General features: G+C 57.3%; 46 protein-coding genes and 3 tRNA genes (2 of these 49 cut by a window edge). 14 read left to right on the forward strand and 35 right to left on the reverse strand.

The features are described 5' to 3' along the window. Both cysI and cysJ read right to left on the reverse strand, forming a co-directional pair. On the reverse strand, positions 1–720 hold the beginning of the coding sequence (gene cysI, locus ACQUTD_RS00795; RefSeq protein WP_473276715.1) for an assimilatory sulfite reductase (NADPH) hemoprotein subunit. The gene continues 993 nt to the left of window position 1, outside the view; the window shows 720 of its 1,713 coding nt (coding positions 1–720); it begins with the start codon at positions 718–720; its stop codon lies off the left edge, out of view. Then, positions 720–2,537 carry an NADPH-dependent assimilatory sulfite reductase flavoprotein subunit gene (cysJ, locus tag ACQUTD_RS00800; RefSeq protein WP_473276716.1) on the reverse strand — a complete coding sequence of 606 codons (1,818 nt, stop codon included), beginning with the start codon at positions 2,535–2,537 and terminating at the stop codon, positions 720–722. The genes cysI and cysJ overlap by 1 nt, the downstream gene beginning before the upstream one ends. 304 nt (positions 2,538–2,841) lie before the next feature. On the opposite strand from cysJ, the gene queD reads away from it, so the two are divergent. Beyond that, positions 2,842–3,204: a 6-carboxytetrahydropterin synthase QueD gene (gene queD, locus ACQUTD_RS00805; protein WP_072569966.1), complete on the forward strand. Its 363-nt coding sequence runs from the start codon at positions 2,842–2,844 to the stop codon at positions 3,202–3,204. A 42-nt stretch (positions 3,205–3,246) separates the two neighbouring features. On the opposite strand, the gene queE is transcribed toward queD, so the two are convergent. Genes queE through ACQUTD_RS00820 form a run of 3 tightly spaced genes read right to left on the reverse strand, consistent with a single transcriptional unit; the run spans position 3,247 to position 6,230 of the window. Next, positions 3,247–3,918 carry a 7-carboxy-7-deazaguanine synthase QueE gene (gene queE / locus ACQUTD_RS00810; RefSeq protein ID WP_072569965.1) on the reverse strand — a complete coding sequence of 224 codons (672 nt, stop codon included), beginning with the start codon at positions 3,916–3,918 and terminating at the stop codon, positions 3,247–3,249. A gap of 54 nt (positions 3,919–3,972) precedes the next feature. Then, entirely contained in the window at positions 3,973–4,677 is a 705-nt protein-coding gene (locus ACQUTD_RS00815) for a putative N-acetylmannosamine-6-phosphate 2-epimerase (RefSeq protein ID WP_473276718.1), read from the reverse strand. Further along, the gene (locus ACQUTD_RS00820) at positions 4,674–6,230 is read right to left on the reverse strand and encodes a maltose/glucose-specific PTS transporter subunit IIC (protein ID WP_473276720.1); all 1,557 of its coding nucleotides are present in this window, start codon (positions 6,228–6,230) and stop codon (positions 4,674–4,676) included. The genes ACQUTD_RS00815 and ACQUTD_RS00820 overlap by 4 nt, the downstream gene beginning before the upstream one ends. Before the next feature lie 170 nt (positions 6,231–6,400). Here ACQUTD_RS00820 and ACQUTD_RS00825 point away from each other — a divergent pair, with 170 nt between their 5' ends. Beyond that, the gene (locus tag ACQUTD_RS00825; protein WP_473276722.1) at positions 6,401–7,225 is read left to right on the forward strand and encodes an SIS domain-containing protein; all 825 of its coding nucleotides are present in this window, start codon (positions 6,401–6,403) and stop codon (positions 7,223–7,225) included. A gap of 54 nt (positions 7,226–7,279) precedes the next feature. On the opposite strand, the gene eno is transcribed toward ACQUTD_RS00825, so the two are convergent. The 5 genes from eno to rlmD form a co-directional block, all read right to left on the reverse strand. Next, a complete protein-coding gene (gene eno / locus ACQUTD_RS00830; protein ID WP_318364297.1) occupies positions 7,280–8,578 on the reverse strand; it encodes a phosphopyruvate hydratase in 1,299 nt (432 codons plus the stop codon). 78 nt (positions 8,579–8,656) lie between these two features. Next, positions 8,657–10,294, reverse strand: a complete 1,638-nt coding sequence (gene pyrG, locus ACQUTD_RS00835; protein WP_072569957.1) for a glutamine hydrolyzing CTP synthase — start codon at positions 10,292–10,294, stop codon at positions 8,657–8,659. A gap of 227 nt (positions 10,295–10,521) precedes the next feature. Beyond that, the gene (mazG, locus tag ACQUTD_RS00840; protein WP_473276723.1) at positions 10,522–11,313 is read right to left on the reverse strand and encodes a nucleoside triphosphate pyrophosphohydrolase; all 792 of its coding nucleotides are present in this window, start codon (positions 11,311–11,313) and stop codon (positions 10,522–10,524) included. A gap of 59 nt (positions 11,314–11,372) precedes the next feature. After that, positions 11,373–13,616 carry a GTP diphosphokinase gene (gene relA / locus ACQUTD_RS00845; RefSeq protein ID WP_473276725.1) on the reverse strand — a complete coding sequence of 748 codons (2,244 nt, stop codon included), beginning with the start codon at positions 13,614–13,616 and terminating at the stop codon, positions 11,373–11,375. Between the two features lie 48 nt (positions 13,617–13,664). Continuing rightward, on the reverse strand, positions 13,665–14,978 hold the full coding sequence (gene rlmD / locus ACQUTD_RS00850; protein ID WP_473276726.1) for a 23S rRNA (uracil(1939)-C(5))-methyltransferase RlmD: 1,314 nt from the start codon (positions 14,976–14,978) through the stop codon (positions 13,665–13,667). 57 nt (positions 14,979–15,035) lie between these two features. Here rlmD and barA point away from each other — a divergent pair, with 57 nt between their 5' ends. Then, the gene (barA, locus tag ACQUTD_RS00855; protein ID WP_473276727.1) at positions 15,036–17,810 is read left to right on the forward strand and encodes a two-component sensor histidine kinase BarA; all 2,775 of its coding nucleotides are present in this window, start codon (positions 15,036–15,038) and stop codon (positions 17,808–17,810) included. Between the two features lie 47 nt (positions 17,811–17,857). Here barA and ACQUTD_RS00860 read toward each other — a convergent pair whose 3' ends face one another. From ACQUTD_RS00860 to syd, 8 genes are all read right to left on the reverse strand, one after another. Continuing rightward, a complete protein-coding gene (locus ACQUTD_RS00860; protein WP_473276728.1) occupies positions 17,858–19,009 on the reverse strand; it encodes a glycerate kinase in 1,152 nt (383 codons plus the stop codon). A gap of 86 nt (positions 19,010–19,095) precedes the next feature. Next, positions 19,096–20,430, reverse strand: coding sequence for a glucarate dehydratase (gene gudD, locus ACQUTD_RS00865; RefSeq protein WP_473276730.1), 1,335 nt, complete (start codon positions 20,428–20,430; stop codon positions 19,096–19,098). A gap of 21 nt (positions 20,431–20,451) precedes the next feature. After that, positions 20,452–21,792, reverse strand: coding sequence for an enolase C-terminal domain-like protein (locus ACQUTD_RS00870; RefSeq protein WP_473276764.1), 1,341 nt, complete (start codon positions 21,790–21,792; stop codon positions 20,452–20,454). Continuing rightward, positions 21,792–23,147, reverse strand: coding sequence for an MFS transporter (locus tag ACQUTD_RS00875; RefSeq protein ID WP_072569950.1), 1,356 nt, complete (start codon positions 23,145–23,147; stop codon positions 21,792–21,794). The genes ACQUTD_RS00870 and ACQUTD_RS00875 overlap by 1 nt, the downstream gene beginning before the upstream one ends. A 307-nt stretch (positions 23,148–23,454) precedes the next feature. Then, complete coding sequence (locus ACQUTD_RS00880; protein ID WP_318364304.1) at positions 23,455–23,904, reverse strand: flavodoxin; 450 nt, start codon at positions 23,902–23,904, stop codon at positions 23,455–23,457. 16 nt (positions 23,905–23,920) lie between these two features. Beyond that, positions 23,921–24,703 (reverse strand): tRNA pseudouridine(65) synthase TruC, encoded by a 783-nt coding sequence (gene truC, locus ACQUTD_RS00885; RefSeq protein ID WP_318376948.1) that lies wholly within the window; start codon positions 24,701–24,703, stop codon positions 23,921–23,923. Beyond that, on the reverse strand, positions 24,703–25,032 hold the full coding sequence (locus ACQUTD_RS00890; RefSeq protein ID WP_473276731.1) for a YqcC family protein: 330 nt from the start codon (positions 25,030–25,032) through the stop codon (positions 24,703–24,705). Before ACQUTD_RS00890 ends, truC begins: the two co-directional genes overlap by 1 nt. Before the next feature lie 638 nt (positions 25,033–25,670). Then, positions 25,671–26,216 (reverse strand): SecY-interacting protein, encoded by a 546-nt coding sequence (syd, locus tag ACQUTD_RS00895; protein WP_321987970.1) that lies wholly within the window; start codon positions 26,214–26,216, stop codon positions 25,671–25,673. Between the two features lie 68 nt (positions 26,217–26,284). On the opposite strand from syd, the gene queF reads away from it, so the two are divergent. From queF to xni, 5 genes are all read left to right on the forward strand, one after another. Further along, complete coding sequence (gene queF / locus ACQUTD_RS00900) at positions 26,285–27,130, forward strand: NADPH-dependent 7-cyano-7-deazaguanine reductase QueF (RefSeq protein ID WP_473276733.1); 846 nt, start codon at positions 26,285–26,287, stop codon at positions 27,128–27,130. 115 nt (positions 27,131–27,245) lie between these two features. After that, complete coding sequence (gene ppnN / locus ACQUTD_RS00905; protein WP_072569943.1) at positions 27,246–28,610, forward strand: nucleotide 5'-monophosphate nucleosidase PpnN; 1,365 nt, start codon at positions 27,246–27,248, stop codon at positions 28,608–28,610. A gap of 588 nt (positions 28,611–29,198) precedes the next feature. Continuing rightward, positions 29,199–30,488, forward strand: coding sequence for an HAAAP family serine/threonine permease (locus ACQUTD_RS00910; protein WP_072569942.1), 1,290 nt, complete (start codon positions 29,199–29,201; stop codon positions 30,486–30,488). Between the two features lie 59 nt (positions 30,489–30,547). Next, positions 30,548–31,915, forward strand: coding sequence for an L-serine ammonia-lyase (locus ACQUTD_RS00915; RefSeq protein ID WP_473276734.1), 1,368 nt, complete (start codon positions 30,548–30,550; stop codon positions 31,913–31,915). Between the two features lie 147 nt (positions 31,916–32,062). Then, positions 32,063–32,818 (forward strand): flap endonuclease Xni, encoded by a 756-nt coding sequence (gene xni, locus ACQUTD_RS00920; protein WP_072569940.1) that lies wholly within the window; start codon positions 32,063–32,065, stop codon positions 32,816–32,818. Positions 32,819–32,858: 40 nt separating this feature from the next. Here xni and rlmM read toward each other — a convergent pair whose 3' ends face one another. The 4 genes from rlmM to ACQUTD_RS00940 all read right to left on the reverse strand — a co-directional run bounded on the left by rlmM (position 32,859) and on the right by ACQUTD_RS00940 (position 35,882). After that, positions 32,859–33,959, reverse strand: coding sequence for a 23S rRNA (cytidine(2498)-2'-O)-methyltransferase RlmM (gene rlmM / locus ACQUTD_RS00925; protein WP_473276735.1), 1,101 nt, complete (start codon positions 33,957–33,959; stop codon positions 32,859–32,861). Next, positions 33,952–34,347 carry a DUF423 domain-containing protein gene (locus ACQUTD_RS00930; RefSeq protein ID WP_072569938.1) on the reverse strand — a complete coding sequence of 132 codons (396 nt, stop codon included), beginning with the start codon at positions 34,345–34,347 and terminating at the stop codon, positions 33,952–33,954. The genes rlmM and ACQUTD_RS00930 overlap by 8 nt, the downstream gene beginning before the upstream one ends. Before the next feature lie 43 nt (positions 34,348–34,390). Beyond that, on the reverse strand, positions 34,391–35,305 hold the full coding sequence (gene gcvA / locus ACQUTD_RS00935) for a glycine cleavage system transcriptional regulator GcvA (RefSeq protein ID WP_072569937.1): 915 nt from the start codon (positions 35,303–35,305) through the stop codon (positions 34,391–34,393). A gap of 349 nt (positions 35,306–35,654) precedes the next feature. Next, positions 35,655–35,882 carry a YgdI/YgdR family lipoprotein gene (locus ACQUTD_RS00940; RefSeq protein WP_072569936.1) on the reverse strand — a complete coding sequence of 76 codons (228 nt, stop codon included), beginning with the start codon at positions 35,880–35,882 and terminating at the stop codon, positions 35,655–35,657. Positions 35,883–36,074: 192 nt separating this feature from the next. Here ACQUTD_RS00940 and csdA point away from each other — a divergent pair, with 192 nt between their 5' ends. Then, the gene (gene csdA / locus ACQUTD_RS00945; protein ID WP_473276736.1) at positions 36,075–37,280 is read left to right on the forward strand and encodes a cysteine desulfurase CsdA; all 1,206 of its coding nucleotides are present in this window, start codon (positions 36,075–36,077) and stop codon (positions 37,278–37,280) included. Next, the gene (gene csdE, locus ACQUTD_RS00950; protein WP_088221433.1) at positions 37,280–37,723 is read left to right on the forward strand and encodes a cysteine desulfurase sulfur acceptor subunit CsdE; all 444 of its coding nucleotides are present in this window, start codon (positions 37,280–37,282) and stop codon (positions 37,721–37,723) included. The genes csdA and csdE overlap by 1 nt, the downstream gene beginning before the upstream one ends. Here csdE and tcdA read toward each other — a convergent pair. Both tcdA and mltA read right to left on the reverse strand, forming a co-directional pair. Then, on the reverse strand, positions 37,714–38,520 hold the full coding sequence (tcdA, locus tag ACQUTD_RS00955; protein WP_318374820.1) for a tRNA cyclic N6-threonylcarbamoyladenosine(37) synthase TcdA: 807 nt from the start codon (positions 38,518–38,520) through the stop codon (positions 37,714–37,716). The genes csdE and tcdA overlap by 10 nt on opposite strands. Before the next feature lie 66 nt (positions 38,521–38,586). Then, positions 38,587–39,690 carry a murein transglycosylase A gene (gene mltA / locus ACQUTD_RS00960; RefSeq protein WP_318364315.1) on the reverse strand — a complete coding sequence of 368 codons (1,104 nt, stop codon included), beginning with the start codon at positions 39,688–39,690 and terminating at the stop codon, positions 38,587–38,589. A 210-nt stretch (positions 39,691–39,900) separates the two neighbouring features. Here mltA and ACQUTD_RS00965 point away from each other — a divergent pair. The 3 genes from ACQUTD_RS00965 to ACQUTD_RS00975 all read left to right on the forward strand — a co-directional run bounded on the left by ACQUTD_RS00965 (position 39,901) and on the right by ACQUTD_RS00975 (position 40,229). Continuing rightward, positions 39,901–39,977, forward strand: a tRNA-Met gene (locus ACQUTD_RS00965). A 52-nt stretch (positions 39,978–40,029) separates the two neighbouring features. Beyond that, positions 40,030–40,106, forward strand: a tRNA-Met gene (locus tag ACQUTD_RS00970). A 46-nt stretch (positions 40,107–40,152) separates the two neighbouring features. Further along, positions 40,153–40,229, forward strand: a tRNA-Met gene (locus ACQUTD_RS00975). Positions 40,230–40,289: 60 nt separating this feature from the next. On the opposite strand, the gene amiC is transcribed toward ACQUTD_RS00975, so the two are convergent. Next, entirely contained in the window at positions 40,290–41,543 is a 1,254-nt protein-coding gene (amiC, locus tag ACQUTD_RS00980) for an N-acetylmuramoyl-L-alanine amidase AmiC (protein WP_318363826.1), read from the reverse strand. A gap of 228 nt (positions 41,544–41,771) precedes the next feature. On the opposite strand from amiC, the gene argA reads away from it, so the two are divergent. After that, positions 41,772–43,103 carry an amino-acid N-acetyltransferase gene (gene argA / locus ACQUTD_RS00985; RefSeq protein ID WP_072569930.1) on the forward strand — a complete coding sequence of 444 codons (1,332 nt, stop codon included), beginning with the start codon at positions 41,772–41,774 and terminating at the stop codon, positions 43,101–43,103. 30 nt (positions 43,104–43,133) lie between these two features. On the opposite strand, the gene recD is transcribed toward argA, so the two are convergent. The 10 genes from recD to lgt form a co-directional block, all read right to left on the reverse strand. Beyond that, positions 43,134–44,960, reverse strand: a complete 1,827-nt coding sequence (gene recD, locus ACQUTD_RS00990; RefSeq protein WP_473276739.1) for an exodeoxyribonuclease V subunit alpha — start codon at positions 44,958–44,960, stop codon at positions 43,134–43,136. After that, positions 44,957–48,502 (reverse strand): exodeoxyribonuclease V subunit beta, encoded by a 3,546-nt coding sequence (gene recB / locus ACQUTD_RS00995; protein WP_473276740.1) that lies wholly within the window; start codon positions 48,500–48,502, stop codon positions 44,957–44,959. Before recB ends, recD begins: the two co-directional genes overlap by 4 nt. Beyond that, positions 48,499–51,384 carry a pitrilysin gene (gene ptrA / locus ACQUTD_RS01000; RefSeq protein ID WP_473276741.1) on the reverse strand — a complete coding sequence of 962 codons (2,886 nt, stop codon included), beginning with the start codon at positions 51,382–51,384 and terminating at the stop codon, positions 48,499–48,501. Before ptrA ends, recB begins: the two co-directional genes overlap by 4 nt. A gap of 56 nt (positions 51,385–51,440) precedes the next feature. Continuing rightward, entirely contained in the window at positions 51,441–54,809 is a 3,369-nt protein-coding gene (recC, locus tag ACQUTD_RS01005; RefSeq protein WP_473276742.1) for an exodeoxyribonuclease V subunit gamma, read from the reverse strand. A 12-nt stretch (positions 54,810–54,821) separates the two neighbouring features. Continuing rightward, positions 54,822–55,145, reverse strand: coding sequence for a prepilin-type N-terminal cleavage/methylation domain-containing protein (locus ACQUTD_RS01010; protein ID WP_318376362.1), 324 nt, complete (start codon positions 55,143–55,145; stop codon positions 54,822–54,824). Then, positions 55,130–55,537 carry a DUF2509 family protein gene (locus tag ACQUTD_RS01015; RefSeq protein WP_473276743.1) on the reverse strand — a complete coding sequence of 136 codons (408 nt, stop codon included), beginning with the start codon at positions 55,535–55,537 and terminating at the stop codon, positions 55,130–55,132. Before ACQUTD_RS01015 ends, ACQUTD_RS01010 begins: the two co-directional genes overlap by 16 nt. Beyond that, entirely contained in the window at positions 55,534–56,097 is a 564-nt protein-coding gene (locus tag ACQUTD_RS01020) for a prepilin peptidase-dependent protein (RefSeq protein WP_473276744.1), read from the reverse strand. The genes ACQUTD_RS01015 and ACQUTD_RS01020 overlap by 4 nt, the downstream gene beginning before the upstream one ends. Then, positions 56,088–56,558 (reverse strand): prepilin peptidase-dependent protein, encoded by a 471-nt coding sequence (locus tag ACQUTD_RS01025; RefSeq protein ID WP_473276745.1) that lies wholly within the window; start codon positions 56,556–56,558, stop codon positions 56,088–56,090. The genes ACQUTD_RS01020 and ACQUTD_RS01025 overlap by 10 nt, the downstream gene beginning before the upstream one ends. A 183-nt stretch (positions 56,559–56,741) precedes the next feature. Beyond that, on the reverse strand, positions 56,742–57,536 hold the full coding sequence (gene thyA / locus ACQUTD_RS01030; RefSeq protein ID WP_072569921.1) for a thymidylate synthase: 795 nt from the start codon (positions 57,534–57,536) through the stop codon (positions 56,742–56,744). A 6-nt stretch (positions 57,537–57,542) separates the two neighbouring features. Then, positions 57,543–57,671: the 3' portion of a prolipoprotein diacylglyceryl transferase gene (gene lgt, locus ACQUTD_RS01035; RefSeq protein ID WP_072569920.1), read on the reverse strand. The gene runs 747 nt beyond the window's last position; the window shows 129 of its 876 coding nt (coding positions 748–876); the start codon falls outside the window, past its right edge; its stop codon occupies positions 57,543–57,545.

Genomic DNA, 57,671 nt, shown 5'->3' on the forward strand with positions numbered 1-57,671 from the left:
GATGGCGACAAAGTTCATGTCGTTGGCGTGCAGATCGATGTCGTTTTGCGGCGGGATCACTACCGTGGTTTTAAACTTACGCGGCAGATAAGTTTTCCCCAGGATAGGCTCTTCGTCGGTGGTCGCCACTTTCTCCGCGTCGTGCCAGATTTCCGCATAGGCGCGGGTGCGCGGCAGCAGGTGCTCAGAGAGCTTTTTCGCCCACTCGTACGCTTCGGCATGCAGCTGAGATTCCACCGGGTTAGAGGTGCAAAGCACGTTACGGTTCATGTCGTTCGCCGTTGCCAGCGCGTCCAGTCCCACTTCGTGCAGCATCTGATGCGCCGGTTTAACGTTCTTTTTCAGGATGCCGTGATACTGAAACGTCTGACGGTTGGTCAGACGGATGCTGCCGTAGATGGTTTTCTCGGTGGCGAATTTATCCACCGACAGCCACTGCTGCGGGGTAATGATACCGCCCGGCAGACGGCAGCGCAGCATCATCGCATGACGCGGCTCCAGTTTCTGCTCGGCGCGTTCGGCGCGAATGTCGCGATCGTCCTGCTGGTACATGCCGTGAAAACGGATCAGCAGGAAGTTGTCACCAGAAAAACCGCCGGTCAGGCCGTAATTTAAATCTTCCGCAATAGTACCGCGCAGGTAGTTGCTTTCCAGCTTCATGCGCTCGGCATCAGCCAGTTTACCTTCGACCACCAGCGGGCCAGGATGTTTTTCGCTCATTAGTAGACATCTCGCTGATAACGGCGCTCAACGCGCAGCTCACTTAAAAATTCATCCGCCGCTTCGGTATCCATGCCACCGAATTCGGCAATCACATCCAGCAAAGCCTGCTCAACGTCTTTCGCCATACGATTGGCGTCGCCGCAGACATAAATGTGGGCGCCGTCATTGATCCAGCGCCACAGCTCTGCGCCCTGTTCGCGCAGTTTGTCTTGTACGTATATTTTTTCTTTCTGATCGCGGGACCAGGCCAGGTCGATGCGGTTCAGCACGCCGTCTTTAACGTAGCGCTGCCACTCCACCTGGTATAAAAAGTCTTCCGTAAAGTGCGGGTTACCAAAGAAGAGCCAGTTTTTACCGGGGGCCTCATCGGCGGCACGTTGCTGCATAAAGGCGCGGAACGGCGCGATGCCGGTACCTGGCCCTATCATGATCAGCGGCGTTTCCGGGTTTTCCGGCAGACGGAAGTTATCGTTATGTTCGATAAACACGCGGACTTCGCCATCTTCTTCCACGCGATCGGCGAGGAAGCTGGAGGCGCCACCAGCCCGCGCGCGGCCTTCAATGTCAAAACGCACCGCGCCCACGGTAATGTGCACTTCGCTTTCCACTTCCGCCTGGGACGAGGCGATGGAGTACAGGCGCGGCGTCAGCGGACGCAGCAGACCGATAAGCGCCTCAGCATCCAGTTGCGCCGGGGAGAAACGCACCATATCGACAATCGGCGTCGTTGCGGCGTAGTGCTGCAACTTCGCTTTATCGCCCACCAGCGGCAGTAAGGTTTCGCTGCGGGTCAGGGTGGCGTAGTTTTCCACGATGTTGACGGTATTCACCGTCAGCTCAAAATGCCATTGCAACGCCTCGGACAGCGGCAGAGTTTTGCCATCAACATTCACCTGTTCGTCGCCGGTCAGCCACAGCAGTTCAACCAGTTCTTTGACCAGCGCCGGATCGTTCTGATACCACACGCCCAGGGCATCGCCCGGCAGATAGCGCAGGCCGGAGTCGCCCAGATCGATCTCCAGATGACGCACATCTTTTTCGGAATCGCGCCCGGTGATCTTCTGATTGACCGACAGCGTGGCGCAAAGCGGCGCTTCTTTAGTATAGGGGCTGGAAGTGACTTCGTTGACCACGCCGCTGGCGGTAGCCGCAGCCTGCGCCGGGCTTTCCTGCGGAACGCGGGATTTCAGAACGTCCAGGATGCGCCCGCGCCATTCGGCGGCAGCGGCCTGATATTCAACGTCAGTGTCAACGCGGTCGAGCAGGCGTTCAGCGCCCAGCTCCGCCAGCTTGCTGTCAAAATCTTTGCCGCTCTGGCAGAAGAATTCATAAGAGGAATCGCCCAGGCCAAAGACGGCGAAGGCCGTACCGTTAAGTTTGGGCGCTTTTTTCGAGAACAGGAACTTGTGCAGCGCGACGGCTTCTTCCGGCGGCTCCCCTTCCCCTTGCGTGGAGGTCACGACAACCAGCAGTTTTTCCTGAGCGATTTGTTTGAATTTATAGTCGCCCGCGTTCACCAGGTTGACGTTAAGCTTCGCCGCCAGCAGATCATCGCGCAGGGCTTCCGCCACGCGGCGGGCGTTGCCGGTTTGCGAGGCGGAAATCAGCGTGATAGCTGGCGTTTCTTTCGCGGCAGGCGCGGCAGGCGTGGTTGTGCCCGCAACGGTTCCAGGCTGCTGATTAAGCACGCCCCAGAAATAGCCGGAAACCCAGGCAAGCTGAGTCGGAGTAAGTTCGGATGTCACCGCCGTTAGGCGCGACATTTGCTCCGCATTAAGCGGCAGCAAAGCGGAAGGTGGGGCCTGAGTCGTCATGCGTCGTCCAGTTCCAGTAAAAGCTGTTTTTATAAGGGGGAAAAACAGAACAGAGAGTAAGGTTAACGGCGCGAATAATAACAACTAAAGAAGGGTTGGAAATAACAAATAACCAAAATGACTAACCTCTTTTAGCTATAGTTATTAACACTAAAACCGGTCAATTAAGCATTTGAATTTTAATAATAAAAAACCCATAACTCTGACAAATACTTTGGTTAAACACTTTTCCCGGTTTTTGTTAATGCTAAAAAAGGTCATATCCGCTACCCTACGGCGGTTTTTGCCTTACAGAGAAATGATAATGATCACCACCTTGTTTAAAGATTTCACCTTCGAAGCTGCCCATCACCTGCCGCACGTGCCGGAAGGCCATAAATGCGGTCGCCTGCACGGTCACTCCTTTATGGTGCGCCTGGAAATTACCGGTGAAGTCGATCCGCATACCGGCTGGATCATGGATTTTTCCGAGCTGAAACGCGCATTTAAGCCGACGTATGATCGCCTGGATCACTATTATCTGAATGATATTCCGGGGCTTGAAAACCCGACCAGCGAAGTGCTGGCCGCGTGGATCTGGAACGAAATGAAGCCGCTGGTGCCGCAGCTGAGCGCGGTGATGGTGAAAGAAACCTGTACGGCGGGCTGTATTTATCGCGGGGAGTGATTTCCTGTCATGTGACCCTCTCCCGTGGGAGAGGGCGTCTGGTCAGGCGATGTTCAGATATTTATGCGTCTGCATCGACAGCCGCCAGTTGCGGGCAATGCAGGTTTCGATGCACAGGCGCGTGGCGTCTTCTTTCTGACTGATGGGTTGCAGGGCGATAACGCGGGGTTTGTCATCGTCAAGACGCGCCAGCAGTTCATCCAGCGCTTCAATATCCCGCACACGGCCTACCGGATGTTTGATCTCGTCGGCGCGCTCCAGCGCCTGCGTCAGCACGTCATATCCGCCGCGCATGTTTACCTTCGGCGATACCGTGACCCAGGTGCCGGTTGTGGTGCGGACTTCGTGCGTGCCGCTGGTTTCGATCTGGCAGCTAAAACCGTTCTTCTCAAACAGTGAGGTCAGCGGCAGCAGATCGTGTATGCAGGGCTCACCGCCGGTGATCACCACATGACGCGCGGTATAACCCTGACGGCTGATAATCGCCAGCAGATCTTCGCTGCTCGCCGCGCCCCATTTATCGCTCTCTTTGGTTTTGGCGATAACGCTGTAGAGCGACACTTCCCGATCGGAAAGCTTGTCCCATGTGTGTTTGGTGTCGCACCAGGCACAGCCAACCGGGCATCCCTGCAAACGAATAAAAATGGCAGGAACGCCGGTAAAGTAACCCTCGCCTTGCAAGGTCTGGAACATTTCATTAATCGGGTACTGCATACTCATCTCTGTTCAGGATCTAAACCCTAAGTATCGCAGATCCCGGCCAGACGATCATGTGCCATTCGCGCCCTGCGCATTAATCGCGCGGGTAAAACGCGCGGTAATTTGCTGCGGCCGGGTGATGGCGCCGCCCACCACCACCGAATGCGCCCCCAGCGCAAGGCACTGCGCGGCAAGCTCAGGCGTGTCGACATTGCCTTCGGCGATCACCGGGATAGTGGCGATGGAAAGTACCTCTTTTAAAAATTGCAGATCGTTTTCCGGCAGCCGGTGCCCCGCCGTTTCAGCCGTATAGCCATAAAGGGTGGTGCCGAGGCAGTCAAAGCCCAGCTCACCGGCAATACGCGCATCATCCAGGGTGGCGATATCCGCCATCAGCAAGACCTGCGGATAACGGCGGCGGATCTCACTGACCAGCGCGGCCAGGGTATCGCCGCCAGGCCGCTTACGCTGGGTGGCATCCAGCGCGATGATTTCCGGGGCGACCGTCATCAGCTCGTCGATTTCGCGCAGCGTGGCGGTGATAAACACTTCGCTGTCAGGGTAATCACGCTTAATAATGCCGATCACCGGCAGCGACACCTGCGCCTTGATGGCTTTGATATCCACCACGCTGTTGGCGCGAATACCTGCGGCGCCGCCTTCCACTGCGGCCAGCGCCATGCGGGACATAATAAAGTCGCTGTGCAGCGGTTCGTTTTCCAGCGCCTGGCAGGACACCACCAGCGCCTTTTTGATCTGTTCTAATGCATTCATAACGCTAACATCTCTTCCATTTCGTTTTTGATGATGGTGACGTGCGGCCCGTAAATCACCTGGACCCCGTTACCACGAACGATCACCCCGCGCGCGCCTGTCGCTTTCAGGGCGGCTTCATCCACTTTGCTGCCCGCTTTCACCGTTACGCGCAGGCGTGTGGCACAACAGTCGACCTCGTCCAGATTTCCGCGCCCGCCCAGCGCCGCCACTATGGCCTCTGCCCGTTCGGTGCCGCTGACGGCAGAGATTTCCGCCTGCTCTTTTTCGCGGCCTGGCGTGAGGAAGTTAAAGCGCTTAATCAGGAAGCGAAAGGTGAAGTAGTACAGGAAGAACCACGGAATGCCGACCAGCGGCACATACAGCCAGTGGGTCTTCGCTTCGCCCTGCAAAATGCCGAACAGCACAAAGTCGATAAAGCCGCCGGAAAATGTCTGCCCGATAGTGATATGCAGCATATGCGCCAGCATGAAAGCCAGCCCGTCGAACAACGCGTGCAGAACGTACAGCACAGGCGCGACAAACAGGAACGAAAACTCAATAGGTTCGGTAATGCCGGTTAAGAAGGACGTCAGCGCCGCCGAGAACAGCAGGCCAGCTACCCGCTTTTTGTTTTCGGGTTTCGCGGTGTGGTACATCGCAAGACAGGCACCCACCAGCCCGAACATCATGGTGATGAAGCGGCCGGACATAAAGCGTGAGGTGCCTTCGTAAAACTGCTGCGTCGCGGGATCGGCCAGCTGCGCGAAGAAAATGCGCTGCGTGCCTTCCACCAGTTGCCCATTGACGATCTCGCTGCCGCCCAGCGCCGTCGTCCAGAAGGGCAGATAAAAGATGTGATGCAGCCCGAAGGGGCCAAGCATGCGCAAAATAAAGCCGTAGAGAAAAGTACCGAGGTAGCCGGTGGCATCCACCAGCCCGCCAAGACCGAAAATCAGCTTTTGAAAATGCGGCCAGACCACCGTCATGATAGCGCCGACAAGGATCGCCGCCAGCGAGCTGATAATGGGTACAAAGCGCGAGCCGCCAAAAAAGCCCAGAAACTGCGGCAGCGCGATCTTATTAAAGCGGTGATGCAGCGCGCAGGTGACGAGGCCAATGACCACGCCGCCAAACACGCCGGTTTCCAGCGTCTGAATACCTAAGGTCATGCCCTGCCCGACCGCGCCGGGATTGCTGCTCGCCAGCGTACCGGTGAGCGTCAGCAGCGCATTAATGGTGGCATTCATCACCAGATACGCCAGCAGCGCGGCCAGTCCCGCCGTGCCCTTATCGGTTTTCGCCAGCCCCACCGCCACGCCCACCGCAAAAAGTACCGACAGGTTAGCAAAAACAATCGCCCCGGCGCTGCTCATGATGGTGAAAATCGCCTGTAGCCAGGCCACATCCAGGAAAGGCCAGGCCGTCAGCGTATTGGGATTCGACAGCGCGCCGCCAATCCCCAACAGCAGCCCCGCCGCCGGAAGTACGGCAATCGGCAGCATAAAAGATTTACCAAAACGCTGCGCTTTTTCAAACCAGCCCCCAGGGGAGGCACCACTGAACATTGTCATACTCTATCTCCGCTCGCCGCTTGTTGATGAAAATTTTTACCACAATAAATATTTAACGTGAAAATTATCATCAAAAAAGCGGAAGCGGATCATACTATTTTAAAATGACTGGCAACCAGTCCCCTCTTTCCGCCACACTATCGGGCATTAACGACGTAAAGGATCCCGGAATGTCTGAAAATGAAAATGTGCTGCTGCGCCTTCGCCAGGGAATGTCGGGTTACAGCCCCACGCAGCAGAAGCTGACGGAATACATACTGGCAGAACCTTCGCGGGTGCTTTATCAGACCATCACCGAGCTGGCACGGGAGAGCGCCACCAGCGAAGCCAGCGTTACACGCCTGTGCCGTATGCTGGGCTGTAAAGGCTATACGGAATTCAAAATGGCGCTGGCGCTGGATGTGCAGCGCGCCGGGACGCCGCCTGAGCAGGGCGATGAGATTGATACGCTGGTGGAAGAGTCGGTCATGGCGCTGCGGGATACGTCGAAGCTGCTTGACCGTGAGGTGCTCGCCAGGGCGGCAATGGCACTGCATCAGGCGCGCACAGTGCAGATTTACGGCGTGGCGGCCAGCGCCATCATCGGCGATTATCTGCACTACAAACTTTTACGCCTCGGCAAAACGGCGCAGCTGTTCAGCGATATGCATCGCGCGGCGATGAATGCCACCACACTGGGAAGTGATGAGCTGGTGATCGCGATCTCCAGTTCCGGCTCCACGCGCGATCTGCTGCATGTGGTGAAACTGGCCCGTAAACGTGGTGCGACGGTGCTGGCGTTAAGCAATACGCCGCGCAGTCCGCTGGCGTCGATCAGCGATATGCTGCTGGTTGCGGCAAAACCGGAAGGGCCGCTCAGCGCCGGGGCGTTGAATGCCAAGGTCGGCGCCATGCTGCTGGTGGAACTGCTGATCACTGCCTTAATGTCTTATGACGCGCATTACAGCGATACCAGCCAGCAAACTGCCAGCGCGACCTTACCGCTGCTGCTGTAGAGACCAAAAAAAACCCGCCGAAGCGGGTTTTTTTAAAGAACGTCAGTCAGGGGATTATGCCTGGCCTTTGATCTCTTTACGACCGTTGTACGGTGCTTTTTCGCCCAGCGCTTCTTCGATACGGATCAGCTGGTTGTATTTAGCAACGCGGTCAGAACGGCTCATGGAACCGGTTTTGATCTGGCCTGCAGCGGTACCTACTGCCAGGTCGGCAATGGTCGCATCTTCAGTTTCGCCAGAACGGTGAGAGATCACCGCAGTGTAGCCAGCGTCTTTCGCCATTTTGATCGCAGCCAGAGTTTCGGTCAGAGAACCGATCTGGTTGAATTTGATCAGGATGGAGTTAACGATGCCTTTTTCGATACCTTCTTTCAGGATCTTGGTGTTGGTTACGAACAGATCGTCACCAACCAGCTGGATTTTGTCGCCCAGCACTTTGGTCTGGTATGCGAAACCATCCCAGTCAGATTCGTCCAGACCATCTTCGATGGAAACGATCGGGTACTGTTTGGTCAGATCTTCCAGGAAGTGGGTGAATTCTTCAGAGGTGAAGGCTTTGTTGCCTTCGCCGGCCAGAACGTATTTACCGTCTTTGTAGAACTCGGACGCTGCGCAGTCCATCGCCAGAGTGATATCGGTGCCCAGTTCGTAGCCTGCTGCTTTAACCGCTTCAGCGATTACAGCCAGTGCTTCAGCGTTGGAGCCCAGGTTCGGCGCGTAGCCGCCTTCGTCGCCAACTGCAGTGTTCATACCTTTAGCTTTCAGAACTTTAGCCAGGTTGTGGAACACTTCAGAACCCATACGCACAGCTTCTTTCAGCGTCTTAGCGCCAACAGGCTGGATCATGAATTCCTGAATATCAACGTTGTTATCTGCGTGCTCGCCACCGTTGATGATGTTCATCATCGGAACCGGCATGGAGTATTTGCCCGGAGTGCCGTTCAGTTCAGCGATGTGCTCGTACAGCGCCTGACCTTTAGAAGCCGCAGCGGCTTTGGCGTTAGCCAGAGACACAGCCAGGATAGCGTTCGCGCCGAAGTTAGATTTGTTTTCAGTACCGTCCAGATCGATCATGATCTTATCGATACCAGCCTGGTCTTTGGCGTCTTTGCCAAGCACTGCCTGAGCAATCGGGCCGTTAACCGCAGCAACCGCTTTGGTTACGCCTTTACCCAGGAAACGGGATTTGTCGCCATCGCGCAGTTCCAGAGCTTCACGGGAACCAGTAGAAGCACCTGACGGGGCAGCAGCCATACCGACGAAACCACCTTCAAGGTGTACTTCGGCTTCAACAGTCGGGTTACCACGGGAGTCGATGATTTCACGACCGATGACTTTAACGATTTTGGACATTAGGATTTCCTCAGTACAAGTTAAACTAAAACTCCAGACAAACAATGCACCCGGCAGGGTGCATTGTCGTTCTAACTCTTACTTCGCCTGACGCTTCTGGAAATCGCTTGCGGCCTTAACAAAGCCTGCAAACAGCGGATGTCCATCACGCGGCGTTGAAGTAAATTCCGGGTGGAACTGACAGGCGACAAACCACGGATGGTTTGGCACCTCGATGATCTCAACTAACTGATCATCGCCGGAACGGCCCGCGACACGCAGACCCGCAGCTTCAATTTGTTTCAACAGCATATTGTTGACTTCATAGCGGTGACGGTGACGTTCAACAATGGTAGACGCACCGTACAACTGACGAACGAGGCTGTCGTCATCCAACTGGCACTGCTGTGCGCCGAGACGCATCGTACCACCCAGGTCGCTCTTTTCAGTGCGGACTTCGACATTGCCATCTTCATCACGCCATTCGGTAATGAGCGCCACGACAGGGTACTTACAGTCTGGCACAAATTCCGTTGAGTTGGCGTTGTCCATTCCCGCTACGTTGCGCGCAAACTCAATCAGCGCAACCTGCATACCCAGGCAAATGCCCAGATAAGGAATATTATTTTCACGCGCGAAGCGTGCAGTGGCGATCTTACCTTCAACGCCGCGGTAGCCGAAACCACCCGGGATCAGGATCGCGTCCAGACCTTTTAAGATCTCAACGCCGCGCGTTTCCACATCCTGCGAATCGATCAGCTTGATGTTGACGGTTACGCGGTTCTTCAGACCACCGTGTTTCAGCGCTTCGATCACCGATTTATAGGCATCCGGCAGCTCAATGTATTTGCCGACCATGCCGATGGTGACTTCACCCGCCGGATTCGCTTCTTCGTAAATAACCTGTTCCCATTCAGACAGGTTAGCTTCCGGACAGTTCAGGCTGAATCGTTTACAAATATAATCGTCCAGTCCCTGAGATTTCAACAGGCCCGGAATTTTATAAATAGAATCGACGTCTTTCAGAGAAATAACGGCTTTTTCTGGAACGTTACAGAACAAAGCAATTTTCGCACGTTCGTTGGCAGGAACCGCGCGATCTGAGCGACAAATCAGAATATCCGGCTGGATACCGATAGAAAGCAGCTCTTTCACAGAATGCTGTGTCGGTTTGGTCTTCACCTCACCTGCCGCCGCCATGTATGGCACCAGCGTCAGGTGCATGTACATGGTGTGTTCACGGCCCACTTCCACGGCCATCTGGCGAATCGCTTCAAGGAACGGCAGAGATTCGATGTCGCCTACCGTACCGCCGATTTCAACCAGCACCACGTCGTAGCCTTCGCCACCTTCGATGATGCGCTCTTTGATGGCGTTGGTGATGTGCGGAATAACCTGAACGGTCGCGCCCAGATAGTCGCCACGGCGCTCTTTACGCAGAACGTCGGAGTAGATACGACCGGTAGTGAAGTTGTTACGGCGGCTCATTTTGGTGCGAATGAAGCGCTCGTAGTGGCCCAGGTCTAAATCGGTTTCAGCGCCGTCTTCAGTAACGAACACTTCCCCGTGCTGAATTGGGCTCATGGTGCCCGGATCGACGTTGATGTACGGATCCAGTTTCATAATGCTTACGCTGAGGCCACGGGCTTCAAGAATGGCTGCGAGGGAGGCTGCGGCAATGCCTTTTCCCAGAGAGGATACGACCCCGCCGGTCACAAAAATATAGTTCGTTGTCATGCTGAACCTGAGAAGTTAGGTTTAAAAGACGATGGAATAACCAGGACGGGAAAGCAGTATACCGGAACCGGGCAGTTGCCACAAACTTTCATTCTTCCTCCTCTTCCACAGGTTCTGACAATAATAAGGAGTGAGAAAATAGCCCCTTTTGGCTAAATGTTTTTGACGCAAATCAAGCGCTTGTTATTTAAAAAATCACACAAATCGCGCTTGATCCGCAAAAGTCGTTAGAGATCAGATTCCTGCCGCTTTACCTGCTGCCAGACTTCTTCCATAGTTTCCAGATCCACACCGGTCATGCTCAGCCCACGGGCAGCAACAATACACTCCACTTCCCGGAAACGACGCTCAAATTTGAGGTTCGCTTTTTGCAGCGCCACTTCCGCTTTGACGCCCAGATGACGGGATAAATTCACGGTGGCGAACAGCAAATCGCCCATTTCTTCTTCCACCCGCGCCTGATCGACGACCGCCTGTTTCGCCTCGTCCATCACTTCATCGATCTCTTCGTAAACTTTTTCCACCACCGGGCCGAGGGTGGCCCAGTCAAAGCCGACCGAGGCGCAGCGCTTCTGAATTTTATGCGCGCGCATCAGCGCCGGGAAGCTGTGCGGGATGTCATCCAGCACCGAATGCTGTGCTTTTTCGGCGCGCTCTTCGTGCTTAATTTGCTCCCAGCGCGCTAATACCTCAGTACTGTTTTCTGCCGTGGCATCGCCAAAGATATGCGGGTGACGGCGTTCAAGCTTGTCGCTGATTGCCGCGCAAATATCATTGAAATCAAAACGCCCCTCTTCCTGCGCCATTTGCGCGTAAAACACCACCTGGAACAGCAGATCGCCCAGTTCGCCGCGCAGATCATCAAAATCTTCCCGGGAAATGGCGTCCAGCACTTCATAGGTTTCTTCGAGGGTGTAAGGGGCGATGGTGGCAAAGGTCTGTTCTTTATCCCACGGACAGCCGTTTTCCGGGTCGCGCAGGCGTTGCATGATGCCCAGCAGGCGATCGATTTGCGTCATTGAAATGTCCTGAAAACACAGGCCCGACAGCAACCCGCCGTCGGGCCGAAAAAGTAGAATTAACCGCCGTGCAGGCGACGCGCGTCTATCACATCCGGCACCTGATTCAGTTTGCCGAGGACGCGGCCAAGCACCTGCAGATTATAGATTTCGATATTCATATCAATGGTGGCCAGCTGCTGTTTGGTGTCGCTACGGCTTGCCACGCCCAGCACGTTGACCTTCTCATTGGCGAGAATGGTGGTGATGTCGCGCAACAGACCGCTGCGATCGTTAGCGGTCACGCGCACCACCAGCGAATAGCCCGCCGAGTAGCTCTCGCCCCATACCGCGTCGACAATTCGTTCAGGCGCGTGGGATTGCAGTTCGGTCAGCTGATCGCAGTCGGCGCGGTGAATAGAGATGCCGCGTCCCTGAGTGATAAAACCGGTGATCTCATCGCCGGGGATCGGCTGGCAGCAGCGGGCGATGTGGTGCATCAGATTACCAACGCCCTCCACCACCACGCGGCCTTTATCTTTGTTGGTGTTACGGTGCGGCGGCGCCCAGGTTTTCTGCTGTAACTGCTTAAGCGCAGCGGCGTCCTGTTCTTCGGCGCTCGGTTTATTAAACTGCGACTGCAGGAAGTTAACCATCTGGTTAAGGCGAATATCGCCGCCGCCAATGGCCGCCAGCAGCTCTTCCACTTCGTTGAAGTTGTAGCGCGGCAACAGCTGTTTTTCCGCCTCTTTAAGGCTGATCCCCAGATGTTCAAGCTCGTCATCAAGGATCTGCCGCCCGGCGAGAATATTTTTATCGCGATCCTGTTTGCGGAACCAGTTATGGATCTTGGCCCGTCCGCGGCTGGTGGTGACATAGCCAAGGTTAGGATTCAGCCAGTCGCGGCTGGGGTTCGGCTGCTTCTGGGTGATGATTTCGATCTGATCGCCCATCTGAAGCTGATAGGTAAAGGGCACAATGCGTCCGCTGATTTTCGCCCCGATGCAGCGATGGCCGACGTCGCTGTGAATGTGGTAGGCGAAGTCGAGCGGCGTGGAGCCTGCCGGTAAGTCGACCACATCGCCTTTCGGCGTAAAGACGTAAACGCGATCGTCGAACACCTGACTGCGCAGCTCGTCGAGCATTTCGCCGGAGTCGGCCATCTCTTCCTGCCAGGCGATAAGCTTACGCAGCCAGGCTATGCGATCTTCATGACCTGACGCACGCGCGCCTGTCGCGGCTGCCCCTTCTTTGTACTTCCAGTGCGCCGCCACGCCCAGTTCGGCATCTTCATGCATCTGACGGGTACGGATCTGGATCTCAACGGTTTTGCCGCCCGGCCCCAGCACCACGGTGTGAATGGACTGGTAACCGTTCGGTTTCGGGTTGGCGACGTAGTCGTCAAACTCGTCGGGCAGATGGCGATAATGAGTATGTACGATACCCAGCGCCGCATAGCAGTCCTGCAGGCGCTCGGCCACAATACGCACCGCGCGCACGTCAAACAGCTCGTCAAAGGCGAGCTGCTTTTTCTGCATTTTGCGCCAGATGCTGTAGATGTGCTTCGGACGGCCATACACCTCGGCCTTCACGCCCTCGGTTTTCATTTCCGAGCGCAGATGACCCACGAATTCATCAATGTAATGTTCACGATCGATACGGCGCTCATGCAGCAGTTTAGCGATGCGCTTGTATTCATCGGGATGCAGATAGCGGAAGCAGTAATCTTCCAGCTCCCATTTCAGCTGACCGATACCTAAACGGTTCGCCAGCGGCGCATAGATATTGGTGCACTCTTTGGCCGCCAGTACGCGTTCATCTTCCGGCAGATCTTTCACTTCCCGCAGATGCGCCACGCGCTCGGCCAGTTTGATCACCACGCAGCGGAAATCATCGACCATCGCCAGCAGCATCCGGCGAACGTTATCCACCTGTTCAGAAGAAACGGAGTCGTTGTGCGTGGCTTTCAGCTGACGGATAGCGGCCATATCACGCACGCCGTGGATCAAATCGACAATGGCTTTACCGACGCTCTCGCGCAGGACGTCTTCGCTGACGACGTTGGCGTCCGCCAGCGGAAACAGCAGCGCCGCACGCAGCGTTTCGATATCCATGCTTAACATGGAGAGGATTTCCACCATCTCGACGCCGCGCCACAACAGCAGATCGGCGTCAGGATGGCCCTGGGTTTTTTGCAGGCAGTACGCCCAGGTTTCGGCTAAGCGGTCACACGAGGGCTGACTGGAAATTCCCAGACTGGCGATCCATTTTTCAGAATCGAATTCTCCTGCCCGATTAAGATGTGCACTTCTTACCGCAACCATTGTCCTCTCCTTTCAGGGACGAAGCCTGTCGAATTCGACAAGCCGAAGTTAATTACCTGTGCTCACACTGCGTGCAAATAACACCATAGATTCCAGATGCCCAGTGTGCGGGAACATGTCCAGCATCGCCAGCCGCTGAATCTGGTACCCCGCATTTAATAATGCTTCACTGTCGCGGGCAAGCGTGGCCGGGTTACAGGAAACATAGACTACTTTTGACGGGGCAAGTTTTATTATGTGCTGCATGACGCCCGGCGCACCGGCGCGCGCCGGATCGAGCAGCACTTTGTCTATGCCGTGGCGCGCCCAGGGCTGCGCGGTGACATCTTCTTCCAGGTTTTCATGAAAAAATGTCACATTGTGCAACGCATTCTGTTCGGCGTTTTGCCGCCCTTTTTCCACCAGCGCCGCGACACCCTCCACGCCCACCACGCTTGCGGCGCGTTTCGCCAGCGGCAGGGTAAAATTGCCCATCCCGCAGAACAGATCCAGCACCCGATCGCCAGGGGAAATGTCCAGCCACGCCAGCGCTTTTGCCACCATCTGCTGATTCACTCCATCATTCACCTGAATGAAATCACGCGGGCTGAAGGTTAAGCGTAGCCCGTCCGAGGTGTACCAGGGCGCCTCGCCGGTTACGGGTTGCAGTATGTCGCTTTGCGGCGCAAGAAACAGCGCCACGTCCCCGGAATGCGAAAAGCGTTCCAGTTTTTCACGATCTTTGGCGCTTAATGGCGCGGTATGACGCAATACCAGCAGCGGGCCGTTATCGGCCAGCACCAGTTCGACGTGTCCAAGATGGTGCGGATTGTCCAGCGCCTGCAGACAGCTGCGCAATGATGGCAGCAGCGCCTCAAGACGGGGCACCAGAATCGGGCAACGCTTCACGTCGATGATGTCGTTTGAACCCGCTTTGCGAAAACCCATTTCCAGACGCTGGCTTTTTGCCGCCACGTTCAGGCTCAGGCGCGCGCGACGACGATAGCCCCAGGGCTGGTCGGCGATCACTTCGTCCACCTCGCGTTTCATCATGCGGGCCAGCGCGCTGCGCTTACTGCGCTGTTGCAGCGCCACGCTGGCATGTTGCTGCTGACAGCCGCCGCAGACGCCAAAATGCGGGCACAGCGGCGTTTCCCGTTCCGGGCTGTCGTTAAGACGACGCTTAACCTGCCCGCGGGCATATTGACGTTTGTCTTCCGTCACCATGATTTCCGCCCGTTCGCCGGGCAGTAGTCCGGGGATAAACAGCGCTTTACCGTTGTGACGAGCCACGCCCTGACCAAAAGGATCGAGGTCGCTCACTTCAACAGTTATGATCTGACGCGTCGCCACGCGTCGTTTTGCAGAGTAGAATTGCGCCATTGCCGGGAATTTTCTCAATCAAACATAATTGCCCTAATTGTCCCATAACGGAACTCCATGACCAACTACAGCCTGCGCGCGCGCATGATGATTTTGATTCTGGCCCCCACCGTACTGATCGGTTTGTTGCTCAGCATCTTCTTTGTTGTCCACCGCTACAATGACTTACAGCGTCAGCTTGAAGACGCCGGCGCCAGCATTATTGAGCCGCTCGCCGTCTCCAGCGAATACGGCATGAATCTGCAAAACCGTGAGTCTATCGGGCAGCTCATCAGCGTGTTGCACCGTCGCCATTCGGACATCGTGCGGGCGATCTCCATTTACGATGAGCGTAACAATCTGTTTGTTACCTCAAATTTCCATCTCGACCCGGACGAGCTAAAACTGTCGAAAGGCACGCCTTTCCCGCGCCGCTTAAGCGTGGTGCGCAACGGCGATTTTATGATCCTGCGTACGCCGATTATCTCAGAAAGGTATTCACCTGACGAATCTTCCACGGCGGATGCCAAGCAGGCGAATAATATGTTGGGCTATGTGGCGCTGGAGCTGGATCTGCGTTCCGTGCGCCTGCAGCAGTACAAAGAGATTTTTGTCTCCTCGGTGATGATGCTGTTCTGTATCGGCATCGCCCTGATCTTTGGCTGGCGGCTGATGCGCGACGTCACCGGCCCGATCCGCAATATGGTCAATACCGTTGATCGCATCCGTCGCGGCCAGCTGGACAGCCGCGTGGAAGGTTTCATGCTCGGCGAGCTGGATATGCTGAAAAACGGCATTAATTCGATGGCGATGTCGCTGGCGGCCTATCACGAGGAGATGCAGCACAATATCGATCAGGCCACCTCCGATCTGCGGGAAACGCTGGAGCAGATGGAGATCCAGAACGTTGAGCTGGATCTGGCGAAAAAACGGGCGCAGGAAGCGGCGCGCATCAAGTCCGAGTTTCTGGCGAACATGTCCCATGAGCTGCGCACGCCTCTTAACGGCGTGATTGGCTTTACCCGCCTGACGCTGAAATCCGAACTGACGCCCACCCAGAAAGATCATCTGCATACCATTGAGCGCTCTGCCAATAATCTGCTGACCATCATTAATGACGTGCTGGATTTTTCGAAGCTTGAAGCCGGTAAGCTGATCCTTGAAAGCATTCCCTTCCCGCTGCGCAATGCGCTGGACGAAGTGGTGACGCTGCTGGCCCATGCCGCGCATGATAAGGGCCTTGAGCTGACGCTGAACATCAAGAACGACGTGCCGGACAACGTCATTGGCGATCCTCTGCGCCTGCAACAGGTGATCACTAATCTGGTGGGTAACGCCATTAAGTTCACCGAAAACGGCAACATAGACATCCTGGTGGAAAAACGCTCCATCAGTAATAACAAAGTGCAGATCGAGGTGCAGATCCGCGATACCGGTATCGGTATTCCCGAGCGGGATCAGTCGCGGCTGTTCCAGGCCTTCCGTCAGGCGGATGCGAGTATTTCGCGGCGACATGGCGGTACCGGACTGGGGCTGGTGATTACGCAAAAACTGGTTAATGAAATGGGCGGCGATATCTCTTTCCACAGCCAGCCGCAGCGCGGGTCCACCTTCTGGTTCCACATCAATCTCGATCTCAATCCAAACGTCATCGGCGAAGGGCCTTCAACGCTGTGCCTTACGGGTAAACGGCTGGCCTACATTGAGCCGAACACGGCGGCGGCGCAGAGCACGCTGGATTTACTGAGCAGTACGCCGCTGGAGGTGATCTACAGCCCGACGCTGTCAGGGCTGCCGGAAGATCATTACGATATTCTGCTGCTGGCGGTGCCGGTGCCCCTGCAGGAGCCGCTGACCATGCAGCATACCCGGCTGGCGAAGGCGTCGCAGATGACCGATTACCTGCTGCTGGCGCTGCCCTGCCATGCGCAAATTAACGCCGAAGAGCTGAAACAAAATGGCGCGGCGGCCTGTCTGCTCAAGCCCCTAACGGCGGCGCGACTGCTGCCCGCGCTCAATGAATATTGTCGCCTGAACCGCCGTGCGCCGCCGCTGCTGGAGAACGCGGATAAGCTGGCGATGAGCGTCATGGCGGTGGATGATAATCCCGCCAACCTGAAGCTGATCGGCGCGCTGCTTGACGATCAGGTGCAGCAGGTGGAGCTGTGCGAAAGCGGGCAACAGGCCGTTGACCGGGCGCGGCAGATGCAGTTCGATTTGATCCTGATGGATATTCAGATGCCGGAAATGGACGGCATTCGCGCCTGCGAGTTAATCCGCCAGTTGCCGCACCAGCAGCAGACGCCGGTGGTGGCGGTCACGGCTCATGCCCTCGCCGATCAGAAAGAGAAGCTGTTCAGCGCGGGCATGAACGGCTATCTGGCGAAACCGATCGAAGAAGATAAGTTACGCAGCCTGCTGCTGCGCTATCTGCCCGGCCCCGGCGTGAGCCAGTGGCTTACGCCGCCTGAGCCGCAGCCGCTTCCTGAGCCGGTGGCAGCCACGGTCAACCCGAACGCCACCCTCGACTGGCAGATGGCGCTGCGTCAGGCCGCCGGAAAGAATGATCTGGCGCGGGAAATGTTACAGATGCTGCTCGATTTCCTGCCGGAGATCCGCAACAAGGTGGAAGAACAGCTGGTGGGAGAAGCGCCGGAAGGACTGACGGAGGCCATTCATAAGCTGCATGGCAGTTGTGGCTACAGCGGCGTGCCACGGCTGAAAAATCTCTGCCATCTGATTGAGCACCAGTTACGCAGCGGAACGCCCGCCGCGGATCTGGAGCCGGAATTCCTCGAACTGCTGGATGAGATGGATAACGTGGGGCGGGAAGCGAGTAAGATCCTGGGATAATACTCCCTATCACCCCGGCCCTCTCCCGCAGGGAGAGGGAGACGTTGTCAGGCTGACGGCGGTAATCCCCGCCCGGCTTTTAACACCGCCGCGACGTTGCGCGCGGTCATGCGTACGTTTTCCCCGGCATTTTTCAGCGCGTCGTCCAGTGAACAGATGGTGTAGATGACGCTGAATACCGCGTCCAGACCGTGCTCATGGACGATCCCCACGTCTGCCGTCAGGCTGCCGGCAATACCAATTACCGGTTTGTTGTAACGCTTCGCAACCTTCGCCACGCCGACCGGCACTTTGCCGTGCACGGTCTGGCTGTCGATGCGCCCTTCGCCGGTGATCACCAGATCGGCACCGGCAACGTGCTCCGCCAGATGCAGCGCGTCGGTGACGATCTCAATGCCGCGACGCAGCTCCGCGCCGCAAAATGCATACAGCCCGGCCCCCATGCCGCCCGCCGCGCCCCCGCCTGCCAGCGTCAGCACATCCACATCCAGATCGCGCTGAATGATCTTCGCATAATGGTGCAGCGCGTGGTCGAGACGGGCAACGGTTTCGCCCGTCGCGCCTTTTTGCGGGCCAAAAACCGCCGATGCGCCCTGGTCACCCGTAAGCGGGTTTGTCACGTCACAGGCCACTTCTATGCGACAGGTTTTCAGGCGCGCATCCAGTTCGCTGACGTCAATGCGCGCCAGCGTTTCCAGTTCGCCGCCGCCCTGCCCCAGCGCCTTGCCCTGCGCATTTAACAGCTTCGCGCCCAGCGCCTGCACCATTCCGGCGCCGCCGTCATTGGTGGCGCTGCCGCCAAGCCCGATAATAATGTGTTTCACGCCCGCATCGAGGGCGTGACGGATCAGCTCGCCCGTCCCCCAGGATGTTGTAATTAATGGGTCGCGTTTTGCTGGCGGCACCAGTTCCAGACCACTGGCGGCGGCCATTTCAATAAAGGCGCTCTGCTCATCGCCGGAAAGACCGTAAAAACCCGCCACCGGTTCGCCGAGCGGGCCGGTCACCTTAACCTGCACTTTTCTGCCGTGGGTGGCAGCCACCATCGCTTCGACCGTGCCTTCGCCGCCATCTGCCACCGGCAGTTTGACGTACTCCGCGTCCGGGAAAATCTCTTTAAAACCGCGTTCAATGGCGGTAGCGACATCGAGGGCACTCAGGCTTTCCTTGTATGAGTCCGGTGCGATCACTATTTTCATATGCTGTCCTTAGGTATGTTGACTGCCAGTATTATCTTTCCCGACACGGGAAAGCGCCGGTTCCCGCAAGAACCGGCGGGATTTCTTTAACGCACCATGCACGGGCGTTTATTATCAAACGTCCAGTTGGGGATCAGGTACTGCATGCACATGGCGTCGTCGCGCGCGCCCAGGCCATGCTTCTGATACAGTTCATTCGCCTTCATCACCTGATCCATATCCAGCTCAACGCCGAGGCCCGGCGTAGTCGGCACCTGCACCATGCCGCCTTTAATTTCGAATGGCTGTTTAGTGAGGCGCTGATTGCCTTCCTGCCAGATCCAGTGTGTATCAATGGCGGTGATGTTGCCTGGCGCTGCGGCCGCCACGTGAGTGAACATCGCCAGCGAGATGTCGAAATGGTTGTTGGAGTGTGAACCCCAGGTCAGGCCGAATTCATGACACATCTGCGCCACCCGCACCGAGCCCTGCATGGTCCAGAAGTGCGGATCCGCCAGCGGAATGTCCACCGATTGCAGCGACAGCGTGTGCCCCATCTGCCGCCAGTCGGTGGCGATCATATTGGTGGCGGTCGGCAGGCCGGTGGCGCGGCGGAATTCCGCCATCACTTCACGCCCGGAGAACCCCTGCTCTGCGCCGCACGGATCTTCGGCATAGGCCAGTACGCCGCGCAGGGATTTACCGATAGCGATGGCTTCATCCAGCGACCAGGCGCCGTTCGGATCGAGCGTCACGCGCGCCTGCGGGAAGCGTTTAGCCAGCGCGGTAACTGCCTCCGCTTCTTCAAAGCCCGCCAGCACGCCGCCCTTGAGTTTGAAATCGTTAAAGCCGTATTTTTCATAGGCCGCTTCCGCCAGGCGCACCACCGCATCCGAGGTCATGGCTTCTTCGTGGCGCACGCGATACCAGTCGCATTTGTCGTCCGGCTGGCTCTGGTACGGCAGCGGCGTGCGTTTACGATCGCCGACAAAGAACAGATAGCCGAGCATTTCCACTTCGCTGCGCTGCTGCCCGTCGCCCAGCAGGGTGGCAACGTTAACGCCGAGGTGTTTGCCGAGCAGATCGAGCATCGCGGCTTCAATACCGGTCACCACGTGAATGGTGGTACGCAAATCGAAGGTTTGCAGGCCGCGGCCAGCGGCGTCGCGATCGGCGAATGCCTGACGCACGGCGGTGAGGATATTTTTGTATTCGCCGATGGTTTTACCCACCACCAGCGCGGCGGCGTCTTCCAGCGTGGTGCGGATTTTTTCGCCGCCGGGAATTTCGCCCACGCCGGTCTGTCCGGCGTTATCTTTGATGATCACGATGTTGCGGGTAAAGAACGGCGCATGGGCACCGCTCAGGTTCATTAACATGCTGTCGTAACCGGCAACCGGGATCACCTGCATGGAAGTAACAACGGGGGTAGTGGTGCTCATTCTGTCATCCTTTTACTCTAATCAATGGCGTCCAAAGACGGGGCGTTTGCGGTCAAACGTCCAGCCCGGGATGAGATACTGCATGGGGCCGGCGTCATTACGCGCGCCGCCCGGCAGGGTTTTGTAGAGCTCGTGGGCCTTCTCAATCTGGCCCCAGTCGATTTCCACGCCCAGCCCCGGCGTGTCAGGGACGGCGATTTTGCCCTGCTTAATTTCCAGCGGCTGTTTCGTCAGGCGGGCATCGCCTTCCTGCCAGATCCAGTGGGTGTCGATGGCCGTTGGCGTACCAGGTGCTGCCGCGCCGACATGGGTAAACATCGCCAGCGAAATATCGAAATGGTTATTCGAATGACAGCCCCAGGTCAGGCCCCAGTCATCGCACAGCTGCGCCACGCGCACCGCCCCGGACAGCGTCCAGAAATGCGGGTCCGCCAGCGGAATGTCGACCGCATTGAGCATGACGGCGTGGCCCATTTCCCGCCAGTTGGTGGCGATCATATTGGTGGCGACCGGCAGCCCGGTTGCGCGGCGGAACTCCGCCATCACTTCGCGTCCGGAAAAGCCCTGCTCCGCCCCGCATGGATCTTCCGCATAGGTCAGCACATCGTTGAGTCCCTTACACAGGCGAATGGCCTCATCGAGCAGCCATGCGCCGTTGGGATCCACGGTAATACGCGCATCCGGAAAACCTTTCTTGAGCGCGCGTGCGGTTTCGATCTCCTGCTCGCCGGGCAGTACGCCGCCCTTGAGTTTGAAGTCTTTAAAGCCGTAGCGATCCTGCGCCGCCTGCGCCAGCGTCACCACCGCCTCGCTGGTCATGGCGTGCTGATGACGCAGGCGATACCAGTCGTGATTGCCCGGCGTCGCGTCAAGGTACGGCAGCGGCGTTTGCGTGCGGTCACCGACGTAAAACAGATAGCCAAGCACGGTCACCGCATCGCGCTGTTTGCCGGGACCGAGCAGTTCGCACACCGGCACGTTCAGCGCTTTGCCCAGCAGATCCAGCAGCGCCGCTTCCAGCGCGGCCACCGCGTTAACGCGCAGCTCAAACGTCCATGCGCCTTTGCCGAAGGTGTCAAAATCCGCGGCCTGGTTGCCTTTGTGGACCCGCTGTACGACTTTATTCAGACGGGCCACTTCCTGCCCCACTACCAGCGGAATGGCATCCACCAGCGTCTGGTAAATGGTTTCGCCGCCCGGTGCTTCACCGACGCCGGTGTTACCGGCGTTATCGGTCAGCACCACGATATTGCGGGTGAAGTAAGCGTTATGCGCGCCACCGATATTCATCAGCATGCTGTCGTGCCCGGCTACTGGGATCACCCGCATGCTGGCAATTAAGGGAGTTGCCTGTGTATTCATCATTCACGTCCCGCCACAGGTTTTAGTTCGACACGTTTAATGTCACCCACCAGCACCAGATAACTCAGTACCGCCACCAGCGCATGGATACCAACGTAAATCAGCGCGCCGTTAAAGGAGCCGGTGGTGCCGACGATATAGCCGATAGCGATCGGCGTGACGATGCCGGAGACATTGCCGAACATATTGAACAGTCCGCCGGAGAGGCCGCTGATCTCTTTCGGCGCGGTATCCGCCATCACCGCCCAGCCCAGCGCGCCAATGCCTTTGCCGAAGAACGCCATCGCCATAAAGCCGATGATCATCCACTCTGTTTCAACGTAGTTACAGAACACCATCACCATCGACAGCATCATGCCGAGCACGATAGGCGTTTTACGGGCGATATTCAGCGAGCCGGTACGACGCATCAGCCAGTCGGAAATTACGCCGCCCAGCACGCCGCCTACAAAGCCGCAGATGGCCGGTACCGAGGCGACAAAGCCTGCTTTCAGGATCGACATGCCGCGCGCCTGCACCAGATAGACCGGGAACCAGGTGATAAAGAAGTAAGTCAGGGCGTTAATGCAGTACTGGCCGAGATAGATGCCGAGCATCATGCGGGAGCCGATCAGCTGTTTGATCTGCCCCCACTTTTGACTGAGCGGAACATGCGTTTTAGGGCCTTTCTGATCCATATTGATCAGCCCGCCGCCTGCGGCGATGTATTCCAGCTCTTTTTTGTTTACGCCCGGATGTTCGTTAGGTTCGTGGATCACTTTCAGCCAGATAAAGCTGATGATAATCCCCAGCCCGCCCATAAAGAAGAACACGTGCGACCAGCCCACTTCATGGGTTAACCAGCCCATGATCGGCGCGAAGATCACCGTCGCGAAGTATTGTGCGGAGTTAAAAATGGCGACGGCGGTGCCCCTCTCCTGCGCCGGGAACCAGGCCGCGACGATACGGCTGTTGCCGGGGAAAGATGGCGCTTCAGCTAGTCCGACCAGGAAGCGCAGGGTAAAGAGCGCGACTATGATGCCGAACCCGCTGAAAATATCGACGAAACCCTGCAGGAGGGTGAAGGCGGACCAGATAAAAATGGACCAGAAATAGACGCGCTTGGAGCCGAAACGGTCAAGCAGCCAGCCGCCGGGGATTTGGCCAATCACATAGGCCCATGAAAATGCCGAGAAAACATAACCCATACCGATGGGATCAAGGCCAATGTCTTTGGCCATTTCCGAACCGGCGATAGACAGCGTGGCGCGGTCACCGTAGTTGAAGGATGTGACGATAAACAGCATCACCACTATCCAGTAGCGGGCGTTGGTGCGTTTTTCCGCACTGCTCGCCGCGTGGCTTAATGAACTCATGGTTGTACTCCCGAAGCGTAGATGTTCGTAGCATGTTTCCCGTCGGTGTAGCGGTAGGGTGCCCGGGATCATGCTGTTGTTTTTTTGCAGTTCATCTGTCAGGTCGCTTTCCCCTGAACGCTGCATTTGTATCTGGCTCAAAAAGTATAAAAAGCGGGCTACGAACACTCACTGTGCAACCCCACAACATTACGCAGGCATGGGGTGAAGGTTTGATGCAAAAGCCCAGGGCTATGGGGAGTACTTCACGGAAATGAACAGAAAGGGGAGTAAGAATGTAAAAAGCCACCTTCAGGGTGGCTTTTATTTAGTTCAGTAAGGTGGCCCAGTGTTCAACCCACGGGTTAGAGACGGATTCCGGTTCCGGATCTTCGCTGGCGTCGATCAGTAATACCTCGCCCAACCGCTGTGCGTTCTGTTCCTGAAGCAGGGCATCAAAGGTTTTACCCGCGCCGCAAAAGTGCGTGTAGGTGCTGTCGCCGAGGGCGATCACGCCATAGCGCAGTGCGGGCTGCACGCCAATCTGATCTTTCACCGCATGGAACAACGGGGCGATGCTGTCGGGAAAATCCCCCTGCCCGGTGGTGGAGGTGATCACCAGAATAATTTTATCCTGATAACGCTGCCAGTCGGCCAGCGTCCCATCTTCGTAAACGGTGGCCTTATGCCCGTGACCGCTCAGGATCGCTTCTGCTTCTTCCGCCACCAGCAGCGCGTTGCCATAGGTTGTGCCGACAAATATGCCTACTTCTGCCATGCTTTCCACTCCTTGCTCAGACTTGACTCTCTTCATCCTGACCGCTGAGTGCAGCAAACTCAACCCTTTCATTTAAAGGGAGAAGCCCCCGCCAGCCAAAGTGCGACAGCGCCTGCATCCAGACCTCGTCCAGCCCGGCACGCAGCACCAGCGGTTCGCCGGTAAAGGGATGCGTCAGCGACAGTTCGCTGGCGTGCAGCATCAGGCGCTGACAGCCGAAGTGTTCGGCGGCGCTGCGGTTTTGCTTTAAATCGCCGTGCTTGCTGTCGCCGATAATCGGATGGCGCAGATGCGAAAGATGGCGGCGTAGCTGGTGCTTGCGGCCGGTTTTCGGCAGCAGCTCCACCAGTCCGTAACGGGTGGTGGGAAATTTCCCGGTAGCGACAGGCATCTCGGCAGTGGCCAGCCCGCGATAGTGCGTCACCGCAGGCTGAGGACCTTTATCTGCGCGGGCGAACTTGTCAGCAATTTTATCCAGCTCTTCGGTTAGCGGATAATCCAGCTCGGCTTCATCCATCAGCCAGCCGCGTACTATCGCATGATAGCGCTTCTGCATCTGGTGCTGTTCAAACTGTTGCGATAACAGGCGGCCCGCCTCGCTGGACAGGCCCATCAGCAGCACGCCGGAGGTCGGACGATCGAGGCGATGGGCGGTAAACACGTGCTGACCAATCTGGTCGCGCACGGTTTGCATCACCACCACTTTTTCATCGCGATCGAGCCAGCTACGGTGCACCAGCCAGCCGGAGGGTTTGTTCACCGCCACCAGCCATTCGTCCTGATAGATGATCTCCAGCATCAGGCGCTATCGCCTGCAAAGATGGCGTCAAGCTGCTGTAGCTGCACCAGCACCACATCCCGGGCCGGATGGCTGGCATCCAGCGCGACTTCATAATAAGGCGCGATGGCAAAGGTCTGCGGCAACGGCTGTCCGCTGTCTAACAGGGCATGCATACGCGGGATCAGCACCCATTGCAGCCACTCGAAAGGCTCCATGGTATCCAGACAAAAAGGTTCGGTACTTTCGAAAGCGCTGGCGGCCGGGGCATGGGTTTGCCAGATGCCCTGCTCATTTAACAGGGTTTCCAGGCTGAACAGTTGTTGGCGCACGTGCTGGTGGGGAGTCATATCAACCTCGACTGAAAATAAAACTGGCGCGCAGGATAGCACTAGTCGGGCCTGAACAAAAAAAGGGAGCACTGTAAAAACAGTGCTCCCGGTTCGTTTCGCAGCATTCCGGCTACTTTTGTTGCTCCCTGCTCATCCTTGACAACTTTTCCTGCGGTCTCCTGACCTGTTCATCCGTAAACAACTGCATCCTGCTCGTACCACCCCGATACGATCTGCGTTATCCGTAACGCCCGTCCCTGAACATCCTGGTCCGCCGGGCATCCTGACCGGCTCTCATTCTCCGTCCTGGAGGTGTCCTTTAACGCGTCCTGCGTCATCCACTTTGCTTCATCCGGAAGCCTTTCCTTGCAGCACCGTCCTGGTGTTCCTGCTGCGAAGCTACACCATCCCGGCATCCACTTCGCAATGTGACCTCTTGTCAACGGGGATAAGGATCCGCTTTTTTGCCCTGTCCTACAAGAAGGTGCTTAAGAACATAATCAGAATAGCATTCGACACAGACGGGAGTTTATGAGGTTAACTTGTTGAATATAAGGGATTAACGGGAGAGCATGACGGACTGAATGAGAAGAAAATCCTGGCGATCTCCTACAGCCTGTGTAAGAGATCTCTCACAAACTCAGTAGTAATCTGGATTACAGAACAGGCTCAAGCTGATTAAGAAATTCCGTAACGGACGGGGCCAGCACCGTACGTTTCGCCGTACCGATGGTTTCGACAATTACCTGTCCGGTCAGGTTGCAGACGGCAATAACGTCCAGTTCGCTGTCGAGCGTGGCGATAAACAGCGTGGGCGAAATCTTAAGGCGCTTCTGCGTCACCAGATGGCCAATTAGATTTTCCTGCACGCGGCGGAAATCGTCCTCGCTCCAGGTTTGCAGCAGCGTCAGCGTCTGTGCGCCAAAGCGCGCGGGCATATCACCGGCAAACTGGGTGGCATAAAACGCGTGCAGCGCGGGTTGTACCACAATATCTAATGCCCGTTCAACCGCGTTTACATTGGGTTCCCCTTCAAAGGGTTGCGGCTGCCAGAACACGCTGTCCTGGGTGGTAGAGATAATGCAGGGCGAGGGCACGCCGTACAGATCTTCACTCTGCGGCCAGCTGTGGCGTGTCTCATGCCAGGCATCGCAATAGCGTGCGGTAAATGCTTTCAGGGCGAGCGCCGTTTCTGTGTGCACCGATTTCTCTCTTAACCAAAGCCAGGATAAACTTGGCGGATAGTTTACCTGCAAAATGGCGATGAAACATGTCTTCTTATGATAACCACCAGGCGCTGGCTGGCCTGACCCTCGGCAAATCCACCGCGTACCGCGATACCTACGACGCCAGCCTGTTGCAGGGCGTACCGCGCAGCCTGAACCGCGATCCGCTCGGCCTGCATGCCGACAACCTGCCCTTTCACGGCGGCGATATCTGGACGCTCTATGAGCTGTCATGGCTGAACAGCAATGGCCTGCCGCAGGTCGCGGTTGGACAGGTGGAACTTAACTACGCCAGCGTCAATCTGGTGGAATCAAAAAGCTTTAAGCTCTATCTCAACAGCTTCAATCAGACGCGTTTCGCCAGCTGGGATGAGGTGCAGGCCACCTTGCAGCGCGATCTCAGCGCCTGTGCGCAGGGCGACGTGCGCGTGGCGCTTTATCGCCTTAATGAACTGGAAGGTCAGCCGATCGCCGCGTTCAACGGTGTGTGCATCGACGATCAGGATATTGCGATTGATAACTACGACTTTAGCGCCGATTACCTGGAAAATGCCGCCAGCGGCCCGATTGTCGAAGAAACTCTGGTCAGCCATCTGCTGAAATCCAACTGCCTGATCACCCATCAGCCGGACTGGGGTTCGGTGCAGATCCAGTATCGCGGGCCGCAAATCGACCGTGAAAAGCTGCTGCGTTATCTGGTTTCCTTCCGCCATCACAATGAGTTTCATGAGCAGTGCGTCGAGCGCATTTTCAACGACGTGCAGCGTTTCTGTCAGCCAGAATCCCTGAGCGTGTACGCGCGCTATACCCGCCGCGGCGGGCTGGACATCAACCCCTGGCGCACCAACGGCGATTTTGCGCCCTCAACCGGACGACTGGTTCGCCAGTAATCATAAAAATTTCTGCATTTGCGCCGCACAATCGGCGCATGAGGTTGTTAAACGTCATAAGCCAGGGCTATTGTAATCACAGGGAGCGGCGATTTTCGCCCCGTAAGGAGCTCACTTGATTACACATATTAGCCCGCTAGGCTCAATGGATATGTTGTCGCAGCTGGAAGTCGATATGCTTAAACGCACGGCCAGCAGCGACCTGTACCAGCTGTTTCGCAACTGTTCACTGGCAGTTCTTAACTCAGGGAGTCTGACCGATAACAGCAAAGAGCTGCTGTCGCGTTTTGAAAGTTTCGACATTAACGTTTTGCGTCGTGAGCGCGGCGTCAAGCTTGAACTGATCAATCCCCCGGAAGACGCCTTTGTGGATGGCCGCATCATCCGCGCACTCCAGGCCAACCTGTTTGCCGTACTGCGCGACATTCTGTTCGTTAACGGTCAGATCCACAGCGCCGGTCGTTTCCAGCATTTAAATCTGGAAAGCTCGACCCACATTACCAACCTGGTGTTTTCCATCCTGCGTAACGCCCGTGCGCTGCACGTCGGCGAAGCGCCGAATATGGTGGTGTGCTGGGGCGGTCACTCGATCAACGAAACCGAATACCTGTACGCCCGACGCGTGGGCACCCAACTGGGCCTGCGTGAACTGAACATCTGCACCGGCTGCGGGCCGGGGGCGATGGAAGCGCCGATGAAAGGCGCGGCGGTCGGCCATGCGCAGCAGCGTTACAAAGAAGGCCGTTTTATCGGCATGACGGAGCCGTCGATTATCGCCGCAGAACCGCCAAACCCGCTGGTCAATGAGCTGGTGATCATGCCGGACATTGAAAAGCGTCTGGAAGCCTTTGTGCGTATCGCCCACGGCATTATCATCTTCCCTGGTGGCGTCGGTACGGCGGAAGAACTGCTCTATCTGCTGGGCATTCTGATGAATCCTGCCAACCAGGACCAGGTGCTGCCGTTGATCCTCACCGGGCCAAAACAGAGCGCTGACTACTTCCGCGTGCTCGACGAATTTATTGTTAACACGCTGGGTGAAGGCGCGCGTCGTTATTACCGCGTGATTATTGATGACGCCCATGAAGTGGCGCGGCTGATGAAAAAAGCGATGCCGATGGTGAAAGAGAATCGTCGTGAGACCGGCGATGCCTACAGCTTTAACTGGTCAATTCGCATTGCGCCGGAACTCCAGGTGCCTTTCATCCCGTCCCATGAAAATATGGCGAACCTGAAGCTGTATCCAGATCAGCCGGTGGAAATTCTGGCCGCCGATCTGCGCCGCGCCTTCTCGGGTATTGTCGCCGGGAACGTTAAAGAGGCGGGGATCCACGCGATTGAAAAATACGGGCCGTACAAAATCCACGGCGACAGCGACATGATGCGCCGCATGGACGATCTGCTGCAGGGCTTTGTCGCGCAGCACCGCATGAAGCTGCCGGGCTCGGCGTATATTCCCTGCTATGAAATTATGACCTGATAGCGGGTTCTCATGCCGGGTGGCATTAAGCTTACCCGGCCGATGGACTGTCTTGCCGGGTGGCGCTGCGCTTACCCGGCCTACTCTCTGCCATCCGGCGTCCGTTTCGTAGGCCCGGCAAGCCTGCGCCGCCGGGCAAAGCCATCCTGCCCGTTATAAGCCAGTCTTATTTCTGCTCCCTAAGCCAAACGGTTGCGTATGCTATTTCACCGCTAAAAATCCATTCTTACCTCAGGTATTCCTCAGAAAACGCTGTTTACATCATCTTTTGCAGCGATTTTGTCGTATTTTTCGTTTGATGCTTTGCGTGCATATATTGTCGGTGGTAGCCTGCGCCACCATTAATTTTGGCGTGGGATCGCTTTGCAGTGGGATGACCTGTCATTAACCCCAGAGAAAGCGGATTATTGCATTTGCGATCGGGATCACTGATACATTCATTACATAAATGTATCTTTCCGCCCGCCGATAGTTACGGCAAGAAATTATAAAAAAACCGTCGCTGAACAGATTTCATATTACCGTCAGGCCACTTTTCATTAGATTGCACTGAAAAACCTGATATTTAGCTTCCTCCAGGAGATACAGATGGAAACAACTCAAACCAGCACTGTTGCTGCCGTAGAAACGCGCAGCGCATGGCGTAAAACTGACACCATGTGGATGCTGGGCCTTTACGGCACCGCTATCGGCGCAGGTGTGCTCTTCCTGCCGATCAACGCCGGTGTCGGCGGTATGATCCCGTTGATCATCATGGCCATCATCGCCTTCCCGATGACCTTTTTTGCTCACCGTGGTCTGACCCGCTTTGTGCTGTCCGGTAAAAATCCGGGGGAAGATATTACTGAAGTGGTAGAAGAACACTTTGGTATCGGCGCAGGTAAACTCATCACCCTGCTCTATTTCTTCGCTATCTACCCGATCCTGCTGGTTTACAGCGTGGCGATCACCAACACGGTTGACAGCTTTATGACCCACCAGCTGGGTATGACGCCGCCGCCGCGTTTCATTCTTTCCCTGATTCTGATCGTCGGTATGATGACCATCGTGCGCTTCGGCGAGCAGATGATCGTGAAAGCGATGAGTATTCTGGTGTTCCCGTTCGTGGTTGCGCTGATGCTGCTGGCCCTGTACCTGATCCCGCAGTGGAGCGGTGCCGCGCTGGAAACGCTCTCCTTTGACGCAGCCGCCAGCACCGGTAAAGGCCTGTGGATGACCCTGTGGCTTGCTATTCCGGTAATGGTGTTCTCTTTCAACCACTCACCGATCATCTCCTCCTTCGCCGTGGCGAAACGTGAAGAGTACGGTGATGAAGCCGAGAAGAAATGCTCCCGCATCCTGGCGTTCGCGCACATCATGATGGTGCTGACGGTGATGTTCTTCGTGTTCAGCTGCGTGCTGAGCCTGACGCCGGCAGATTTGCAGGCTGCGAAAGATCAGAACATCTCTATTCTGTCTTATCTGGCTAACCACTTTAACGCGCCGATTATTGCGTGGATGGCACCGATTATCGCCATCATCGCCATCACTAAATCCTTCCTCGGCCACTATCTGGGTGCGCGTGAAGGCTTCAACGGTATGGTGATCAAATCCCTGCGCAGCCGTGGCAAAACCATCGAAATCAGCCGTCTGAATAAAATCACCGCGCTGTTTATGCTGGTGACCACCTGGATTGTGGCAACCCTGAACCCGAGCATTCTCGGTATGATCGAAACCCTGGGCGGTCCGATTATCGCGATGATCCTGTTCCTGATGCCGATGTATGCGATTCAGAAAGTGCCGGCGATGCGCAAATACAGCGGTCACATCAGCAACATCTTCGTTGTCTGCATGGGCCTGGTAGCTATCTCCGCTATCTTCTACTCCCTGTTCAGCTAATCCCCCCGCGCCGCCTTTTCGGGCGGCGCCCTCTGACTCATAGCAACGGATGATGCATCATGATTAGCGTATTCGATATTTTCAAAATCGGCATTGGCCCTTCCAGTTCCCATACCGTGGGACCAATGAAAGCAGGTAAACAGTTTACGGACGACCTGATTGCGCGTGGCATTCTCAGTGACATCACTCGCGTCGTGGTGGATGTTTACGGCTCCCTCTCCCTCACCGGCAAAGGCCACCATACCGATATCGCCATTATTATGGGGCTGGCGGGCAACCTGCCGGACAGCGTCGACATCGACAGCATTCCGGGCTTCATTCAGGACGTGAATACCCATGGCCGCCTGCTGCTGGCGAACGGTCAGCATGAAGTGGAATTTCCGGTTGACCAGTGCATGAACTTCCATGCCGATAACCTTTTCCTGCACGAAAACGGCATGCGTATCAGCGCGCTGGCGGGTGAAAGCGTGGTTTACAGCCAGACCTATTACTCCATCGGCGGCGGCTTTATCGTCGATGAGGCGCATTTCGGCCTGACCAGTAATGCAGAAATCACGGTGCCGTACCCCTATAAAAATGCCGCCGATTTACAACGTCATTGCCAGGAAACCGGCTTATCCCTCTCCGGCCTGATGATGAAAAACGAGCTGGCCCTGCGCAGCAAAGCCGAGCTGGATCAGCATCTGGCAAACGTCTGGGAAGTGATGCGCGGCGGCATTGAGCGCGGCATTACCACCGAAGGCGTCCTGCCGGGCAAACTGCGCGTCCCGCGCCGGGCGGCGGCGTTACGCCGGATGCTGGTCAGCGGTGATAAAACTTCTACCGATCCGATGGCGGTGGTCGACTGGATCAACATGTTCGCGCTGGCGGTGAACGAAGAAAACGCCGCCGGTGGACGTGTGGTGACCGCGCCGACCAACGGCGCCTGCGGCATCGTGCCGGCGGTGCTGGCGTACTACGATAAATTTATTCGTGAAGTAAATGCTAACTCACTGGCCCGCTATCTGCTGGTCGCCAGCGCAATCGGCTCCCTGTACAAAATGAACGCCTCCATTTCCGGCGCGGAAGTGGGCTGTCAGGGTGAAGTGGGCGTGGCCTGCTCCATGGCAGCGGCAGGTCTGGCGGAATTGCTGGGCGGCAGCCCGACGCAGGTGTGCATCGCGGCCGAAATCGGCATGGAGCATAACCTGGGGCTAACCTGCGATCCGGTCGCCGGACAGGTACAGGTACCCTGCATTGAACGCAACGCCATTGCCTCGGTGAAAGCGGTGAACGCCGCGCGTATGGCCCTGCGCCGTACCAGCGAGCCGCGCGTGTGCTTCGATAAAGTCATTGAGACCATGTATGAGACGGGCAAAGACATGAACGCCAAATACCGCGAAACATCCCGTGGCGGTCTGGCGATGAAAGTCGTCGCCTGCGATTAATCACGTCAGTCGTTCCTTTATGAAGCCGGGTGCGCTTATGCCACCCGGCTTTTTTGCGAGGCGTCTTCCTGTTTTTCCCCCGCTTTCTGGCCTCCTCCTCACCGCCGGTGTTACCCTTAGCGCGTTAAATTTTTTCGGGAGCGTGCTGTGGCTGTTCATCTGTTAATTGTTGATGCGCTTAATCTTATTCGCCGGATCCATGCCGTGCAGGGATCGCCCTGCGTCCAGACCTGCCTGCACGCGCTCGACCAGTTGATCCTTCACAGCCAGCCGACTCATGCGGTGGCGGTCTTTGATGACGAGGCGCGCAACAGCGGCTGGCGGCATCAGATCCTGCCGGATTACAAAGCAGGTCGCGCGCCGATGCCGGACAACCTGCACGCGGAGATGCCTGCCCTGCGTGCGGCCTTTGCCAGCCACGGCGTGCCATGCTGGGTGTCAGAAGGCAATGAGGCGGACGATCTGGCCGCCACCCTGGCGGTAAAAGTGGCGCAGGCCGGGCATCAGGCCACCATAGTGTCAACGGACAAAGGCTACTGCCAGCTGCTCTCTCCGACCATCCGCATCCGCGACTATTTTCAGAAGCGCTGGCTGGATGCGCCCTTTATTGCCGCTGAATTTGGCGTCACGCCTGAGCAACTGGCGGATTACTGGGGACTGGCGGGGATCAGCAGTTCAAAAATTCCGGGCGTGGCGGGTATCGGGCAGAAGAGCGCCACGCAGCTTATCACCACCTTTGGCACGCTGGAAAATCTCTATGCAGGGCTTGCGGAGGTACCGGAAAAGTGGCGCAAAAAACTGGTGGAACATCGTGAAATGGCGTTTATCTGCCGGGATGTGGCAAGGCTGAAAACGGATCTACAGGTGGAAGGGAATTTGCAGCAGCTACGGCTGGCGAGATAACGGCTGATCCTCCCCAAACGGAGAGGATCATGATGAAGCATTAACGCTCGTCGCGACGTCCGCCCACCGCAGCCCACCAGCGGCGCACGTGCACGGTCACTTCTTCGCGATCGTGATACAGCTGACGGGCCTGAATAGTGGCATTGATGCCGTGCTCCGCCAGTTGCTCCTGAATGTACGCCAGGTTGCCGGACACTTCTTCGTAGCGTTTTTTCATCGGCAGCTTGAGGTTGAAAATGGTTTCGCGGCACCAGCCGTTGACCAGCCACTGCACCATCAGAGCGGTGACTTTCGCGGGTTTCTCCACCATATCGCACACCATCCACGTAATGTTATTGCGCGTCGGGCGATAGCGGAAACCATCCTCACGCAGCCAGGTGACCTGCCCGGTATCCATCAGGCTCTGCGCCATCGGGCCGTTATCCACAGAGGCCACCCACATGTTGCGTTTCACCAGCTGATAGGTCCAGCCGCCCGGACAGGCACCCAGATCCACCGCGTACATGCCGTTTGCCAGGCGCTCGTCCCACTCGTCTGCCGGAATGAAGATATGGAAGGCTTCTTCCAGTTTGAGGGTGGAACGGCTTGGCGCGTCAGACGGAAACTTCAGGCGCGGAATGCCCATGTAAAACGGTGAATTGTTAGTGGTATACGAATAACCGGCATAGCAGCAGCCAGGAGCGATAAAGAACACATGCACCACCGGACGTTTTGCGGTTTCGTAGCTGGTGAGGATTTTCGCCTCGCGCAGCGCCGCACGCAGCGGTACGGTGAACTTACGGCAGAACTTCATCAGCTCTTTGCTTTCGTTGGTGTCCGCCACTTCAACGCGCAGCTCACCGCCTTTTTCCACCACGCCCTGCAACATGCCGACAATCGGCGTGATGCGATCGTCAGGCGGCAGATCCTGCAACAGCTCGCCGGCGACAAACATCTGGCGGGCAAAAATCAGCGAGCTGAACGGCAGATCTTTTGCTACCTTATCCGCGTCATCAGGCTGATAGCATTCGAAAACCACATAGCCTGAGTTTTCTTTCACGCGGGCAAAGCCAAACACCTCAAGGCGTCCGGCTTTATCGGTAATTTCTGCGGCGCACTCTTTCTCAAAACCCGGGCGACACAACAAGACAACTTTATTCATGAACAACGCCCTTACGTTTCAGACGAATAGCACCAATTAACATTAATACCCATCCCGCGAGGAAGCAGACGCCGCCGACCGGGGTGACGAAGGCCCACAGGCGCAGATGGGAAAGCGCGAGGCAGTATAAGCTCCCGCTGAACAACACCGTACCCAGCGCCAGAAACACGCTGCTCCAGTAAAACCAGATGCTGATGCGACGCTGCATCGCCACGGCGAGGCAGAAAATCGCCAGCGTATGGAAAGCCTGGTATTCAAGACCGGTCTGGATCCAGCCCATCTCTACCGTGCCCAGAGATTTCCCCAGCACGTGCGCGCCGAAGGCGCCCAGCGCAACAAAAACAAAGCCACTAATGGCAGCAAAAATCAGCATAAACCGGCTGGTCATGTCAGTACCCTAAAAAGTCATGCGCGAAATCGCGCGCGTTGAATTATTGCTCGTAACGGAAGCGGAATTTTTCTTGCTCTGATGCCGCTTTTGCCAGGATCCACTGTCGAAAGGCGGCTATTTTACCCAGTTCTGCCTGACTGTCATGACAAACCAGATAAAACGCGTTTTTACTGACCAGTACATCATTAAACGGACAGACCAGTCGGCCTGCCTCAATTTCGGACTGCGCCATCACATTGTTGGCCAGCGCGATACCCTGTCCGTGGATTGCCGCCTGTAGCACCATAGCGCTATGGCTGAAAATCGGTCCCTGCTGCACATTCAAATTAAGACCTAACTGTCGCGTATAAGTTTGCCAGTCGCGGCGGGAAGCATCATGCAATAACGTATGTTTTGCCAGATCCGCAGGCGTTTTCAGGGGCTTATCGCCAGTGAGCAGTAACGGCGAGCAGACCGGCAGCAGATATTCTGCGTATAATTTTTCGACACGCAAGCCCGGCCAGTTGCCGCGCCCATAAAAAATTGCCACATCGACATCATCCGCCAGCTTGTCCACTTCGCGGTCAACCGCCTGGATCCTGACGTCGATTCCCGGATAAGCTGAATTAAAGCTGGTGAGTCTCGGCACCAGCCACTGAATGGCAAAACTGGGCAATAAACTGACGGTCAGCGCCCCTTTAGCACTGCGCGATTGCAGTTTGCGGGTGGCGTCGGTGAGTTGGGAAAAAATCTCTTTAATATCCTGAAAATAACTCTGACCTTCTTCTGTTAATAACAGAGAACGGTTGCGACGGCGGAACAGCTTCAGCCCAAGGAAATCCTCAAGAGACTTGATTTGATGGCTTACTGCGGCCTGCGTCACAAAAAGCTCATCTGCGGCGCGGGTGAAGCTTAAATGGCGTGCGGCGGCATCAAAAACACGTAATGCATTAAGAGGTGGTAAGCGCTTGGACATGATTATAAGGTTCAGATGTTAATGGAATTTAACAAACAGGAAACAAGGTTTAACCCATTAGTTTTTTTTATCTGAGACATTATAATTTGTCCGTTGAGGAACTACCAGCAAATACCTATAGTGGCGGCACTTCCTGAGCCGGAACGAAGAGTCTTTTTTGGAATGCGTGTTCTGAAGGGCTTTTGGCTTGCGGTTGTGATGTTGTGTTGTTGTGTTTGCAATTGGTCTGCTATTCAGACCACGGTAGCAACGCTACCCTTTTCACTTCCTGTACATTTACCCTGTCTGTCCATAGTGATTAATGTAGCACCGCAAATTGCGGTGCTTTTTTTTACTCTGAAACGGGCTATTATTTTTCCAGAGCAACCATTTCTTTTACGTCAGTGCGATTGATCTGCTGTTTGTTACCGTTAGCGTCTTTATAAGAGATCATGCCGGTTTGATCGTCGGTTTTCGGCTTACCTTCAGACACAATGGAACGGCCATCGTTGGTGTGCATTACATAGTTCGGACCCGAACAGGCGCTCAGTGCAAAAGTCATCATACATGCGGTAATAATGGCGGCAGTCTTTTTCATGATTCTTCTCCTTTTAGCAATTAATGCTATCTGAATCTTGTTTATTAACAGGGTTCAACGTCCACCCAACACTATTTAGCATAACCTGCTTTCGAAAGTGCGCCAGGATAAACAGAAAAATCTGATGGAGCACAGGCGCTTGTATCAGTTTGCAAATTGCGCGACGATCATCGTCTGACTATGAGGAACGCCATGAACGCATTCAATCCTGCCCATTTTCGTGCCCAATTTCCTGCTCTTGCCGATGCGGGCGTCTATCTGGACAGCGCCGCCACTGCGCTAAAACCACAGGCCGTCATTGACGCCACGCAGCAGTTTTACAGCCTGAGCGCAGGAAACGTGCATCGCAGCCAGCATGCGCAGGCGCAAAAACTGACGGCGCGCTATGAAGCCGCGCGCGACCAGGTTGCCGCCCTGCTTAACGCGCCTGCCGGTAACAACATCGTCTGGACGCGGGGCACCACCGAGGCGATCAATATGGTCGCCCAGTGTTATGCGCGTCCGCGTTTACAGCCAGGCGATGAGATTATCGTCAGCGAGGCAGAGCATCATGCCAATCTGGTGCCCTGGCTGATGGTGGCGGAGCAAACCGGCGCGAGCGTGGTGAAGCTGCCTGTTGCGGCCGACGGTGTGCCGGACATTGAACAACTTCCCGCGCTGATCACCCCCCGCAGCCGCATTATGGCCATCGGGCAAATGTCCAACGTCACCGGCGGCTGTCCGGATCTGGCGCGCGCCATAACTCTCGCCCACGCTGCCGGTATGGTGGTGATGGTGGATGGCGCCCAGGGCGCGGTGCACTTCCCGGCGGACGTGCAAAAGCTGGACATTGATTTTTATGCTTTTTCCGGCCACAAACTCTATGGCCCGACCGGCATCGGCGCGCTCTATGGCAAAAGCGAATTGCTGGAGGCGATGCCCCCCTGGCTGGGCGGCGGTAAGATGATCACCGAGGTCACCTTTGACGGCTTTAAAACCCAGCCGGTGCCCTGGCGCCTGGAGGCGGGCACGCCGAACGTGGCCGGGGTGATTGGGCTGAGCGCGGCGCTGGAATGGCTGGAAGAAATGGATATGGCGCAGGCCGAAAGCTACAGCCGCGGGCTGGCGACGCTGGCGGAAGACGCGCTGGCAAAACGCCCCGGCTTCCGCTCGTTCCGCTGCCAGGATTCCAGCCTGCTGGCCTTTGATTTTGCCGGGGTGCACCACAGCGATATGGTGACGCTGCTGGCAGAGTACGGCATCGCGCTGCGGGCAGGCCAGCACTGCGCCCAGCCGCTGCTGGCGGCGCTCGGCGTCAGCGGTACACTGCGTGCCTCTTTTGCGCCCTATAATACGAAAAACGATGTCGATGCGCTGGTTAACGCCATCGACCGAGCCCTTGAACTTCTGGTGGATTAATGACTAACCCTGCTTTCGCCGGACACCCGTTCGGCAGCGCCGTAACCGAAGACACACTGCGTCAGATTTTTAACCCGCTGACGCAGTGGGAAGATAAATACCGACAGCTGATCCTGCTAGGTAAACAGTTGCCCGCCCTGTCGGACGAGCTGAAAGCCCAGGCGCGGGAAATTCCCGGCTGCGAAAATCGTGTCTGGCTGGGCTACACCCTTTCCGGCGAGGGAAAACTGCATTTCTTCGGCGACAGCGAAGGCCGCATTGTACGTGGATTGCTGGCGGTGCTGCTGACGGCGGTGGAAGGGAAAACGGCGCCGACCCTGCTGGCGCAGGATCCGCTGGCGCTGTTTGATGAGCTGGGATTACGCGGGCAGCTTAGCGCCTCCCGCAGTCAGGGGCTGGCGGCGCTGGCCGCCGCCGTACAGGATGCCGCGCGTCAGGCCTGACGCGCCGCTTTCGCCATCATTTTTTTCAGCGCATGGGACACAGCCACAAAACCAAAAGTGGCTGTAACCATGGTCGCCGCGCCAAAACCTGAGGCGCAGTCCATCCGTTTTGGCCCTTCCGCAGTGCTTTTCATCGCGCATACCGAGCCGTCCGCTTGCGGATACACCAGCGCTTCGGTGGAGAATACACAGTCCACGCCAAGTTTGCCCTTGCTGTTTTTCACCACGCCGAAATCGCTTTTCAGCCTTTCGCGCAGCTTCGCCGCCAGCGGATCCTGAATAGTTTTCGCCAGATCGCTGACCTGGATTTGTGTCGGATCGATCTGCCCGCCCGCGCCACCGGTGGTCACCAGCGGGATCTTATTGCGACGGCACCAGGCGATCAGCGCAGCTTTAGGCCGTACGCTGTCGATGGCGTCGATCACATAGCTGAATCCGGCGCTCATGTACTGCGCCACGTTGTCGGCGGTAACGAAATCGTCCACTACCGTCACCCGGCATTCCGGGTTGATCTGACGAATGCGCTCAGCCATCACTTCGGATTTCGCAAGGCCCACGCTGTCGCGCAGGGCGTGGATCTGCCGGTTGGTGTTGGTGACGCAGACATCATCCATATCAATCAGCGTGATAGCGCCGATGCCGGTGCGTGCCAGCGCTTCCGCCGCCCAGGATCCAACGCCACCGATCCCCACCACGCAGATATGCGCATCCGCAAAAAGCTGCAACGCGTTTTCGCCATACAGACGCGCTGTGCCACCAAAACGCTGACGCCAGGCGTCGCTGATTACCGCAGACATAAAACCTCAGAAATGGAGTTGATGATCACCTTCCCCTTGCAGGAGAGGGGCAAAATAGTAGCACGATCACCCGCTAAACACGTTACCCGATCCTGCGCCCGGCGCGGTCTTCAGTACCCACACGCGGCCATAATGGTTATACCATCCCGCGCGATGACCGGCGTCTGCGCCAATCCCCTGATAAATATCGAAGTGCTGGCCTTTAATTGCGCCGCCCACGTCCAGCGCCACCATCAGACGCAGCTCGTACTGGCCGTTGAATTTGCCGTTGTTATCCAGCAAAGGCACTTCCGCCAGCAGCGTTGTCCCGGCCGGAATAATGCTGCGATCAGAGGCCACGGATGCGCGGCCAATCAACGGCACGCCGCTCGCCCCTTTCACCGGCGCGTAAGATTGCGGTTTGAAGAAGACGAAGGACGGATTTTGCTCCAGCAGTTCGCGCACCTGCGCTTCGCTGTGCGTTTCGCCCCAGTGACGGATCGCCTGCATCGACATATCTTCCCGCTTCACTTCGCCGCGATCGATCAGCACTTTACCGATGCTGCGGTAGGCATGGCCGTTTTTGCCGCTGTAGCTGAAGAAGTTGAGCGGGCTGCCGTCGCCGAAATCAATATAGCCACTGCCCTGCACGTCCATAATAAAGTTGTCCATCAGCGAGTTGCTGTAGGCGAGGATATAGTTGTCGCTCAGTGCCCCGGCGTAGATCTCCGCCCGGGACGGCAGCCGTCCGCGTTTTGGCGGCATACGATAAATCGGGTACTGGAATTCGCCCTGACGGGTATGACGCGCCTGCACCACCGGCGTGTAGTAACCGGTGAACTGCACGTTGCCGTAGTTATCCGCGCCTTCCATCTGCCAGGCGTCCAGACCGTACTGACGCATGGTGCGCGTATCGCCGCCCGCGCGCAGCCAGTCCTGTACGGCGTTATAAATGGCGCTCTGCTTGCCGTATAAGCGCGGTGACGCGGTGCGCACCTGGCTTACCTGCTCGGCGTAGTCGCCGCCGTTGATAGGCGCACCTACGGCGTCTGGCTGATTAACCAGAGAGAAAGGCTGGGTGAATTTCCCGTCTTTATACTGCTGACCGCGATCGGTCGGTTTAGAGGAACAGGCTGCGAGGATGGCTACCATCGCGCCAGTGAGAAGGTACTTCGCCCAACGTCCTTTCATTATGTCTCGTCTTCTTACTTAAGCCGAATGCGTGCTCTGAAGATAACAAACCCCTGCCGCTAATGAAATGTGCGAACGGCATCACTGTCCCGAATGGTTCAAAAAATAGCCTTATTGCACTATTTTTATTCAGACGCCCGGTGAAATGCGTCATTTCGTTGAAAAAAGGTTGCGTCAAAGAGCGAGCGGAGTATAGTGCGCTTCCACGGACGCGGGGTGGAGCAGCCTGGTAGCTCGTCGGGCTCATAACCCGAAGGTCGTCGGTTCAAATCCGGCCCCCGCAACCAATTAAGTGCATTACAGTAAGACGTTTACTCGAATGAAAGAGTAAAAGACGGACGCGGGGTGGAGCAGCCTGGTAGCTCGTCGGGCTCATAACCCGAAGGTCGTCGGTTCAAATCCGGCCCCCGCAACCAATTATGCACAAAGAGAAAGATTACTCGATGGAAGAGTAAAGACGGACGCGGGGTGGAGCAGCCTGGTAGCTCGTCGGGCTCATAACCCGAAGGTCGTCGGTTCAAATCCGGCCCCCGCAACCAACACATTAAACACCCTGACGGGTGTTTTTTTGTTTCTGCGTTCCGTAAAAAAACGACGCGTTATCCGCGCCGTGCCAGTGCCCCGCCCTCTGCAAAGTACGCCTTAATCCCTGCCAGAATCGACTCCGCCACTTCCTGCTGGAACTTCGCGGTCTTCAGCTTGCGCTCTTCTTCGATATTACTGATAAACGCCGTTTCGACGAGGATCGACGGAATATCCGGCGCTTTCAGCACTGCGAAGCCTGCCTGATCCACGCGGTTTTTGTGCAGTTTGTTGATACCGCCAAGACGCTTTAACACCTCTTTGCCAAACTTCAGGCTGTCGTTAATCGTCAGCGACTGCACCATATCAAACAGGGTGTGATCGAGATAGCGGTCCCCGCTTTTGCTGACGCCACCGACCAGGTCAGCGGCGTTCTGCGTCTCGGCGAGGTATTTGGCGGCGGTACTGGTTGCGCCTTTGGTGGACAGCGCAAACACCGATGAACCGCGCGCCGCCCGGCTGGTAAAGGCATCCGCATGGATGGAGACAAAAAGATCCGCCCGCTGCTTCTGCGCTTTCGCCACCCGCACCTTCAGCGGGATAAACACATCTTCGTTACGCGTCATATAGGCTTTCATGTTGCCTTCGCGATCGATGAGCGCACGCAGACGGCGGGCGATTTGCAGCACCACATCTTTTTCCCGGGTTTTGTATTTGCCAATCGCGCCGGGATCTTCCCCGCCGTGCCCCGGATCCAGCATGATCACAATCGGGCGATCGCGCCCCGCTTTACCCGGCTTCGGCCCGCTCTGCGCAGGCGGCACCTGCCGGTCCAGCTCACCTTTATTGTAATCTTCCAGCAGGGCCAGCAGCGGATCCTGTTCGTTCTGCCCGTTCACCGGGTAGAGATCCATCACCAGACGCTCTTTAAACTCTGCCACCGGCGCCAGCGAGAACAGATGCGGCGTCACATTCTGTTTCAGCTCAAACACCATACGCACGGTTTTCGGATCGAACTGCCCGACGCGCGCAGATTTGATAAAGGGATCGTCATCGCGGATCTGCATGCCCACGCCTTTGAGGACCGAGTTCAGGTTGACGCCTTCAATATCCACAACCAGACGTTCAGGATTACTCAGGGCGAACTGGCGATATTTTAATAACCGGTTCGATTCCACGGTCACGCGCGTGTAGGTGGATGCAGGCCAGACGCGCACGGCGATAACCTGGCTTACCGCAGCCAGTCCCACCTGGCTTACGCTGAGCAACCACATCGCGCCTGCCCCTTGCAGTAAACGGCGGCGGCTGATAATTGAATTGGATCCTGACATGCCTCTCCCGAGCAAAGTAAATCTAATAAGCTATCTATACGTCCAAATTGACCGAAAACTTTAACGAATGACGCATAAACTGTCATCAACAAAAGGGTAAACATAGCATTCGTAACTTAATTCTCGTGGCAATGAAAATGGAGCCGCGGCAAATTTAGGCTTGCGCCCGCCGCCATAAAAGAATAAAAATACACAAAATCCGAATAATCATGCAGTGAGGGTTGTGCCGTGGTGAAGGAGCGTAGAACCGAACTGGTCGAGGGATTCCGCCATTCAGTTCCCTATATTAATGCCCATCGGGGGAAAACCTTTGTCATCATGCTGGGCGGCGAAGCCATTGAGCATGAGAACTTTTCCAGTATCGTCAATGACATTGGCCTGCTGCACAGCCTCGGCATTCGCCTGGTGGTGGTGTATGGCGCGCGCCCGCAAATTGACGCGAACCTTGCCGCGCATCATCACGAGCCGGTTTATCACAAACATACCCGCGTGACCGACGCCAAAACGCTGGAGCTGGTTAAACAGGCGGCAGGTCAGTTGCAGCTGGATATTACCGCCCGGCTGTCGATGAGCCTCAACAACACGCCGCTTCAGGGCGCGCATATCAACGTGGTGAGCGGCAACTTTATTATCTCCCAGCCGCTGGGCGTGGATGATGGCGTGGACTACTGCCACAGCGGCCGTATCCGTCGTATCGACGAGGAAGCCATTCACCGCCAGTTGGACAGCGGCGCCATTGTGCTGATGGGGCCGGTGGCGGTATCGGTAACGGGTGAAAGCTTCAACCTGACGTCAGAAGAGATCGCCACCCAGCTGGCGATTAAGCTGAAGGCGGAGAAAATGATCGGCTTCTGCTCCTCTCAGGGGGTGATCAACGACGATGGCAATATCGTCTCTGAGCTGTTCCCCAACGATGCCCAGGCGCGTGTTGAGGAGCTGGAAGCGCGTCAGGATTACCAGTCGGGCACGGTGCGCTTTCTGCGCGGGGCGGTCAAAGCCTGCCGCAGCGGTGTGCGTCGCAGTCACCTGATCAGCTATCAGGAAGATGGCGCGCTGTTGCAGGAGCTGTTCTCCCGCGACGGTATCGGCACGCAAATCGTAATGGAGAGCGCCGAGCAGATCCGTCGTGCGACCATCAACGACATCGGCGGTATTCTGGAGCTGATCCGCCCGCTGGAGCAGCAGGGTATTCTGGTTCGCCGCTCGCGTGAGCAACTGGAGATGGAGATCGACAAATTCACTATTATCCAGCGCGATAACCTGACCATCGCCTGCGCGGCGCTCTATCCTTTCCCGGAAGAAAAAATCGGTGAAATGGCCTGCGTGGCGGTGCACCCGGACTACCGCAGCTCGTCCCGCGGTGAGGTATTGCTGGAGCGTGTGGCTTTACAGGCCCGGCAGATGGGACTCAGCAAACTCTTCGTGTTAACCACGCGCAGTATTCACTGGTTCCAGGAGCGCGGCTTTACGCCGGTGGATATTGATTCCCTGCCGGAGAGCAAAAAAGAGATGTACAACTATCAGCGCCGTTCAAAAGTGCTGATGGCGGATCTCGGCTGATTTACGCCCCCGCAGCGGGCGGGGGTGCTTTCACAGTGAAAAGATGTCGCTTAATCCGCTGCGCCGCTCGGTGCGGGTGGCAATCGCCTGCGCCAGAATACGGTCATCAGCATACAGCGACAGCCTGCGCCGCGCACGGGTGATGGCGGTATACACCAGCTCGCGGGTCACCACCGGCACAATCTGCCCCGGCAAAATCAGCGCCGCATGGTCAAACTCCGACCCCTGGGATTTATGTACCGTCATCGCCCAGGCGGTATCGTGATCCGGTAAACGGCTCGGCTGCACAGACTTGATGGTGCCGTCCGGCAGCGGGAACCAGACGCGCGTCCCCTGCCCGCGATCCAGCGCCACGCCGATATCCCCGTTATACAGCCCCAGCGCGCTGTCGTTGCGGGCAATCATTACCGGACGCCCTTCGTACCAGCGGGAGTGGGCATGACGCACCAGCCAGCGTTTCTGCGCCATTCGTTGCTCGAGGCGCTCGTTTAAACCGCCGACGCCAAAGGGCCCGTCGCGCAGCGCGCACAGCAGCTGAAACTCGCTGAACGCCGCCAGCACGTCTTCTGGCGGCGCGCCGTCGCGTACCAGTTGTAAATAACGCGCATAACCTGCCAGCGCGTCATCGATCATGGTCTGATAATCATCGCCGGTCTGTAAGGTGCTTTTGCCGATGTCGGTAAAGCCCTGGCTGAAGACGGCGCGCATGGCGGGCTTATCACCCCGGTTTACCGCGGCCGCCAGCTGTCCGATACCGGAATCGCTGCCGAAACGGTAGCTGGTTTGCAGCAGGCAGAGGCTGTCACGCAGCGCCTCCGCGCCCTGTTGTTCGCCGCAGGGTACCTGCATGCCAGTGAGACGCGACAGCTCTTCGGCACGCTGTGGGCTGTAACCGGCGTTCACCCAGGCGCAGATATCCCCCAGCACCGCACCGGCTTCCACCGACGCCAGCTGGTCGCGATCGCCCAGGAAAATCACCCGTCCGTGCGGCGGCAGCGCGTCGATAAGCCGCGACATCATCGGCAGGTCGATCATGGAGGCTTCATCCACCACCAGCACGTCCAGATGCAGCGGGTTGCCCGCATGGTAGCGCAGGCGCTGACTGCCCGGCTGCGCCCCCAGTAAGCGGTGCAGCGTACTAGCCTCATCCGGCAGACGTTTCTTTTGCTCATCGCTTAACGGCAGCTGGCGCAGCGCCGCGCCGAGCGATTCGGTCAGTCGCGCGGCGGCTTTGCCCGTAGGCGCCGCCAGCCGGATACGGCATTTGTCGCCGTTGGCGGTCTGCACCAGCGCTGCCAGCAATTTAGCCACGGTGGTGGTTTTACCCGTGCCCGGCCCGCCGGAGATCACCGAGATCCGTCTTGTCAGCGCCACGGCGGCGGCGATTTTCTGCCAGTTGATGCCGTCGGTTGCCGGAAAGAGTTCATCCAGCGATCGTTTAATTTCATCTTCATTCACCGGCAGCGGCTGGTTGGCCTCGCAGAAAAAGCGCGCCACCGTCAGCTCATTGCACCACATACGGTTGAGATACAACCGCTCACCGGTCAGCACCATGGGCGTCGGCTCATCCCCTGCGCTCACCGCAGGCGAAGCAAGCAGCATTGCGCGCCAGTCATCCGGCACGCCCGCTTCCTCCAGCAAGGGCAACAGCTGCGGGTACAGGCGATTGAACTCGGCGACGGACAGGCGCGACAGCGGCAGGCAGACGTGCCCCTCCCCCGCATCGCGGCTTAACAACGCCGCCACCAGCATCACGGCGGGTTCATCGTCACGGGCGACGGTCAGCGCAAACTGCACATCCAGCGGACGCAGCGCTTTTTGCGCCACGGCCTCTAATAATAAATTCTGCATATTCATTCTCTGTTCTCCTGCATCTCACCGGCGAACAGCGCGTCCATCTGGCTAATCAGTTGCACATCCGGGCGGGTGGCAAAAATCCCCTGGCCTGGCGCGTCGCGATCCACGCCGCGCAGGAACAGATAAATCACGCCGCCGAAGTGCTGCTCGTAATCATATCCGGCGATGCGGTGTCGTAAATAACGGTGCAGCGCCAGGGTGTAGAGCTGGTATTGCAGATCATAGCGGTGCGCCTGCATGGCCTGCGCCATCGCCGCCTGGGTATAGGCTTCGCTACTTTCCCCGAGCCAGTTCGATTTGTAATCGAGCAGGTAATAGCGCCCGTTATGACGGAAAACAAGGTCGATAAAGCCTTTCAGCATGCCGCGTACATCGCGGAAATCGAGCGGCGGGCAGTCGGCGGACAGCGGATCGTAACGGCGGATCAGCGCATCAAGCGCCGGTGCGGTCAGGGTAGCGCTGATCGGCAAATAAAACTCCATCTCCACCTGCTTTTCGCGGGCTGGCAGCTGGCTTAACGAGATGCCTGGCCCGCTGAGCGGCACCTGTAGGATCGCGTTGATCCACTCGCTCAGTACCGGCTGCCAGTGCTCGTCAAACCCGCCCAGCTCAAGCTTTTCCGCCACCCATTCAGGCGCGACCGGCTGAGTGAAATCGAGATCTTCAAACAGGCTGTGCAGGAAGGTACCGGGCGACGCGCCGCGCGGAAACTGGTGCGGCGTCAGCGCCGGGGTTTCCTGCGCATCCCGTTCGCCTGCGGCATCGAGATCGAAGCGCGGCAGCAGATCCTGCGCCATGCTGTGTCCACGCTGTTGCAGGCCGGAGTAGCTGGTGACGCGCCAGTCATCGCGCACCAGGCGCTCAATATCGCGCGCGCGCAGCAACGGCGGCACCTCGCTGTTGAACTGCCAGCGGCGGTTATCCGGCACGCCGGGAATGTGCAGCGCAATGTTGTCACTCTCCAGGCTTTGCAGACAAGCCCGCAGCCCGGCGGCATCCCGCGGCTCACCCTGCTGGATCAGCCGACCGCAGGCGCTGTGATGGAAATCGCTGTCGCCCGCTTTCTCGCCACGCCGACGGAACAGCGGCGCAATTCCCAGGCTGCAATGCCACACTGAACGCGTCAGCGCCACGTACAGCAGACGCAAATCTTCCGCCAGACGTTCAGCTTCGGCGAGCGCCACGCTCTCCTCGGCATCGCTCAGATCGAGCACCGCCTCAAAGGACGTGCGATCGTGATAGAAAGCCTGGTCCTGCGCGCGGTAGTTGGCGATAAAGGGCAGCCAGACCAGCGGATATTCCAGACCTTTGGATTTATGAATGGTGACGATTTTCACCAGATGTTTGTCGCTTTCCAGCCGCAGTTGCTGGCTGGAGGCGTTACTGTCCGGCTCGGCGATATGCTGCGCCAGCCAGCGCACCAGCGCATGTTCGCTCTCGGCATGCGCGCCTGCTTCCTGTAGCAGCTCGCTGATGTGCAGAATATCCGTCAGCCGCCGTTCACCGCCGGAGGTCGCCAGCAGATTTTCCGCAATATTGCGGTGCTTCATCAGCGCGCGCAGCATCGGCATCACGCCGCGCTTTTGCCACAGCTGACGATAACCGTCAAATTCCTCTACCACCTCATCCCACGCCTGCTCATCAAGATTAAGCGCTTCGATGTGCTGGGCGTTCAGACCCAGCATGGAGGTGGCCAGGGCGCTGCGCAGCGTGCTTTCCCGCTCCGGGGCCAACACCGCCTGTAACAGCCAGAGCAGCTCCTGCGCTTCAGGGGTTTCAAATACGCTGTCGCGGTTGGAGAGATAGACGGACGGGATCGCCAGCAGCGTCAGCGCATCGCGGATCAGCGCCGCTTCGTGGCGGCTGCGCACCAGCACGGTGATATCCGAGGCTTTCACCGCGCGGCTGACTTTGCCATCGTGCAGCACAGCGCTACCCTGCTGTCCGGCGATCAGCCAGTCGCGGATTTGCGCGGCGCAGTGCTGCGCCATAAAGGTCTGGTAATCCCCGACGCTGACGCCGTCGCCGTCCATCAGCCACAGGCTCATGGCAGGCTGCATCTGACCGTTAAGCTCAAAGCGTAACGCGCTGTTTTTCGGCGCGGATTTCACCGGCAGGAAGGGGATCTCGCGAAACATAAAGGCGTTATCCATCCGGCTGAACAGCGTATTGACGCTGGCAACCATACCCGGTGCCGAGCGCCAGTTGGTATCAAGCGTGTAGTGGGCGCTGACTTCGCTGCGCGCTTTCATGTAGGTGAAAATGTCCGCGCCGCGAAATGCATAGATCGCCTGTTTTGGATCGCCAATCAATAGCAGCGCGGTGTCGGGCTGTTGCCGCCAGATACGGCGGAAAATACGGTATTGCTGAGGATCGGTATCCTGAAATTCATCGATCATCGCCACCGGAAAACGCTGGCGAATCGCCGCAGCCAGCGCGTCGCCGTTTTCACTTTGCAGGGCGCTGTCGAGACGGCTGAGCATGTCGTCAAAACCCAGCGCGCCGCGACGGCGCTTTTCCCGCGCCACGGCTTCGCGGATCTCTTTCATCGCCTTGACCAGCACCAGATCGCTTAACGTCAGCGGACGGGCCAGAAAGGTTTCAATCGCGACAAACAGCGGATGCTCCGGCACCACGCCATCCGGTTTGGTGCGTGACGCCAGGAAGGATTGCGAGAACTTTTCCAGCGCGTCGGGCAGCAGATAGCTGCGCGTTTCTTCCTGCGCCCAGGCGGTGATCTTCTCGATCCACTTACCCTGGTTGCCACGGTTGAACTTCCGCCGGTCGATGCCGGATGGCTCGATCACCGCGTCAATTTCATTGCAGGCCGTCAGCCACTGGGCTTTCATGCCGTTAATTTGCGTGATGATCTGCTGATGCCGCTCCGCCAGGGTTTCGTTTTCCGGCGGCGGCGATTTGATCACCGGCGCTTCACCCTGCAAATAGCGGTTGATGGATTTCAGCAGATCCAGCGGTCCCTGCCAGGAGGCGTGGATCACCTGGGCGATATCACGCGGCAGCGGATAACAGTGGCGACGCCAGAAGTCTGCGCACGCCTGCGCGCGCAGCAGGGATTCGTCTTCAATCAGCTGTTGCTCAAACAGCATGCCGGACTCAAAGGCGTTAAGGCTCAGCATACGCTGGCAGAAGCCGTGAATGGTAAACACGGCCGCCTCGTCCATTTGCCGTTCGGCAAGCAGCAGCCAGCTGGCGGCCTGTTGCCGGTCGGGGATTTCGTCCAGCAGGCTGGCATACAGCGGATTATCAGAAGAACCGCGCAGGCAGGCGATGCGCAGTTCATGGATATTGCTGCGGATACGTCCGCGCAGCTCTTCCGTCGCCGCCTCGGTGAAGGTCACCACCAGCAACTCTTCCACGCTCAGCAGGCGCGGGAATGCCGCCGGACCGCCAAGGCCCAACAGTAGCCGCAAATAGAGCGCGGCAATGGTGAAGGTTTTTCCCGTCCCCGCCGACGCTTCAATCAGGCGCTCGCCTGTCAGCGGCAAGCGCAGTGGATCAAGGGTCTGGGCGGGTTCGGTCATTCTTTCTCACTTAACAGGGGCATAGTTTGCTGCAACTTGCTGACGTTATCCCACACTTTCCAGCCTTCAGGACGAACATACTCAGCCTTGCCGTTCTGGCTGCCGGAAACCTGGGAGAGGATCGCCATACCGTGCGGTTCAACCACCGCCTGGTGGAAGAAATCCGCCAGCTTTTGCGGCGTCAGCAGTTTAATCTGGGCCACTACTTTATCACGTGAATCGAAGCGCATATTACCGCGATCGAAATCTTTGCTGATTTGCGAGGCTTCTTCACCTAACGTCTGAGGGGCCTGCTCCATTTGCGCGATCACCCCCTGCTGGATCTGGGCAAATTCTTCCGGCTTCATCGCCCGCAGTCGGGCTTCCGCCGTCGGGAAGAAGGCTTTATAACGCGCCCACAGATACGCTGGCTGGCGATCGCTGCTTTGTAACAGGAAGCCCATGCCCCACTGCCGTCCGACGCTGAACGGGAAGGCAAAAACCGCATAGCCGAGCTGCTCCTCGGTGCGCAGCTGATTATAAAACCACGGCTGAATGATTTGGCCGAGCATGGCGCTGTAGGCGGAGCTACTGAACTCATCGTAACCCGGCGGCACGAACACCGCGGCCAGCGCGGAATCAGTGCTACTGCCCGCTTTTTCAAAGATGACCGACTGCTTTTTATCTACCAGCACATCCCGGTTACGACACCATTCATTACCCTGCGTCCCCAGTTGCGTCTGTACGTTGTGCGCTAAGGCTTTCGCCTCGCTTTCCGCCATGTTGCCGACCACCAGAAATTCCGGACGGGCGTTGGTTTTCAGCGCGTTACGGTATGCCACCACGTCCTGCAGACTAATAGAGGGCAGCAGTTCGCGGCGCACTTCCCGCTGGAAATAGGGCACCTGAGAGAGCATTTGCGGAGGCAAAATAGCCTGATCGTAGGCTTTGCCTTTGTCGGCTGAATCCATCATCTGCGCATACCAGGATTTGGCCTGCGCCAGCTGCTCTTCGGTTGGCTCATAGCTGAAGTAGCCTTTCAGCAACGCCTCAAACAGCTGCGGCAGCCGCTGGGTATAACCATTGGCGTTAAGCATTAAGCCGTTATTGGCGTTAGTCGAAAAGCTAATGCCGCCCACTGCCGCCTGATTGCTGAGCTGATCCAGCGCGATACCCGCCAGATAGTCGTTCAGGGCAAACAGCACCTGGTTTCTGGCGCTGTCCATCGCCTGTGGATTACGCAGCACCACGCTGACATCAGCTTTGGGCTCCTGCGGGAAATAGCGGCTCGGCATGTACACCACCCGCAGCGCTGGCTCATCCACGATAAGTTCCGGATGTTCAAAGCTTTTACCCGGTTTCAGCAGGGTGAAATCGTCCGGGATATAGGGGTTCAGCTCCGGCAATTTCAGCGGGATGGCGGCGGATTTTTGCTGCCAGTCGCTAAAGGTCTGCGCGCTGATTTTATCCACCTGATAAGGCGCATTCACAAAATAAGCGGTTTTGTTATGCGGCTCATCCGGGCTGATATACCAGACGCGGGCGTTTTGCGGCGTCATCATGTCAAGGCGGTCTTTCAGCGCCTGGGGATCGTACTGGTCGGCAATATTCACCGCATCCAGAGTATGTTCCACCGGCACGCGGATCATGGTATCCGCCAGCCATTCGACATAGCTCATATCACGGGTGATGGACGGATAGCGGAAATCGAGATCCAGCACGTGCGCCAGTTCATCAAAGTAACGTTTATCCACGCCCTGTTCGCGCAGCAGTTTCAGATAGCTAAAAATTGCCGCCACCACTTCATCGCGATGGGCAAGGCCTTTATCGGTCAGCGTGGCGGAAATCGCCAGCACGCCGCTGTTGCCGTTGACTACCGGATCGGAGTCGGCGCGGATCCCTTCCACCAGTCCTTGCTGTTGCAGCCAGTCAGAAAGGGTTCCCGGACTGCGGTTGCCGATGAGATAGGTCACCAGCTCATCGGTTTTACTGCGAAACTGCGGCGTGTTATTGCCGATACGGAATTCCACGCGCAGCACTTTACGCGGGATGGCGGGCACATAGTGAATAATCAGGCCCTTTTGCGCATCCGTCACCACCGGCACCGTCACTTCCGGCGGGGTGATATTTTTGTTCGGTACGCGTCCATAGGTTTGCGCGGCGATTTTCGCCAGCTCAGGCAGCGGACGGTTGCTGTACACCACGGCCTTCATCAGGTTAGCGGAGTAGTATTTATCGCGGAAAGCCAGCAGAGCGTCATGCACCGGGCTGCCGGGTTTATCGCTCAGCGTCTCAAGATTGCCGCCCGAAAAACGCGCGCCGGGGTGGGCCGGGTTGATGGTTTCGGCGCTGACCTGCGCCATGCGCATACCGTCGCGGGCGCGGGCCATGGTCAGCTCGGCATTCACCGCATTACGTTCACGTTCGGCATACTTCTTGTCTAACAGCGGCGCGGCGATGGCGTCCGCCAGGCGATCGACGGCTCCTTCCAGCGCGTTATTTTCCACTTCCAGATAATAAGCGGTGCGGTAAGGCGCGGTACTGGCGTTATGGCTGCCGCCGTGCGACTTCAGAAACTCGGCGAGGCTGTCCGGCTGCGGGTATTTTTTCGACCCCATCAGCGTCATATGTTCAAGATAGTGCGCAAGGCCTGGATGAGTATCGGGATCCTGTAAGGATCCCACTGGCACCACCAGCGCGGAGAGGGATTTGACTGCCTGCGGATCCGAGACCAGCAGCACGACCATGCCATTATCAAGGCGGATCGCCTGATACTGACGGGTATCTTTATCGCTTTTACGAATGGTTTCCTGAACGGGTTGCCAGCCGGTGTCTGCCTGACTTAACGGTGCCCAGAGGGCGGCAAAAATGATTAATGCTTTAAACCAGGTGCTGCTCGGCATTCACAAACCTCATCATTAACAAACGCTGTACTGGCCCCGCCAGCGACTCATTTTTATCAGGACTGACTGAAACGATAGAGCGGCAATAAATAGCGCTCCGCCTGGGCGGTGATGGCATCAAAGTGTTCCGGTTCAAGGGTGCGCCACAGACGCTGATACCACACATCGTCCCCTTCGCCGCTCACCACCATGTTGCCTTCGTAAGCCTGAAGAAACTTCGCGCGCGCTTTCGCCAGCGTCGCGTCGTCCTTTAACATGGCATCATTTTGCGCGTCGTAACAGGCTTTTATCCACGCCCCGCCGCTTTCTGGTAGTAAAAGTAAGGGCTGCGACATCCCCTCGCGATACCCGGCGATAAGCTGTTCAAGGTAGTGATGCGCCTGATCTGCTTCAAGCGGCGGGAAGCGCCATTCGCCGTCTTTGCGCACGAACAGACGGCTTTCCCCGGTGCCGCCGCTCGCACAGTAGACAAGGTGTTCCAGCCAAAGTTGCAGTCCCTGGGATACGCTGAGCAGGGAGGGTCGCCAGCGCAGCAGCCCGTCGGCCTGCACCTGCTGTAGCCAGCCGGTGAGCTGCACACCGCCGCAGTGAAGGTCGATCTCCATGCTTTCACAAGGCAGGCGGCATTCGTTAATGCGATCCGCCAGCGCCTGCATCTCCTGCTGCTGCGTTTCCCAGACAATTTCGCCGAATGCCCCGTAGGGGAGTTCTCCTGCGGCACGATAGCGGCGGAACAGCTTTTCGGCGTCTTCCTGTTCCACCAGCGTATTCAACAGCGTCTGATTAAGCTGATAGCGGTTCAGACCGTCCAGAATAAAGGGTTCGGCGTCGGGGATGTCGCTGGCTTCCGGGCGGAAGTTCACCTGTAAGCGCATCTGGAAAAAGGCCCGCACAGGGTGCGTCCAGAAGCGCTGTAACTGCTCAAACGCCAGCGTCTCTATAGGCTGCACGGGCAGCGGCTGAATAAAGGTTTCGTGGGCAACGCCCTGCTGGCTGGCGGCGGGCAGCCACTCATGCGCGAAGCTCTGTACTTCATCGCTGACAAAGTTTTCCGCATCGAATGGCATACGGGTGTGCAGGTGAGTCAGATGCTGGATCACCCTTGCTGCGCTGTCATCGCAGGTGAGCGATTCATCCCCCGGCAGATAGTGGCTCTGAGCGATGTAATCCACCAGTTCCTGCACCAGTACGGACGGAAAGCGTTCGCTGTTATCCTGAATCGAGCGTCCGATGTAGCTGATATAGAGTTTTTGCTGGGCGGAAATCAGCGCCTCAAGGAAGAGGTAACGGTCATCGTCACGGCGGCTGCGGTCGCCGCGCATTGGCTTCTGGCTCATCAGGTCAAATCCCAGCGGCGCCAGCGTGCGCGGGTATACGCCGTCGTTCATGCCCAGCAGGCAGACCACTTTAAAGGGAATAGAGCGCATTGGCATAAGGGTACAAATATTTACCGGCCCGGCCAGAAAACGCTGGCTGATACGCTCCTGGTTCAGGCGCTGCGTCAGTTCGTCCCGCAGCAGCGTCAGCGGTACCGACTCGTTATATGCAGCTCCTACGCCGTGGGCGATCATCGCCTGCCACTGCTGTTCAATCAGCGCCAGCGCCGCTTCGGTGTCGGCATCGGGCAAGAAAAAGTCATTAAGCATATCCCGGCATACCGGCAGCCACTCGACCAGCGGACGTGCCTGGGACAGGCCTTTGCGCCACAGATTGAGCTTCATCAGCAGCGAAGCCAGATGCCCCACCAGTTCGGCGATAAGCCCGCTGGATTCATCATAAGGCAGCACCGAGCGCCACTCCCCGTGGCGACTCTCCATCGCATAGCCCAGCAGCATACGCATCAGGCCAAACTGCCAGGTATGCTGACCGGTAGGCGGCAGTTCCAGCTCGCGCACGTTATCGTCATCCATGCCCCAGCGTACGCCGGATTCGTTGACCCACTGACGCAGATAACGCAGCCCTTCTTCATCAATATCGAAACGCGCGGCAAGTACAGGCACGTCAAGCAGCGCCAGCACGTCTTCTGACTGGAAACGGCTGTCCGGCAGCGACAGCAGGCTGAGAAACGCCTGTAACGCCGGATGCGCCTGCCCTGCCCGGCGGTCGGAAATGGCATAGGGTACAAAACGCGCCCCGGTGGCGCTGCCGAAGACCGCCTGAATAAAGGGGCTGTAGCTGTCGATATCCGACACCATCACGATGATGTCGCGCGGCGTCAGTTCAGGATCGTCCTGCATCATGGCCAGCAGACGGTCGTGCAACACTTCCACTTCCCGCTGCGGGCTGTGGCAGACGTGCACCGTCACGCTGCGATCGGCGGGATCGAGCAGGCGTTTCGCATCGCTGCGCGCATACTCCTCGGCGGTGACGCCAGCGACCACGCTGTTTTTCAGCTCCAGAATGTCCGACTGCAAATTATTGAGCAGCGTGCCAGGGGTGACGTCCACAAAGGCGTCCAGTTCGTCATAGCGATCCAGTCCCGCCAGCAGATAGATATAGTCGCGTCCCAGCTTACCCCAGGAGGCCAGCAGCGGGTTACCCACGTCCTGCTCGCCTTCATCATTAAACAGGCTTTCCACCTCCAGCCCTTCCTGGAACAGCGGCGTTTCCTGCGCTTCGCGATGATGTTTGCGGCGGCGGGTGATGAGTTTCGCCAGAAACGCCGGATCTTTAATATCGCCCCAGTAGTAACGGCACGGGTTGGTGAACAGCAGGTGCACGTCTACGTGCTTACCCAGCGCCTGTAAGGCCTGTAAATAGACCGGCGGCAGCGCGGAGATGCCGCAGATAAAGACGCGGGACGGCAGCCCCGGCGGGCATTCACTGGCGTTTTCCAGCGTCTGGATAAACCGCTGATAGAGATTGGCACGGTGCCAGTGCGGCTGTCCGAGCGCCGCGGTATGCTCAACCAGCATGCGCCACAGCGGCGCCTGCCAGATCTGCGCTTCGCCTAAGCCATCCACCCATTCGCCGGCTTCCCAGCGGGTCAGCCATTCGGGGCGGTACACCAGATACTGATCGTAGAGATCCGCAATGCGCGAGGCGAGCTGGAAGAGTTTGCGCTTGTCGTCATCGTCGTGCAGATAATTCCCGAGCATGGCGAAGGCCTCCTGCTCCAGCATGTCGGGCAGCAGGGCCATCAGCTTCCAGCTCATACTTTGCTTATTAAACGCGCTCTCTTTAGGGATGTCCGGCAGCACACGCACGAACATATCCCAGATAAAACTCGCGGGCAGCGGGAAGTCAATATTGGCGGCAATACCGAATTTTTGCGACAGCGTCATCTGGAGCCATTGCGCCATGCCGGTGCTTTGCACCAGCACCATTTCCGCTTCAAAGGGATCGTCGAGGCGTTCGCGCTCAACGATAAACTCCATCAGTGCTTCAAGCACATCCAGACGATTGGAGTGATAAACCCTTAACATAAATGCTCCTGACTACTGACTGATTGGGCAATATAGCCGCGACATCTGACCCTGCCGACCCACGGGAGAGGTGATTGTTACGCTGATGCTGACACATCCCGCCGTGCTTGTCTGCATTCGCTTCACCTGCCAGCCTGCTGGCGGAGCAACAGGATACCACTGTATATGCTGCCAGGCATTACGCCATACCTCCCGGTAGAGGCTATCGTGCAAAAAACCGCTCATTAATGCACGCTGCGTTCCCGCCAGCGCGGTGATGATCATCACCAGGAGGACCATCGCCAGCAGCACTTCGGGCAGGCTGAATCCTGCCTGATTTTTCAGGGAAGCTGACATAACGCCTCCCCGGTGAACGGGCAAAAATCACTCCAGCCATGGCGGGAAAATATCACGCGATCGTTTTCCAGCGCGCCCAGACGCCACAGCGTATGGCTGCCGCTCGCGGCGATCAGCAGCAGCGTCTGGTCGTCAAAAATTCGCAGACAGGCGCGCCAGTCATGGCCGTGCGCCTGCCGACACTGCACCGCTGGCCGGGATTGCCATGGCTGTAACCTTCCCCACTCCATGGCGGACTGCGCATCCGCCATCGTGCGCAGCGCCCGGCTTTCGCTGACCACCCGCAGATGATGCATGTGCTGGCGCTGGTTTAGTCCGTTCAGCATCACACTTCCCAGCAGCATGATGAGCAGTACCAGCCCCAGCGACGACATCCCACGCTGGCGCTTCACAGGTTGTAACTCGTTACGCTGTGGCGGGCAATGATGCGCTCGTCCGGATGGCCAGTCACGCTGGCTGCAAGGGTAAGCGTGAGCTGGCTGTGAAAACCGTCAGGCCGCACGTGCTTCACGCTGAACTGCTCTACGGTGATCGTCTCAGGCTCGGTCATTTTATCCCAGCCCTTGTCCTGACAGGATGTCGCCCCGCGCCGGGTTTCCAGCGCGCCGTCGTGCAGGCGAAATCCGGTCTGATCCGGCTCTTTTGCAGGCGCGCGATCCCACACGCCGTTGCTGTTGCCGTCCCACTGCACAATGATGCAGGACGCCTGCGGCTTTATCACCAGCGGTTGGCCGTTGCACAGGCCACGGCAATAACCGGCCCGCTGCACGTGTTTTGCCATGGTATAGAGCCGCTGCCAGATTTCATCTTCCAGCGCCTGCTGGCGGGTCTGGGCGAGCATCGCCCTCTGTAAGCCCGGCAGAAAGCGCGCCGCGCCAAGCAGGAGCACGCTGCCGATTGTCATCGCGATCAACACCTCCGGCAGCGTAAAGCCGCGATGGGTCAGATGCATGGCGTGGCCGCCACAGGTTGACACATTCTTATTCGTCCTCCGTTTGAAACGATAATTCGCCATTCGCCCGCCGGGTTGCGCAGCACGACATGTCCGGGCCAGGCGGTATTGCGCAGACCAAAAAAACGCAGCGACGGCGTGATGCTAGCCAGCGCCACGCCAGGGAACAACGGCCGCAGCGCAAACGCATTATCAGCCGCGCAGCCTGACTGCTCATTCACCGAACTTAACAGGCACCAGCCGTCCTCCGTTGTGCTGGCGCTGATAAGGTGGTCGCGGTTCTGCCAGTTGGCATCATCGCGCAGCAGCTCCAGGTAAACACGCACCTGCCAGGCGGTTTGCCACAGCTGCTGGTGCAGGCGGAAACTCTGCCAGCCGTACAGCCCTGCGCCGCTCAGAATGATGACCAGCGCCACGGCGACCAGGATTTCGATCAGGGTGAAGCCTTGTTGTTTTTTCATGGCGGCAGTGTGCCGAAGACGTGCAGAGAGAGCGAACGGGAAAGCGTGGTTTTGCGGGGCGTTACGGGAGGTTTAAATGCCGTTGCAGGCCTTTGCATTTTTTCCGGAAGACGCCCCGGAAAACGGAACGGCGGATAAAAAAAACCGGCGCGCTAAGGCACCGGTTATGTCACGCTTTGCGCATCAGATAGCGACAGGCGCTTTGATGGCGGGATGCGGATCGTAGCCTTCGATTTCAAAATCCTCGAAGCGGTAGTCAAACAGCGAAGCGGGCTTACGCTTGATAATCAGCTTCGGCAACGCGCGCGGCTCACGGCTCAGCTGCAGGTGCGTCTGCTCCATGTGGTTGCTGTACAGATGGGTGTCGCCGCCGGTCCAGACGAAGTCGCCCACTTCCAGATCGCACTGCTGCGCCACCATGTGTACCAGCAACGCGTAGCTGGCGATGTTGAACGGCAGGCCCAGGAACACATCGCAGGAGCGCTGATAAAGCTGGCAGGAGAGTTTGCCGTCAGCCACGTAGAACTGGAAAAACGCATGGCAAGGCGCCAGCGCCATTTTGTCCAGTTCACCCACGTTCCAGGCGGAAACGATAATACGGCGCGAGTCCGGGTCGTTCTTTAACTGCTCAAGCACGTTCGAGATCTGATCGATATGGCGGCCATCCGGCGTCGGCCAGGCGCGCCACTGTTTGCCGTATACCGGACCCAGATCGCCCTGCTCATCCGCCCATTCATCCCAGATGGAGACGTTGTTTTCATGCAGGTAGGCAACGTTGGTGTCGCCCTGCAGGAACCATAACAGCTCATGGATGATTGAGCGCAGATGACAACGTTTGGTGGTCACCAGCGGGAAGCCGTCGCGCAGGTTAAAGCGCATCTGATGGCCAAAAATAGACAGCGTGCCGGTACCGGTACGATCGTTTTTTTGGGTGCCCTCATCGAGCACCTTTTGCATCAGGTCTAAATACTGTTTCATGGTTCCTCAGGAAACGTGTAGCTGCGGGCGACGGCGGTACGCCCAGATCATCATCAGAACGCCGGCGACAATCATCGGGATGGAGAGAATTTGCCCCATGCTGATGTACTGCACCCATTCGCCGGTAAACTGCGC

It is taken from the genome of Enterobacter sp. K510 (assembly GCF_055804875.1).

What these genes read in the sequence shown, in the direction of transcription:
- cysJ (WP_473276716.1), bottom strand. Translation starts at nt 2,537, where the DNA reads ATGACGACTCAGGCCCCACCTTCCGCTTTGCTGCCGCTTAATGCGGAG.
- queD (WP_072569966.1), top strand. Translation starts at nt 2,842, where the DNA reads ATGATCACCACCTTGTTTAAAGATTTCACCTTCGAAGCTGCCCATCAC.
- queE (WP_072569965.1), bottom strand. Translation starts at nt 3,918, where the DNA reads ATGCAGTACCCGATTAATGAAATGTTCCAGACCTTGCAAGGCGAGGGT.
- ACQUTD_RS00815 (WP_473276718.1), bottom strand. Translation starts at nt 4,677, where the DNA reads ATGAATGCATTAGAACAGATCAAAAAGGCGCTGGTGGTGTCCTGCCAG.
- ACQUTD_RS00820 (WP_473276720.1), bottom strand. Translation starts at nt 6,230, where the DNA reads ATGACAATGTTCAGTGGTGCCTCCCCTGGGGGCTGGTTTGAAAAAGCG.
- ACQUTD_RS00825 (WP_473276722.1), top strand. Translation starts at nt 6,401, where the DNA reads ATGTCTGAAAATGAAAATGTGCTGCTGCGCCTTCGCCAGGGAATGTCG.
- eno (WP_318364297.1), bottom strand. Translation starts at nt 8,578, where the DNA reads ATGTCCAAAATCGTTAAAGTCATCGGTCGTGAAATCATCGACTCCCGT.
- pyrG (WP_072569957.1), bottom strand. Translation starts at nt 10,294, where the DNA reads ATGACAACGAACTATATTTTTGTGACCGGCGGGGTCGTATCCTCTCTG.
- mazG (WP_473276723.1), bottom strand. Translation starts at nt 11,313, where the DNA reads ATGACGCAAATCGATCGCCTGCTGGGCATCATGCAACGCCTGCGCGAC.
- relA (WP_473276725.1), bottom strand. Translation starts at nt 13,616, where the DNA reads ATGGTTGCGGTAAGAAGTGCACATCTTAATCGGGCAGGAGAATTCGAT.
- rlmD (WP_473276726.1), bottom strand. Translation starts at nt 14,978, where the DNA reads ATGGCGCAATTCTACTCTGCAAAACGACGCGTGGCGACGCGTCAGATC.
- barA (WP_473276727.1), top strand. Translation starts at nt 15,036, where the DNA reads ATGACCAACTACAGCCTGCGCGCGCGCATGATGATTTTGATTCTGGCC.
- ACQUTD_RS00860 (WP_473276728.1), bottom strand. Translation starts at nt 19,009, where the DNA reads ATGAAAATAGTGATCGCACCGGACTCATACAAGGAAAGCCTGAGTGCC.
- gudD (WP_473276730.1), bottom strand. Translation starts at nt 20,430, where the DNA reads ATGAGCACCACTACCCCCGTTGTTACTTCCATGCAGGTGATCCCGGTT.
- ACQUTD_RS00870 (WP_473276764.1), bottom strand. Translation starts at nt 21,792, where the DNA reads ATGAATACACAGGCAACTCCCTTAATTGCCAGCATGCGGGTGATCCCA.
- ACQUTD_RS00875 (WP_072569950.1), bottom strand. Translation starts at nt 23,147, where the DNA reads ATGAGTTCATTAAGCCACGCGGCGAGCAGTGCGGAAAAACGCACCAAC.
- ACQUTD_RS00880 (WP_318364304.1), bottom strand. Translation starts at nt 23,904, where the DNA reads ATGGCAGAAGTAGGCATATTTGTCGGCACAACCTATGGCAACGCGCTG.
- truC (WP_318376948.1), bottom strand. Translation starts at nt 24,703, where the DNA reads ATGCTGGAGATCATCTATCAGGACGAATGGCTGGTGGCGGTGAACAAA.
- ACQUTD_RS00890 (WP_473276731.1), bottom strand. Translation starts at nt 25,032, where the DNA reads ATGACTCCCCACCAGCACGTGCGCCAACAACTGTTCAGCCTGGAAACC.
- queF (WP_473276733.1), top strand. Translation starts at nt 26,285, where the DNA reads ATGTCTTCTTATGATAACCACCAGGCGCTGGCTGGCCTGACCCTCGGC.
- ACQUTD_RS00910 (WP_072569942.1), top strand. Translation starts at nt 29,199, where the DNA reads ATGGAAACAACTCAAACCAGCACTGTTGCTGCCGTAGAAACGCGCAGC.
- ACQUTD_RS00915 (WP_473276734.1), top strand. Translation starts at nt 30,548, where the DNA reads ATGATTAGCGTATTCGATATTTTCAAAATCGGCATTGGCCCTTCCAGT.
- rlmM (WP_473276735.1), bottom strand. Translation starts at nt 33,959, where the DNA reads ATGAATAAAGTTGTCTTGTTGTGTCGCCCGGGTTTTGAGAAAGAGTGC.
- ACQUTD_RS00930 (WP_072569938.1), bottom strand. Translation starts at nt 34,347, where the DNA reads ATGACCAGCCGGTTTATGCTGATTTTTGCTGCCATTAGTGGCTTTGTT.
- gcvA (WP_072569937.1), bottom strand. Translation starts at nt 35,305, where the DNA reads ATGTCCAAGCGCTTACCACCTCTTAATGCATTACGTGTTTTTGATGCC.
- ACQUTD_RS00940 (WP_072569936.1), bottom strand. Translation starts at nt 35,882, where the DNA reads ATGAAAAAGACTGCCGCCATTATTACCGCATGTATGATGACTTTTGCA.
- csdA (WP_473276736.1), top strand. Translation starts at nt 36,075, where the DNA reads ATGAACGCATTCAATCCTGCCCATTTTCGTGCCCAATTTCCTGCTCTT.
- csdE (WP_088221433.1), top strand. Translation starts at nt 37,280, where the DNA reads ATGACTAACCCTGCTTTCGCCGGACACCCGTTCGGCAGCGCCGTAACC.
- tcdA (WP_318374820.1), bottom strand. Translation starts at nt 38,520, where the DNA reads ATGTCTGCGGTAATCAGCGACGCCTGGCGTCAGCGTTTTGGTGGCACA.
- mltA (WP_318364315.1), bottom strand. Translation starts at nt 39,690, where the DNA reads ATGAAAGGACGTTGGGCGAAGTACCTTCTCACTGGCGCGATGGTAGCC.
- amiC (WP_318363826.1), bottom strand. Translation starts at nt 41,543, where the DNA reads ATGTCAGGATCCAATTCAATTATCAGCCGCCGCCGTTTACTGCAAGGG.
- recD (WP_473276739.1), bottom strand. Translation starts at nt 44,960, where the DNA reads ATGAATATGCAGAATTTATTATTAGAGGCCGTGGCGCAAAAAGCGCTG.
- recB (WP_473276740.1), bottom strand. Translation starts at nt 48,502, where the DNA reads ATGACCGAACCCGCCCAGACCCTTGATCCACTGCGCTTGCCGCTGACA.
- ptrA (WP_473276741.1), bottom strand. Translation starts at nt 51,384, where the DNA reads ATGCCGAGCAGCACCTGGTTTAAAGCATTAATCATTTTTGCCGCCCTC.
- recC (WP_473276742.1), bottom strand. Translation starts at nt 54,809, where the DNA reads ATGTTAAGGGTTTATCACTCCAATCGTCTGGATGTGCTTGAAGCACTG.
- ACQUTD_RS01010 (WP_318376362.1), bottom strand. Translation starts at nt 55,145, where the DNA reads ATGTCAGCTTCCCTGAAAAATCAGGCAGGATTCAGCCTGCCCGAAGTG.
- ACQUTD_RS01020 (WP_473276744.1), bottom strand. Translation starts at nt 56,097, where the DNA reads ATGCATCTGACCCATCGCGGCTTTACGCTGCCGGAGGTGTTGATCGCG.
- ACQUTD_RS01025 (WP_473276745.1), bottom strand. Translation starts at nt 56,558, where the DNA reads ATGAAAAAACAACAAGGCTTCACCCTGATCGAAATCCTGGTCGCCGTG.
- thyA (WP_072569921.1), bottom strand. Translation starts at nt 57,536, where the DNA reads ATGAAACAGTATTTAGACCTGATGCAAAAGGTGCTCGATGAGGGCACC.